Genomic DNA, 57,340 nt, shown 5'->3' with positions numbered 1-57,340 from the left:
GCAAGTTCATGCCGCTTAGCTTTTCAGGCTCGGGCCAGAAAGCGCCGACTAAGAAAGGCTACGAACCTACACCCGATTTCACAGCTGAGCTCGACAATTACGAGGTTCTCGAGTTCGACCTGGATCCAGGTGATTGCATGATCTTTGACTCCCATACCCTACATGGCGCTCCAAATCCTGTGCCGCCGAAGGAGACAGTCAACCGTTTAACAATGCGTTTTGCGGAGGGCGATGCGCTTTTTGAAAAACGTGGGATTTGGACGGATGAGCAGACAAAGTATTGGGAAGCTCACGGCATGAGCGAAGGCAAGCCTCTTGTCGATGGCGAACTGTTGCCCATGCTATGGCAGCGTCACGCGAACTAAGGTTCTGTTGCGACGAACCGAATGAAGAATGAAGGGCGAATATGCCCTGCAAACACGATACCCCTCTGCAAAGCTATAACGGAGGGGTAGCGCAATCTCAGAAAGGTCCGCATCGAAGCGGGATATGCCTTTCAGTGCGATTGAGCGTCCCGGTCCATGGCATCCAGTCGCGAGAGGACCATAGCCAAATGCGACTTATGGACCGTCGCCATCAAACGCACGTCCCGTAATTCTAGGCTCCGTTTGATCATCCGCAGTTCATCCAACAGATCTTCCACCTGTTGGATGAAATCCATTTTTTCAAGGAGCAGAAACCAAAATCTCGCGGATTGATAAAATAAAATATCATTGAAGTTCCTAAGGGGTCCATTGCTGCTCAAGCTGTGCAAAACCCCGTGGAGACGGATAATGATCTCGGCAAAACTCCGTTTATCCCTGCTAACTAGAAGGTCACGGCACACGCCCTCTAAATCCTCTATTTCGACCAGAACCTCATCCCTCACGGGTAAGGGCGATGATTCTGCCATTGCGTCCATCAGGCGCATGCGGACGATGTATATGTCGCGGATCGAACTGAGATCGATTGATGTGACCTCTGTGCCATTGCCATGTTGGCTGATGATCAAACCGTCATACTCGAGCCGTTGTAGTGCGGTGCGAAGCGGGGTGCGACTTACTCCAAACTCCGAGGCAAGCTCCCTCTCGTTCAGACGACTACCAGGTTGATAGTCGAGCAGGCAGATTCGGCGACGAAGTTCGAGGTAAATTTCGTGCTTAGTCATCTTTCCCGCCATTTGACGTTCGCGGTCTGGAGCAACCTCGCTGAACGAAGGTGGTGCGTCGATACTCGCCATTGATGTTGTTCCTCGAAATAGGTCGCGGTGGTGCGACTATGTGATCAAGTGCCAAGCTGCACAACCGCACTCATTTGGCGCAGTAGCGCAATCACGCTCTGCGGTGTTATGAGACCGGTGGCCGGGTTCTCAAAGCTCGGCGTGTTTTGAATTGACATGGAAAAATTGGAGCTGTCGGATTTAACGGACACCGTATGAGTGTTGAGTTGCAGAGACGGGTCGGCCCAGATTTCCATCAGCGTACGATCGGGCCCAAAACCTGCTAAACTAATCGCTGCGGCGACATTGACGTTCGCTGGAAACTCTTTCGCCACCTCTCTCACAGTCCCTTTCAATACGCATACTGCCTCGCCAAGTTGGTGCAGGGTCATATTGTTTCTTATCACGTACGGGGCGGCTGCCAAACTGCTTGGCGGCTTGCGCGTGGTGATCTTGACTTCGTGAAGCGTGCCGACGGCGGCGGCTTTTATGGCATCAATTCCGAGAATTGCGCCAGATGGGACAATGATCCGCCCACCATTTCTTGCTCCTAGCTCGATGAGATCCTGCCGATCCAGCATTTGGCTTGCAGACATCGCGATAAGTGTTTTGCCTACGCTAAGAACTGGTATCGCCACTCGGTCGAACAGTGATGGCGGGAGCGCCTCCAGAACTATGTCTGCCCTTAAGGCCAGATCTTCCAGTGAGGCGGACAAAACAGGGGTCTTCAACGCGTTCTGGAAGGCTATAGCCTTTTCGGCGCTACTCGCTGAGAACGCAATCAAACTGCATCCAGGAATATCGCCCCGGTCAAGTGCGCGCGCCACCGCAGCACCGACCGCGCCAACGCCCGCTATTCCAATTTTCATGCGATGAGACATTAGTCTGCCGCTTTGACAGCACTCAGAAACTGCTGAGTGCGTTTGCTCTGCGGGTTTGTGAAAAGCTCCTCGGGTGTGTTCTGCTCCTCGATCTTGCCGCCGTAAAAGAAGCAAACGCGGTCCGAAATATCCCGCGCGAACCCCATCTGGTGCGTGACCATCAGCATCGTGAGTTTGTGCTTGGGAACGAGATCCTTGATCACATTCGTCACCTCGCCGATCACCTCGGGATCTAGCGCCGATGTCACCTCATCGAAAAGCATCACCTTTGGTCTCATCGCCAGCGCACGGGCAATGGCAACGCGCTGCTGCTGCCCGCCTGAGAGACGCGCCGGGTGCTGATCCTTCTTATCGATCATACCCACCATCGATAGGAGCTCCTCCCCTCGTTCGCGGGCTTCGCGACGTGAGAGGCCCAAGACTTGCACCGGCCCCTCCATACAGTTTTCCAGCGCGGTCATGTGCGGAAAAAGGTTGAAGTGCTGGAAACACATGCCAATAGACGTTCGGGCCTTCCGGAGATATTTGGAATCTGCCGGTACGAGAACGCCCTTTCTAGGCATATGCGTGAGCGGTTTGCCGTCCACGTAAATGACGCCGCCGTTTATGGTCTCGAGCGTCATCAGCATCCGCAAGACAGTCGTTTTACCGGAACCTGACGGACCGATAACCGTCACTAGCTCGCTCGGTGCTATGTCGAGATTGAGATTATCCAAGACCACGAAGTCACCGTAGGTCTTCCGAACATTCATGAACCTGACCATCGGGACGTCAGGGCCGGTAAGTTCGAGGGGATATGAAGAAAGGTCCTGCATTAGTACATTCCCAACGTGCGGCGGATCCAAGCTTCGAAACTGCGTATAGTGGCAGCCGAAAATAGCGAGATGATTAGAAACACAACGCCAACGATCGTGTACGGCTCGAGATAGCGGTAGTTCTGACCACCAATTGCCGTGGCGGCTTGCATGAGTTCCGCGACGCCGATGACCGAGAGCATAGGCGTGTCTTTGAAGATGCTGATCAAATAGTTGCCCATACCGGCTATGGATGGCGGGAGAGCTTGCGGCAAAATTATCCGCCTGTAAGTCTGAACTGTGCTGAGGTTGATCGCGGTGCATGCTTCCCATTGGCCCTTGGCAACCGATTCAATTCCGCCTCGGTAAACCTCGGAGAGGTAGGCGGCATAATGCAAGCCGATAGCGATCATTCCCGCAACCCAAGGACTTAACGAGACCCCATACTCAGGGCCGACGTAGTAAACAAAGAAGATCTGCAACACGAGTGGCGTCGAGCGCAGAAACTCTACGAGTTCGCGGACTGTGACCGTTAGCGGTCGAAACGGTGTGCGCTGCGCCATCGCAAACACTAGCCCAAGCACAGCGGCGATCGCGTAGCCAAGTCCCGCTGCCATAAGGGTATTTAGCGTCGCCCATAGCATCCGAGGTAGGATCTCGGCTGTAAATTGCCAATCCCAATGCATCGTTCAGCCCCTTCCCATTCTACGGGCCATCACGTGCTCCAGCGATCGCATGGCTGGCGTGATAAGGAACCGAGCGAAGATGTAGTAAATGACGAGCGCTGTGCCGAAGGTCCAGGTGGAGAGATAAGTGGAGCTATTCATTTGTTTCGCTTCAAACATCAGATCAGGCACCGCGATGAGAGCAACGAGCGCAGTGCTCTTGAGCAGCTCGATCACGAGATTGCCCCATGCCGGCAGCATGATGACAAGTGCCTGAGGGAAGATGATGCGCCGCATGCGCTTCGCAGGAGACATCGATAGGGCATAGGCTGCCTCCCACTGGCCGCGAGGGACCGATCTAATTGCCCCTTGGACAAGTTGAGCTCCGTAGGCACCGATGTTGAGTCCAACCGCCAGAAACCCGGTAAGAAAAGGCTCCAGTGTTATCCCAAAGAGCGGTAGCACGAAAAAGAGCCAGAAAAGCTGCACCAGGAGTGACGTTCCGCGAAAGAACTCCACGTAGACGACAGCGGCGCCCTTCACCGCAGGATTCGATGACAACAGCATAAGACCGAAGACAAGTGCGAGTGCGGTCGCCACAGCCAAAGAGCAGAGAAACTGCAGGCCGGTGACAAGCATGCCGTCTATAAAACGGTCGCCATAGTCAGAGAGAAATGAGATGTAAGTCATTGCAACTCACTTTTGCAAAAAAATGGGCGAGCTGAACGTGTAGCAGCTCGCCCAGCTCTTGGGAGGCTTATATGTTTGCTCAAATCCAATCGGTCTTTGTGTCGCTGGGGAGCTGATTCGCCATGTACTGAAATTTTCCAACAGTTTCCAGCATCTCCGGAGTTCCAAGATACTTTGCCTGCGCTTTGTTGTATGCCTTGAGGAAGTCTTTATCTTCAGGCTTGAATGCAATAGCGACCCAATCGAACGTCCACTCTGGAAGCGCGGCCGAGTCGGTAACCTCGATGTCATCCGGCGCGCTCTTAACCAGATCTTTCATCGCGAATTCATTGCCAGCGCCGGCGTCTGCTCGGGCAGCCTTTACAGCAGCGAGTACCTCTGTGAGGCCTGGCACTTGCATTACCTTATGTTCGGCGATCCCCTCCTTGAAAGCCGCGTCGGCATTCACGAGGCCGGAGACCGTCGCCATCGTCGCGCCAGTCTTCTTGATGTCTTGATAGGTCTGGATGTGCTTGGGGTTGCCCTTCCTCACGATGAAGGAGCCCCCGAATTTCCCATCAGCTCAGCGAAGCTTACATTCGCGAACCGTTTGCCAGTGATGTGCATACCACCTGTAGTGATATCGAAACGACCATCCTGCAAGCGTGGGATCAGGCCGCCCCAATCGATCACAACCGGCTCGATATTCGTGTATCGCATGGATTTCAGGACGCCGAGCGGTAGAGCATTGGCAAACCCCAAGGGCTCATTCTTGTCGCCGGGGTAAGCCCACGGAATCTCGTGTGCGAAGCCGATCCGGAGCGACTTCCCTGCCTTGGCTCGGTCGGTCAGGCCGTCAGCCCGCGCCAGAGAAACGTTAGAAAAAAATGCAGCGGCTGTCATGAGCGCCGCACCGATAGTTCTGAATCTCATTGGTTCCACTTTTTGGGACTGATGCAGATGTGCCTAATTGGTGTACCACTGGATGTAGGCCAAAGCAACAGCTATTTACCGGGGGAGGCGGCAAAAGGCCCGCATTCCCGCAAGAAAATCAACCCCGCGGCCAACTTTCCCTTGCGCTCGTTTACGCGTCAGATTACTAAAGGTATACCATTAGCGGGCTTTCATTGCCGTTATCACTGGAGGGTACCAATGACGTTTCAATCACCTTTTCCGAAAGAGGAACTTGATCGCCGTCTTGCGAAAGCAACGACCGCTCTGGCTGAAAACCAGCTAGATGGGATTATAATTGCTGTCCCGGAAAACATATATTATCTCACGGGCCTCGATCACTGGGGCTTCTTCGCGGCTCACGTGCTCGTTCTCAATCGGAATGGCGAAATGGCACTGAGCTGCCGCGCCATGGAGCGGATTACCGTAGAGAATCAGGTCACAAATGCGAAGTTCTATGGCCACAAGGATCATGAGGAACTATCGGACTATGTCCATCACGCAATGAAAGACCTTGGTCTCGCAGGCAAACGAGTGGGCATCGAGAAGCGTAGTCTCTTCCTCACTGCGCGCCATGCCGAACGTATCCAGGACGACCAGACTGGCGTTCAGTGGATGGACGGCTCAGGCATCCTGGACGACATTCGCCTCGTCAAGTCACCGCTGGAAATGGAATATACGCGGAAAGCTGCGCATGCCGTCGACATGGGGACTCTTGCTGCCGTTGAGGCCGTGCGTGACGGTGCATCAGACTATGAAGTCGCCGCAGAATACCACCGCAAGATGATCCTGGAGGGCAGTGAATATCCAGGCTTTGGACCGTTCATTCGTCCGACTAGCCGCCTTGGCGAAGAGCACACGACCTGGCGGGGCGACGTGTTCCGGAATGGCGACGCAGTTTTCTTGGAAACGTGTGCGGCGTACCGCAAGTATCAGTCGCCAATGGGCCGACTTGTCTACGTTGGAAGCGCGCCGAAGGGTGTTGAGGAGTCTGCTGAGCTCGCAATCCGCGGGATGAAGGCCATCTGCGAGGCGCTGAAGCCCGGTGCCAAGGCGGGCGATGCTTATGACGCCTGGCACGAAGTGGCTACGAGTGCGGGTCTCGTCGACTATCACCGCCATCACTGCGGTTATCTGGTAGGGATTGGTTTCCCGCCAAGCTGGACGGGCGGTTCGATGGTGACAAGCCTCTTCCCCAAGTCGACGCGGAAAATCGAAGTTGGCATGGTCGTTCACGCCCATTCCTGGTTCACAAACACGAAGGTGGCCGACTACTTCATCTCCAACACCGTTATGGTCACAGAGAACGGCGGAGAGATCCTGACAAACAAAACGCCCGAGACTTTGATCGTGCGCTAAGCGTCGAGCGTGCGCTCGCGACCACGTGGGCGCACGCTAGATGCCAACTCTGGGAGGAAGAGATGCAGAAACTCCAGAAAGACACTTTGATCGGAATATGCACGCAGATGGCCTCACATAGCTGGTCGGAAGCGGAAATAAACGAGCTTGTTGATCCTCAACTGGGAATAATCACTGGCTTCCAGGATCTGCTGAACGAGCTTGAACAACTCCGGAAGATTGATCTCGGGACCATCCCCCCGGCAATGGGCGTTCAGGGCGCAACTCCGAATGATTGATGATATCGCATTCAAAGACATCCGAGCCCTTAGACGGTTGATTTCCTCCGGGAAGATTACCCCCGCGGAGCTTGTGGACGTATTCGGCGAGCGGATCGACCACTACAATGGAACGTCGAAGGCTTTCATCACCCCTACAATCGACGATGCAAGAAAACGGGCTGCGAGCCTATCTCGCGAGGAACTGAGTGCGTCTCCTCTCTCCGGCGTGCCGTATGCCTCGAAGGACCTGTTCGACGTCCAGGGTGTCCTAACTACCGCCGGGTCGAAGGTTTTTCATGATCGGGTGGCCAAGAGTGACGCTTACGCAATTGCCAAGCTTCGCGCAGCCAACGCGATCAGTCTGGGTAAGACAAACCTGCATGAATTCGCATACGGCGCGACGGGCGAAAACGAGGTCTATGGCACTTGTGTCAACGCCTACGATCCGACACGCCTCGCGGGCGGATCGTCGAGTGGGTCGGCTGCCGCCGTAGCATTCGGTCTGGTTCCCGCAGCGCTTGGCACAGATACAGGGGGATCCGTTCGAGCGCCCGCCGCGCTCAATGGTCTTGTAGGATTGAAGCCGACAATTGGTCGCGTTCCCACGTCGGGCGTGGTGCCTTACTGCTGGACCCTTGATCATGTCGGTCTTATGACCCGGACGATTGCAGACTGTGCCGATCTCCTGCGCATCGTTGCTGGCTATGACTCATCTGACCCTGCTTCTGTCAATCGGCACGTAGACAATTACAGCGACGCATTGGGGCAAGACATCTCGGGGCTTCGCATCGGCATACCCAAAAACTTCTACTACGAGCGCGCCGACGATGAGATCCTGTCCGCCCTCGAGAGTGTTAAAGAATATCTGGTCGCCGCAGGTGCCACGCTGCTGCCCATCACCTTCCCGGATATGGAGCATAGCCGAACAGTCTCGCTCACGGTTCAGATGCCGGAAGCGTTGAGCGCCCATTCGGCCTATGTGCAAGAGCGCGGCGATCTCTACGGTGCGGATTTCCGGGCAGGGCTAGCGCTCGGGCAGTGCATTCTGGCTGAACACTATGTCAAGGCCAAGCGGTTCATTGAGGTGTACCGGCAGCAAACGAACAAGCTCTTCGACGATGTTGATCTGATCCTCACCCCTGCAACCCCGGAGATCGCTCAGAAGGTCGGGACTGTTACGGTGACCAGGAATGGCGTGAATGAAGCAATCGGCAACGCGATCACCCGTTATACCACTTTCTTCAACATGACGGGTCACCCTGCACTAACCATGCCGTGTGCAATGCACTCTGAGGGTCTGCCAATCGGGCTGCAATTAGTCGGTCGCTACTTCGACGAAATGACTGTTCTTCGGACTGCGCATGCAATCGAGCGGAGCGGCGGTTTCTCCATTCCACTGCCGAAACTAGGGATGTGAAGCGCCAGCGGCTTGAGAACTGTCTGCAGCTGGATTTTCTACCGGCCGCCTGCGATCCGGAACGGACCTCGCACTCGCCGTATCGTCATGCCTGGGCAAGGAATCACCTGCGCAGGGCGATTGATTGGGCCACGTTTCAACGAAGACTTCGTTCTGCACGTTGCACCATCACTTGAGCGAAGCGCTTCGGTTTACGAATGGCGCCAGAGACCGGATTGCGAAACTTTTCTGTGGTGAGCTGATTGCCACAATCGGACAGAGAATTCGATGACTGCAGCACCACGAATGCAATTTCGCGGGCTTCCGGGCTTCGAAACCCGGGCGCCCGCTGCTCTGCACGGAGACATGGGGCAAATCCGATAGAGCAGGAGTTGCCTCGGCCAAGAGCGGTGACCACTCGGTATGCCTATATCGAACGCACCACGGTCATGCTTTTCCGGCTATCCATTCGGCGACGCCGAGGAGTCACATCGAATTGGTCTCGGAACGATCGGGAAAAATGCGATAGACTTGAAAATCCGGCGGCTATCGCGACCTCAGTTATAGGCAGTGTCGACTGCTGAAGAAGTTCATTTGCTTTCTCCAGCCGCATCCGCCGATAGAATTGCATGACCGGTTCACCGATTTGCTCATTGAAGAGTCGTTGTAACTGCCTCGAACTTAGACCGGAGAGATCTGCTATCTGTTGCTCACTTAACGGGTCGGCGAGATGGCTCGTCATCAAATTTGTGGCGGCAATCAGCGCAGGGTGAGTAATGTTTAGTTGCTGGGCCAAGGTCGATCTCTGTGGCTCATTGGCAAGTCGGATCTGCGTGTGAATGAACCAGTCGCTGACGGCTTGAGCGAATACCGTTCCATGCTCCGCGGCGACAATCGCAAGCATCATATCGAGCGCTGCTACGCCTCCCGCGCAGGTATATCGATCGCGGTCGACGACGAAGAGTCGCCGCTCTATCAGCAGATCAGGCGATAGCTCATCAAGTGCCTCAATATGTTGCCAGTGGACCGCAAATCGCCGGTTCTCCATCAAGCCGTGTCTGGCAAGGATCGCCGGTCCCCCCGAAATGCCCCCTAGCTTCACCTTTCGGGCGTTTAGCTTTCGGAGATAACGGCTCAGCTCTGGATCTTCGTAGCTCATCGGGTTCCCGCCCGCGACAACGAAGACAAGGTCGAAATCCAAACCCGACTCCGCCATCGACAAAGTATCGAATCCACCGCCGGCCGTAGATTTGGCAAGGCCTCCGTGGGTCGAAACGAAGCTGATCTCATAGAGCTTTTTGCCCGCGAGATGATTTGCTGCCCGCAGCGGCTCCACCGCCGAGGCGGTGGCCATCAGAGAGTATCCAGTCGTTAGAACAAACGCTACGCGCATTTAGATTGGTGTACCTTGAGGCCGCGTTTTCCATTGCGCGGAGCGAACAGATGGCGGACTATCTACTATTTGTGTCCCTTATAGGCAAATGTTAATTCGGAGGTATGCCAATCTACCCGGAGCCCATGGATGAGTGTAGGCGCTCTCAGCGCCACGTCGTGAAGCGATAGTCAAGCCGGTAACAGGACCCAAGTCATGGTGTTTGCCCTTCTGAAATACGGCATTTCGAAACAGTACCCGGCGCGGCAGGAAGTGCCTCTCACTCCAGATCTCAAGGCGCATTATGACGTCGTGATCATTGGTGGCGGCGGTCATGGTGCGTCGCTGGCCTATCACCTGGCCAAGCATCACAATATTCGAAATGTCGCGATCCTTGAGAAGGGCTATCTCGGCGGTGGCAACACGGCCCGAAATACCACCGTGATCCGATCGAATTATACGGATCAGCGTTCGATCAGGTTCTATGCGAAGTCGCTCAGACTATATGAATCGCTGTCGAACGAGCTTGATTACAACATGATGTACTCCAGACGTGGGCAGTTGACACTGTCCCACTCTGACGGGGTATCGCGGTCGCTACGACTGCGCGCAGACGCTGGCGTTTTCTGTGGCGAAGCAAACGAAATCCTTGATCGCAAACAGATCAAAGAGCTCGTTCCTTCCCTCAATCTCGACATCAAAGGCATGCCCATACTTTCCGGTCTCTGGCATCGTAATGCCGCGATCGCCCGGCACGACGCAGTGGTCTGGGGATACGCCATCAGAGCGTGCAAACGTGGTGTCGAGTTGCACCAGCGTACCGAGGTCCAAGGCATGGACGTTGCAAACAATAAGGTGACGCGCGTACGGACCAACCGCGGCGACATCTCGGCAGGGCTCGTGGTGCAGTGCGTCGCGGGTTACTCGTCCGTTGTCGCGAAGATGGTCGGCCTGAAGTTGCCGATAAGAAGCTATCCTCTCCAGGCGATGGTTACTCATCCGATCAAGCCGTTCCTTGATCCGATGGTCTCCTCGACCGCTCTCCACTGCTATATTTCGCAATCGGCCAGAGGTGAACTCGTCATCGGTGGCGGATCCGATCCATACGAACTCTACAACACCCGATCAACTCTAGAACTGAAAGAGGGGCTGGCGGCCTCTGCTCTGGAACTTTTCCCATTCATCGGAGAGCTGAAAGTCTTGCGGCAATGGGCAGGCATCACCGACATGACGCCCGATTACAGTCCGATCATGGGCCAAAGCCCGCTCTCCAACTACTGGCTGGATGCTGGCTGGGGGACATGGGGCTTCAAGGCGACGCCCGCCAGCGGCTTCTTCCTGGCGAAGGCCATCGCTGACAACAGTGTCCCGGAGGAAATCCGTCCTTTCCAATTGGATCGCTTCGATCGTTTCGATCTGGTCAACGAAATGGGCGCCACCGCCGCAAGCCATTGAGGAGCCTGCTATGAAAATCATGACATGCCCTCTCAATGGGCCGCGAAATATAACTGAGTTCCAGTGCTATGGCGAAGTCCATCCGCACATTGACCCGACGAGCGCCAGCGACAAGGAGTGGTCCGACTACCTCTGGATGTCCAACAACACAGCCGGCGTCGTTCGCGAATGGTGGTGCCACACGCCATCGAACTTCTGGTTTCTTGCTGAGCGCAACACGGTAACCGACGAGATACTGGCTACTTTCGCCGTACCTGCGGATGGTCCCCTGGGAGAGGTACGATGAATAAGCCGACACAGCGGCACGGCCTGCTTATCGATGGTTCGAAGAAGATCAGATTCACCTTTGATGGAAGGGAGTACGTGGGCGTAGCCGGCGACACCATCGCGTCAGCGCTTGCAGCAAACGACGAGTGGGTACTGTCACGCTCGTTTAAATATCATAGACCGCGCGGCATACTTACTATGGCCGCGCAGGACGCCAACACACTTGTCCAAATCGGCAATGACGTGAGCGTCTTTGCCGATCGCCACCCAATTTCTGAAGGCCTCCCCGTTCGCGCGCAGAACGTTAGCCACTCTGCCCGGAACGACAGTGGGTTCGCGATGAACCGATTTTCCCGGTTCATGCCCGTTGGTTTCTACTACCGGACCTTCTTCAAGCCAAAAGGCATTTGGGAAAGGGTCTGGGAGCCGCGGATCCGGGCCAAGGCGGGTCTAGGCAAACTGGATATCAGCAAGGCTACGGAAGGATATTATGACAAAGCCTACGGCTGGTACGACATAGTTGTTGTCGGCGCCGGACCTGCTGGCTTGTCCGCTGCAATTGCAGCCGCGGACACGGGCGCGTCGGTGCTCATCGTGGATGAAAACCCTGTAATCGGGGGTGCATTGACCTATGCACGCGTGAAGGCTGAGCGCGACCTTGTCCACGAGGCGACAGTCCATCCGAAAATCGAGATCTGGACGAACGCGACCTGTAATGCCTGGTATGCTGATAACTGGCTTCCTGTCATAAGTGGCAACCGTTTGTACAAGCTTCGGGCGAAGCAGGTCATTCTCGCCACAGGCATGATTGAGCAGCCCTCGCAGTTCCGCAACAACGACTTGCCAGGCATTATGCAGGGGTCAGCGGCTCAGCGGCTTATTCGTCTTTTCGGCGTTAAACCTGGCAAGCGCGCAGTTGTGCTCGCGTCGAACGATGATGCTTATGGCGTGGCATTGGACCTTCTCGACGCTGGCGTGAAACTCGCCGCGATCTGCGATCTTCGCAAAAGCCACCTTGATGGACCGAACAGCGAGGAGTTGAAATCACGCAACGTTGAAATCCTGAACGGCTGGTGCGTCTGGGACGCAATGCCTGAGAGCGGCCACAAGCATGTCCGAGCGGTTGAGCTTGCGGAGCTCGACGCATCCGGGAACGCGAGCAGAATCCGACTTCGGTTCGACTGTGATCTTGTCTGCATGTCTGTCGGCTATGTCCCGGCCTATCAACTGCCCCTCCAGGCTGGAGGCAAGTTGGGGTACGACGATATCTCTGCTCAGTTTACGATCTCAAGGCAGGACCGGGCCGTACTTCTTGCAGGTTCTGTCGACGGCTTCTTCGACATCAACGCGTGCATTGCCGATGGATCCGCGCAAGGTGCGCGGGCGGCGGCCAACTGCGGATTTGGGATTGACGAACTCCCCGCACGTCCGTCGGGTACTCCAGTTTCGCCGAACCATCCTCGCCCCATCTTTCCGCACCCCGCTGGAAAGGATTTCGTCGATTTCGACGAAGACTTGCAAGTCAAGGACATCAAGAACGCGGTCGCGGATGGCTATCGAGAACTTGAACTTGTGAAGCGCTTCTCGACCGTCGGAATGGGTCCAAGCCAGGGGCGCCACGCAGCCTTGGCCACGGCGATGATCGTGTCAAAGGAAACTGGTCGTACGATTAGCGAGGTTGGTGTCACAACTGCTCGGCCCCCGGTCACGACTGAGAAGATCGCGACCTTGGCGGGCCGGAAGTTCACGCCCATGCGCCGAACGCCGATGCACGAGCAACATAGCGCCGAAGGAGCCTCCTGGCTTCTCGCCGGGAACTGGATGCGACCGGCCTTCTACGGAAAGGGCGCTGACGACAAGGAGATCATTGCCGACGAGGTGCGCAACGCGCGCAACAACGTCGGCATGATCGATGTGTCGACGCTGGGGGGCCTGGATATACGTGGCCCGGACGCTGCCGAGTTCCTGAACCGGATGTACACCTTTGCTTATTCTAAGCTTCCGGTCGGCAAAACCCGCTACCTTCTGATGACGAGTGAGGCTGGTACCGTCGTCGATGACGGGGTGGCATGCCGAAGAGGCGATCAGTACTTCTACGTCACGGCAACTACGACGGGCGTCGATCGCATCTATCGCAACATGCTATGGTGGAATGCACAGTGGCGGCTTGACGTGGACATCGCAAACGTCACCGCGGGATATTCGGGGGTAAATCTCGCAGGTCCCAACGCCCGCAAGGTCCTCGAAAAGCTGACGGACGACATCGATGTCTCGCCGGAACGGTTTCCTTATCTCGCTTACCGCGAGGGTAACGTCGCGGGAATCCCGGCGCGCGTGTTCCGCGTCGGATTCATCGGCGAGCTGGGCTACGAGATTCACGTCCCATCGCGCTACGGTGCGGAACTATGGCGTGCAATACGGGAGGCGGGGCAGGCATATGGGATCAAGCCGTTCGGCCTCGAAGCGCAGCGCGTGATGCGGCTCGAAAAGGGTCATGTCATCATTGGGCAAGATACCGATGGCATGTCCACGCCGGAAGAACTCGACATGAACTGGGCGGTCGCGAACTCCAAGCCCTTCTTCATTGGTAAGCGGAGTCTGGAGATCCGTGGGAGGACATTGTCCAGTCGCAAGCTTGTCGGGTTTTGCCTCGATCGGATGCCAGCGTCAGGCCTGCAGGAATCCAACCTGGTCGTGAAAAATGGGCAGATCGTCGGCTTCATCACGTCCATTACCTACTCTCCGACCCTCTCAAAGGTGATTGGGCTCGCTTACGCCGACCGTGCGGACGCGAATCTCGGGAGCCAAATCACGTTGCGCTCGAGTGACGGCAGCCAGCATCAGGCCGCGGTCGTCGCTTCGCACTTCTATGATCCCGAAAATAAGCGGCAGGAGATGTAAGATGGCTGCGATCGCAAGAAGCCCCTTCGCCCATAGGCTCGGACAGAGCCGTGTCCCGCGCGAACCCGATAACCTAGTCATTCATGATCTCACGGCCACTGGTCGGACAGGTTTTAAGGGGGCGGGGACGAGCGATTGGCTTGCGTCGCAGGTCTCCGCACTTCCGGAGCGTCCAAACAGGGCGGTCACGCTTTCCGACGGCACTGTCGTAGCTCGACTCGGCAAGGAAGAGTATCTCGTTCTGAACGGCCGCGGCTCCTCGAACAACGTTTCTGCCGAACTGGACCTGTCCTGGGCTTCGGAGAGTGCTAACGGCGCCGTGCGCATGGGCTATCCGCTCCCGCGGGCTGACAGCCATAGCTGGCTCTTTCTGCAGGGCGTGCGCGTTCCTGAGATGATGTCAAAGATCTGCGGCGTGGATCTTCGTGACGCAAGTTTTCCCCCGGGCGAGATCGCCCAAACGATCGTGGCACGGATCGGCGCTGTGCTGATCCGCGAGGTCGGCGACGGATCTGAAGGACTTCACCTTCTCACTGACTTCGCCTCAGCCGATTATCTCTGGGAAGTGCTGGATGACGCCTCTGCCGAATATGGCGGCGGCTTCGCCCCAGCCGGGAGGAAGTAAAATAGTCACCTATCACTTCAATTCAGACAACGGCGCACCTGTCTGTGATCAGGTTATGAGTGCACTGTTGAGCTGTAACCAGGGCACCGAAACCGCCTACGGCGCGGATCGGTTTACTGCAAAATTGGCGCCCACCTATTCCGAGTTCTTCGAGCGCGAAGCCTTCGTGTTCCCGGTAGCGACAGGTACAGCTGGGAACGGTCTCGCGCTTGGCGCCATTACACCACCGTATGGCACCATCTTCTGTCACGAAAGCGCGCATATCGTCACGACGGAAGGCGGTGCCCCCGAATTCTACAGCGGCGGCGGTCGAATGACACTGCTCCGGGGCAAGCACAACAAAATCACGCCCACGGATCTGGACAAGTCGCTGCGAAAGCATGGGATAGGTAATGTTCATCACATGGCAGCGAGCGCAATCAGCCTCACCCAGGCGACTGAGGCTGGTGTTGTCTACGAAAGGGACGAACTGACAGAACTAGCCGAAATCGCCCATAAAGCGGGACTGAAAGTCCATCTTGATGGGGCGCGCATCTCCAATGCTATCGCCCGGTTGGGGGTGACCCCTGCCGAAATAACCTGGAAGGCCGGCATCGACATTCTGACGTTTGGCACCACCAAGAACGGTACAATGAACGCGGAAGCCGTCATAACGTTCGACCGTGAAACCGCTTGTATTCTCGGCTTCATGCACAAGAGGGCAGGGCACCTGTTCTCGAAGACGCGCTTTATGTCCGCGCAACTCATTAGTTATCTTGAGAATGATCTCTGGCGTTCCAACGCGATTCAAGCGAACCGAAACGCTTCTCGCATCGAAACTGCGTTGAAGCGGTGTGAGGGCGTTACCTTTGCCCATCCAGTGCAGATCAACGAAGTGTTTGTTATTCTGCCACCACGGCTCTCCCGAGCGCTGCGAGAGAAGGGTATCAACCTGCGGTCATGGGAACTGGGCGGCGATGGTGACGGATTTCGTCTGGTGATGTCGTACTGCGACAAACCCGAAGACATTGAGCTCTTTGAACAAATTTGCCACGAGGACGCCGCTTCAGAAAATGTCGGCCGAGAAACGCTCACTCCCACTCAGCTTGGCTCAGATCAGCAAACGGTACCAATGGCACGACCTCAATTCAGAAAGTAAGAAGATGCTTGCTTACGATATGATCGCCAAGGCTGCCCACACCCTAAAGGGGGTGACGCATGTTACGCCTTTGTTGGAGTCTGAACTCCTCAACAAACGGATCGGCTTTCGCCTACTCGTCAAAGCGGAATGCCTTCAGCGCACTGGCTCCTTCAAGATCCGCGGGGCGTACGTGAAAATTGCCTCCCTGACTGAGGAAGAGCGGGCCGCCGGCGTCGTCGCTTTTTCATCCGGCAATCATGCCCAGGGAGTCGCTGCGGCTGCTTCGGAGCTTGGTGTGGCATCCACGATCGTCATGCCTGATGATGCACCTGCGGTGAAGCTGCGCAATACTGCCGAATACGGCGCTAAGGTCATCACCTATGACCGGGTCACGGGTGATAGAGCCAAGATCGCCCGCGATGTGGCGGAGGAAACCGGAGCGGTGCTTGTTCCTCCATATGACGACTACGTCTTGATGTCAGGACAAGGCACGATCGGTCTCGAAATCGCCAACCAGTTGGGGCAACGAAATACCGTAGCCGATGCTCTTGTATGCCCGGCGGGTGGCGGCGGACTGATTGCTGGCATCGCAACTGCGATGCGAGAATTAGCTCCTCAAACGCGTGTCTACTCCGCCGAGCCTGAAAACTTCGACGATACTAGGCGATCTCTCATCGCAGGCGAGCGGATCGGGAATGAGCCAGGTCACAACTCAATCTGCGATTCGATTGTAACGCAAATTCCGGGAGAGAAGACGTTCCCGATCAACAAGAAACTCTTGACCGAAGGTTTCTCCGTGTCCGAGGCGGACATTATCTGCGCCATGCAAGCGCTCACGAGCGATCTGAAAATTGTCACTGAGCCCGGTGGCGCTGCTGCTGTCGCAGCAGTTCTGCGTGATCGCGAGAGATGGAAGCGAAAGACTGTCGTGGCGGTGGTGTCCGGCGGGAATGTCGACCTCGATACCTTAGGCAATCTCCTGAAACCTCGCGCTTGATGCCCAGTGAGGCCGAGGCTCTCGCGAGCTAAACCCTGGTTAACCGCTGATCAGAAGTACCTGTTGGCCCTATCCGCCCATCAACTGAGCGGACGATGTCCTATAACCTGCGAAGGTAAGCAATGACCACTTATATCCTCACCGCAACTTGTCCGTCGACAAGAGGTATCGTAGCAGCCCTTTCCGGTTTCTTGTGCGAGGTGGGCTGCAATATCATCGACAGCTCCCAGTTTGATGACCTGAGTACAGGCCGCTTTTTTATACGGGTCTCCTTTGTCTCAGAAGACGGCATCGGGGCTGAATCGCTTACTGAAGGTCTGAAGCCGATAGCTGAGAAGTTCCTCATGGACACGGAACTACACGCACGGGACCAGAGGACGAAGGTGCTTCTGATGGTATCGCGGTTCGGGCACTGCCTTAACGATCTGCTCTACCGCTGGCGCATCGGAGCCCTTCCTATCGATATCATAGGCGTCGTTTCGAACCACTTCGATTATCAAAAGGTCGTCGTTAACCACGACATACCATTCCATCACATCAAGGTAACGAAGGAAAACAAGCCAAAGGCTGAAGCCCAGATAATGGAGATTGTGGAGCAAACGGGTACCGAATTGGTTGTGCTCGCGAGGTACATGCAAGTTCTTTCCGACGCCCTGTGCGAGAACATGTCCGGGAAGATTATAAATATCCATCACTCGTTCTTGCCCAGCTTCAAAGGCGCGAATCCTTACAAGCAGGCTTATGAGCGAGGCGTGAAGCTCATAGGCGCAACCGCACACTATGTGACGGCCGACCTCGATGAGGGGCCGATCATCGAGCAGGACACAGCCCGGATCACACATGCACAGAGCGTCGATGATTACGTTTCAATCGGCCGCGACGTGGAAAGCCAAGTTCTTGCTCGCGCGATCCACGCGCATATCCATCACCGCGTTTTCTTGAACGGAAATCGCACCGTCGTTTTCCCCGCAAGCCCCGGCAGCTTTGCATCGGCGCGCATGGGATGAGGGCCCTAACAATCATTGACCGCAAGATTGCTGCCGCGTCCGTGGTGGAAAACGTAAAGGCTGCGGCTTCCGATCTGAGACGGATCACGGTGTCGAGACGGGACTTGCAGTCGTCATCGTTCGTGACGATCGGGCAAGCCACACCTACGTGGCCGCCAAGAGGCGTATGGCGAGAGAATACGGCTTGCCTCCGTCCAGCACACTCGCCCCCGAGAGACCACTCAGGATGACTGGCAGCTCTGGTGGACGTCCTGAATAATGATCCGGAGATTCACGGTATCCTGGTTCAACTGCCGCTCCCCAAGCACTTGGATAGTGAGCGAATCATCCAGTCGATTTCGCCCGAAAAGGATGGCCTAGCGGTCGTAAATGGAGGAAAGCTTGCAATCGGCAACATGAAGACCGGGCTTCTGTTCTGCACACCTCTAGGTGCCATGGTCTTGGTTCGTCGCATCCACGGAGCGGATCTGTCAGCCCTCCGTGCAGTCGTTATTGGCCGCTCGAACCTCTATCGGCAAGCCGATGGCGCAATTGCTGCTTCGTGCGAATTCGACTGTGACCATGGTTCGCACACGAGACCTGGCCGATATTTGCCGTAAGGCAGACATATTTGGTGGCCGCCTAGGCCGCCCGGAGATGATCAAAGGCCACCACTCCTCTTTCCCTGCAGATGACTACCGGAAGTAGAATAGCGAAGGGTCACAGGCATTCGCCGCTTTGCCTGTCGAAGATGTGGACCCGGCGGGGATCGATCCTCAGTCTCACCTCTTCACCAGGCCGGACCGTCAGTCGATCTTTGACGATAGCGTCGATAGGATCTTCGCCAAGTTTGGCGAAGATCTGTGTCTCGGAGCCGGTCGGCTCCAGCACCGAAACGGTCGCCGGCAAACCGTCGGGCGCGATGTCGATATGCTCGGGACGTATGCCGTAGATGACCAGCTGGCCGGCCTGCGCCCTGGCCCCGTCCGCCGGCAACACGGATCCGGTGTCCGACACAAAGATCTGCCTGCCATCCTTCGAATCGATCTTGCCCTTGATGAAATTCATGGCCGGCGAGCCGATGAAGCCGGCGACGAAGACATTCCCCGGATTGTCGTAGAGATCGAGCGGTGCGCCGACCTGTTCCACCTTGCCGTCCCGCATCACTACGATCTTGTCAGCCATAGTCATCGCCTCGATCTGATCATGGGTGACATAGACGATCGTTGTGCCGAGGCGTTGATGCAATTCCTTGATTTCAACGCGCATCGCAACACGAAGTTTGGCGTCGAGATTCGACAAAGGCTCATCGAATAGGAAGACCTGCGGGTCGCGCACAATGGCGCGGCCCATAGCCACACGCTGGCGCTGTCCACCCGAAAGTTGTTTTGGAAACCGGTCCAGCAGCTTGCCCAGGTCAAGGATTTCAGCCGCCTTCTTCACCTTGGCATCGATCTCGGCCTTCGGCCTGCCCTTGATTTTGAGCGAGAAGCCCATGTTTTGGGCGACGTTCTTGTGCGGATAGAGCGCATAGTTCTGGAACACCATCGCTATGTCGCGGTCCTTCGGCAGCACATCGTTCACCACCCGGCCGCCGATGCTGATCTCACCGCCCGATATCGCCTCGAGGCCGGCGATCATGCGCAGCAACGTGGATTTCCCACAGCCCGACGGGCCGACGAGTATGACGAACTCACCATCTGCAATGTCGACATTCACGCCATGGATGACTTGGGCGCTTCCGTAGCGCTTGACGATGTTCCTGACAGTGACCTGAGCCAACTCACATCTCCTCTACTGCGGCAACGCAATTTGCATCTAGACTTTGCCCTAAGGGGCACATGCGGCGATCTCATCTCGAACACTGATTAAATCGAAGCTGCGCCGTGTTTGGAGTTTGCGCACAGCGGAACATGTGTTCGACGCGTGCTTCCTGCACCATCGCTTTGTCGACGGTATCGGCGAGTTGAATGTGAGGTGGTATGTAGCTGTGCTGGACATGCTGCCTCCTAAGCCGCCTCACTGCTAACACACCGCGTGGGCGACAGCAATATTACGATATTGCATTCTTGCAAGAAATGGTTCAGCTTGTCGCCAGCTTCTTCACGGCTCCGTCGCGATGTCGGGCGTCAAGAAATAATCAGGAGGTTTCGCATGACCGTAAGACTGCTGCACCAGACCGACCTGTTTCGTCCCTATAGCGATCCGGACGATCATTGGGACCTTGCTTGTGTCTATGCTCTTGCGGCCTCAGGCCACCTCGAACTCGGCGGCGTACTGGTCGACTTCCCGCCCGATGATCCTCCAGGCCTCAGCCCGGACGTTACCGGCATTGCGCAGCTAAGCTATCTAACGGGGTTGCCAACCCACATGGCGGTCGGAAGCTCCACTCCCTACACGCATGACCGGGCGTCGCTTGCTGCCCTTCCCAGGCGCGACCGCGCCGGCGCGGAGTTCCTACTAAATTATCTCCGCCAGAGCGAACGGCCGGCCTACATCAGCATCGTGGGTTCCTGCCGCGATCTCGCCGTCGCGGCCAAACTCGAGCCGGATCTTTTCCGCAACAAATGCGCGGGGATCTACCTCAACGCGGGCACGGGCCATCCCGATGTCGCGAAGCAGGGTGGAACAGAGTACAATGTGGAGCTTAATGCGGCCGCGTACGCCGCCACGTTTGACATCCCGTGCCCGCTTTACTGGATGCCATGCTTCGAGACCCTCAGGGATTACAGGGAGAGAAAGGTCGAGCGGTACGGCACGTTCTACCGTTTCAGGCAGAGCGACGTTCTGACAAAGTTGTCGCCCGTCTTGCAAAGCTACTTCACTTATTCCTTGGAGGCGCGAACGGATGCACGCTATTTACAGCCGCTGCTGGCGCCGCGGAGTGATGCATCGAGCTACTTGACCCTTCGAGCCGAACGCGACATGTGGTGCACCGCCGGCTTCTTCCACATGGTGTCCCAAGCCGTGGACAAGGCGGGCAAGATTATTGCCGGATCCAACGCAGACGATGCGGTTTTTGGCTTCCGCCCCGTCGACATCAAATGCGATCCGAATGGGGTGACCACCTGGACGAACGCTGGTGCGGAGTCAAATCGTTTCCTGTTTGAGGTGAAGGATCCCGATCGCTATGCTAGCGCCATGACCCTTGCCATGGCGACGCTATTAGGAAATATTCAGTAGCCGCAAGACGAACCGTTGTCCAACTGGAGGTCTTTCGGCCTCTTGGCTATCGCCAATGAGTGGTCGTGTTTTGGCACAGGCAACGTGGCGGCGGTCGCGAAGCGAACGACCGGCGCTATGTGTTGCGACGCAGACAGGAAGCTGGTGGGTAGTGACCCTCACAGTTGCCCAATGAGGTGTGATGCGAGGGTGTGCTTTCGGACGAAGATCGTTGCGGCATTTCGTCGAGGGCCGAAAGGCCGATGGCTCATAGAACCCTCCGCAGCCCAGTTTCATTGCGCCCGCGGCCGAGCGGGCGGTCTCGTGAAGCATCGCGCGTCCACCCGATCAGATCTTGGGACATTTCGAGTCAGTCGAACACTCGACTGCACCCAGCCCACCTCGATCCGCTCGAACAAATGCGGGACTAAACCTTCAGACTCTGCAACGGAAGGGCGGGCGGCCAGCCTGACCGACCTCAACGCGAAAAAGGTTGCCGGACTCAGGAAATCGAAGAAGTTCATCAGACGATTGCCTGGTTCGCCGCGAGGTTATGAACAGTGTTCTCAGATCTTCGCCGCCGAGTGCCACACAGGTCGGCGCCATAGTCGGCACATCGACGCGATCTGTGAGGTGACCGTTTTGGTCGATACGAACGACACAGCCGCCTCGTAGCCTGGCGCTCCAGTAGCCCCCGTCAATGTCCACGGTGGCGCCGTCAGGTGATCCCGGCGCGACGTTCGGGCCTGCCAGTGGGCCTATCTCGGCAAGCCCCGCCAGTTGCGGAGCCAAGGCGAAACGCCGTATGGTGCCGTTCGTTGTGTCGGTGAAGTACATGATCCGACCGTCGGGCGAAAATCCCAGGCCATTGGCGGCGGCCACGCCACTGAGGAGGGTAACGACTTCTCCATTGGGCGCAATGCGATAGACGCCTCCGACCGGCTCTTTGCCTTGTTCATTGTATGTGCCCAAGACAATCCCACCGTAGGGGTCGATCGCGGCATCGTTGACGCGGGTTTGCGGAAGGTGCGGCTCGATTTCGGCCACTTGCGAGAACTGGGTGAAGGATGGGTCTGTGATGACTACAGACTTAGGAAACCCCAGCACGAAGCCACCACGCGCGCGTGGAAAGACGAACGCCGCACGATCGGGAAGATGCCGCACAGCCGCAACTTTCCCGTCGTCGTCCCAGCGGAATACGCACTTCGCCTCAATGTCTGTCCACCAAAGACTATGGTCCAATGCGCTCCAGTTGCATCCTTCGCCCAGCAGGTTGTGGCAATCGAACGCCGTGTACGCGTGATGAAGCCGCATTCACTTCGCACTCTGCAGATTGTGCTTTCGCAGTTCGGCAGGGTCGACGGCGAATTGTTCGAGCTTTTCGTGCTCGAACACCACCCCATGTCCGGGTGCCTCGAATGGGAAGGCCACGCCGTTCTCGAGGCGAAGCGCCGTCTGAAGCACGCCCATCTCGGAGAAGCTTCCGCCGTGCACGCATTCGAGGATGTCCGCGTTGTCGATCGCACACATCACTGCGACGGACAGTTCGGACATGTAGTGGGGTGCCATGGTGCGGTGGAAGGACCCTGACAGATTGGCGATCTTCAGCCACTCGCTGATACCCCCGACGCGGCACACGTCCGCTTGGACGACGTCGACGGCGTTGGCCTGGAGATACTCGGCAAACTGATGCCGCGTATATAGGCTCTCGCCGACCGCAATGGGCAGCGCTACGAAGCCGCGCAGGTCAGCGTGCCCCCGAATATCCTCGGCATGGAGCGGCTCTTCGATCCAGCCAAGATCGAACGCCGCGAGTTTCTGCAGCCGGATCATGCAGTCGGCGACATTCCAGCGCTGATTGGCATCGACGAACAGTCTTCGCCTGGGACCGATCAGTTTCTTCACGGCTACAATACGATCGACATCTTCTTCGGCGTTGTCCCGACCGATCTTGATCTTCACCGCCTTGTGGCCCGCTGCCAGGAATCCATCCACCTGGTTTAGTAGAGCGTCGCTGTCGAGGAAGAGGTCTATGCCACTGCCATAGGTGGGGATGCTGTCGCGCCGCGCGCCGAGCAGACGGAATAATGGAACGTCGTACCACTTGGCCGCAATATCCCATAGAGCGATGTCGATCGCGCCCAATGCGAGGGTGTTGATGCCCCCCGTGCCGCTGCGATGCAATTGGCCATAGAGGAACGACCAAAGCCGTTCGATCTGCCGCGGATCTTGTCCGACAAGCATCATTCGGCAATAATCATCGATCAGGGCGAGGATGCCGCTTCCGCCGATCCCAGTCGTGTAGGCAAAGCCCTCGCCAACGATTCCAGCGTCTGTGGTTACGCGGGTGATGATGAATTCGAGGTTCGCGACGCGGTGTGTGGCGTCCTCCCAGGAGATCGTCGGCGGGATGTGATAGAGACGCGAGGCGACATCGATGATTTTCAAGGCACGGTCCTCCCCGCCATTGTGAGAACTTCGGGATTCGACAAATTGCCGGGTTCGCCAGCCAAGAGCCGCTGCAGATTTTGCACAATGCTGCCGGTGTGACGTACGCGCATTTCCTCGGTCCACGCCGCGATGTGAGGTGTCGCAAGGACGCGCGGATGACTAACAAGCGGATCCCTCGCCGAAGGAGGCTCCGTGTCAAAGACGTCTAGGGCGGCACCAGCGATCTGTTCACAATCCAAGGCGCGTAGCAACGCGCCAGTGTCGATAAGGCCTGCCCGACCGGTGTTGATGAGATATGCACCGCGCCCCATTTTAGCGAGCTCATTTGCGCCGATCATGCCGCGCGTTTGCTTGCTGAGCCGCGCGTGCAGCGTCACGATCGCCGAGCCTGCCAAAAGTTGGTCGAGTGAGGCCGGTTCGACCCCTAGGGTTTTCAACTCGGCAGTATCGACATAAGGATCATGGGCCAGAACACGCATGCCAAACCCGGAGAACTTTTCGGCGACGACACGACCGATTGAACCAAAGCCGACAATACCGAGTGTGCGACCATGCAGCTCGATGCCCGTGAATGCGAGTTGCGGAGAACCCAGGCCGCGACCCCATATCGTGCCACGATAAAAGTTCTCGCCGGCGTCGAAGTCGGGGGAGCGGGACCTGATCCATGCAGCGGCAGGGATTAGGTGCCTAGTAAGTCCGAGCGCGAGAGCAACCGTGAACTCTGCAACCCCATGGTCCGTTCGCCCGACAGTGTGCAGGACGGCGATCCCCCGCGCCGTGGCGGCTGCTACATCGACGTTCGCCTCCGGGGCCGAGCGCACCGATAGGATGGCGCGAAGCTGAGGTGCGGCCGCTAGCAGCGCTTCGTCAAAGCACTCATATCCCGCTATCAGAACCTCGGCATCCGCAATTGCGTCCACTAGCTGCTTGCGATCACAGAACCATTCGCCGGCAGCCCAGCCGAGCAATCTGAGTTCGCTCATTTCGCGGAGCGAGGCAATGCCTTCCGGGCTGAGATCTGCTGTGGCCAGGACGCGAGGTCGGCCACTGATCAATCTGATGGCGTCTGCGCTACTAGGCATCGAGGAGATAAACCGGATGATCGCAGTCTTCGCCTTGCGCGGTCACGACCGGAACAATTGTCGATTCGTTGATGCGCGCGCAGAACTCCACGTCGTTCTGCCTACAGTTGCCGATGAAGCGGCGACCGGTCATCGAGCTCAGCAACACCTTCACTGCACTATTTTGTGAGGTTGTGAAGCCGCGAGCGAGCGACGCAGAGTCGTCGAGTTCAACAGCGTCATCCTTCGCAAGCTCACAAAACTGTGAAACGATCATTCCGGCGCAATAGCTATCTTCTATTGCAACACGTGAGTTGCGTAGTCGGCCCGCGCAGATGATCGTGATGTCTGCATTGCGCGATGACGCCTCCGCGAGCGCGCGCCGGGCAACCGCATCCAGGTTTCGCAATGAACCAACCAGTATTAAGGCTGCGCTTTCGCGAACAGCCGCGAGAATGGCTGGCGTGCCATTGGCCGTTGCCAGCATTGAAAAGCGACCCGACAGATCGAGTCGGGACAGGAGGGATGGCGAGGGCTCATGATCGAATCCGAGGGGCGTTGATCCATCATCCAGCTCCGCGCAAATAACGCCATTCTCGCCCACGGCGGCGCGCGCTTTGGCCACGTCCGGGTGAAACCCTCCGACAAACACACGATCGCTACCAGAGTCGAAAAGTGCGACAATAGCCGTCGTGGCGCGGATCACATCGACGACAACACACACGTCGCCAGCGATAGCCAGCGGGCTGGCGGGAAGGAAAGCAACCTTTATTTTCATTGGCGAGCGGTCCGGGTTTTCATCAACTCAGCGATCTGTCTCTCATCGGGCAATGCCGGAACCACGAGCTTTTTCGTGACTCCGAGGGCGCCCGCTGCGGTGCCCCGGCGAACGGCTTCAGCGAGGGTCAATCCACTGGCCAGCCCAGCCGCAAGTGCCCCGTTGAATGCATCTCCGGCCCCGGTGGTGTCGACGACGTCGACTGGGTAGCTCGCGATTTTGGTCATTCCGTCAGGCCCGGCAATCAGGGCGCCATCCTTTCCCAGTGTCATGACGACGTGTCCCACGCCGAGGCCACGCAGTCTTGCCGCTAAATCGGCGTCGGCCTGCCGATCGTCCGCCTCAAGCCCCAGCAGGATGCGCGCTTCGGACTGGTTCGGGGTTAGGATGTCAATGTCGGCAAGGATCTGCTTTGGCAGGGCGCGGCCAGGCGCGGGATTGAGAATGGTCGTCAGTCCCCGCGCCTTGCCTATGGCAAGCGCGCGGGCCGCCGTCTCCACTGGGATCTCGAGCTGTGTGAGTAGGATGCCCGGGCTCTTCCAAGTGGCTGCGAAGGTTTCGACATCGGTCGCCGTGAGCCGCGCGTTGGCGCCAGGATCGGTGATGATTCGGTTCTCGCCTGCGGCATCGAGAATGATGATTCCGGCCATCGTGGGTGTCTCGGCCATTTGCCTCACCGCCGAGCAGTCGACGCCTTCGACACGCCAGAGCTGCAGTGCCTCGTCACCGAATTTGTCGACACCAACGCCCGCCAGCAGTTTGCATCTGGCGCCGAGTCGCGCAGCTCCGATAGCCTGATTAGAGCCCTTGCCGCCATTTCCGAAGGCGAACCCCGACCCCAGTACGGTTTCACCCGGCGCCGGCACCTCGCCCACAATCCAAAACGCGACCCCGTACGAGCCGACTACATAGACTTCACAGGGAGGCATCATCTGCTCCGCCCGACCAACTGGCGAGGTTGAGCGATCGAGACGCTCTTTCGCTCGATCCAGCCGGTGTAAATGTAGCGGTCGGCCCGATACGACGAGGACGAAAAGTAAATAACTCGATCGGCCGTGTCGAAGGCGGTACGGTCGATTTGCAGCACTGCAGTGCCGCTCGAGACGTCGAGTGCTTTTGCCAGTCGGGCACGCGCGGTGCCGGCCCTTATCTCCTGCCTGGCTCGCGCAAGAGCCAGACCAAGCTGCCGCTCAAGAACGTCGGTGAGAGAGGTGTCGGCAAGGTCGAGCTTTTCCATCTGACGCCCGATTGCCGCGGTAAGCGAGACCGTCTCAACCGCCACGACTTCGTCGTCGATCGTTCGCACGCGCTCGATGGTCAGCACGCTTTCATCGGTCGGCACGTTAAGTGCGGCTGCAACCACGGCGTCAGCAGAACGCCAGTCGACCGAGACATGCCTGGTACCGGGTCGGAATCCACGCGCTACCGCCTCCTCAGAAAATCCTGAAAAAGTAAGCAGGTCCCGACCGATGTGACGCTTCGCAACGAACGTCCCCTTGCCAGCGCGTCGATACAGCAAGCCTTCACCGACCAGGGTGAGCACCGCCTGTCGCACAGTGCTGCTGCTGAGCTCGTGCTGCTTCATCAACTCCATCTCAGTGGGGAGTTGATCGCCAGCATTGAAGACGCCGCTCTCGATCTGAGACCGAATGATATCGGCGAGCTGAATATGAAGTGGAGTTCTACCAAGCTGAATCATGCGGCCTCCTCAAGGCGAGTCATTGCTATCACATAGCTCGGGTGGTTGGCAATATTAGGTTATTGCATTCTTGCAAGAAATGACCTAGTGTCCGCCTTGAAGCTAAGAGCGGTCCCATTATGGTTCCGCTGAACAAAGGGGAGGAAAAAGATGAATATAATGAGCTATCGGTTGGGTCGGCGCGGCTTTTTGACGGGCATGCTAGGGGTGTCGTCGCTGCCACTCCTTGGGTCGTTGCCGGCCATGGCGCAGAATCAAACACTCCGATTCTTCGGCTACGGAGACGGCGCCAATTTTAAGGTGTTCTTCGATGATTTCGAAAAGGTGTCTGGCAAAAAGGTTTCTTTCGAAGGTGTGCCCTTTTCCGACTTTCAGAACACGATAGTTCAGCGCTTCCGGACCGGGAATTCCGGAATAGATGTCTTCCTCGTGGACCCGACTTATGTCCCGACGTTCTCCAAGCTCGGCATTTTGGCGGACTTAACGAGTGCCTTCGGAGAAAAGAGCAAAGGCAAACTGTTGCCTAGCGATATCCAGGGAGCCAATTATAAGCGGAAGATGCTATCAATGCCGATGTGGGAGTCAACGCAGCTCCTGTTCTTCAATAAAAAGCTTCTGGCCAAGGCCGGTGTGGAAACGCCTGGTGTCTCGCCCGACGCGCGCATGACCTGGGACAAAGTCATCGAGCTTGCCAAGAAGGTGCAGGCGGCCGGAGCCGAGGCGGGCTTCGCATTCGAGCAAGTCGATCGTTACTATCAGCTGCAGGTCCTTCCGGAATCGCTTGGCGGCGGGCCAGGCGTCAAGGGTGATGACCTGCTGACCGTGGATGTGGCCAACGACGCGTGGCTGAAGGCAGGAAAATGGTATGGGAGCATCTTCGCCGATGGCGTCGCTCCGCGCGGTCCGACCGAACAAGAGATAGTCGACCTCTTCAAATCCGGCCGGCTTGCATTTCTTGTTGGCGGTCCCTGGTTGTTTGCCGACTTCGACAAGGCCGATGGTCTTGACTACGCAGCGGCGCCTCATCCGTATTTCGCCGGTGGCAAAGCAGTGACGCCTTCAGAATCATGGCACCTCGGAGTCGCGGCGGACACAACGAAAGCCGACCTGGCCATGGAATTCTTGAACCACGTGGGCTTAGATAAGGATGGGGCGACAGTTGCCGCCGACAGCACAGGCCATCTATCCGCAAACATCGACGCTGCGGCCCAGGTGCTGAGCCGCATCCCCCAGCAAAATCCCAAGCTAAAGGGTGTTGATACTTTGATCCGCTACGAGCTCGCCAACACAGCGATCCGGCGACCGCGGACCCTCGGATATCTCCAATTGGAGGAGCTGGTCACGCGTGCGTGGGGCGATATCCGCAACGGGAGTGACGCTGCCCAGACATTTCCGCAGCTCCAACGAGAACTTGAGCGCAGTTTCAAGCGCATCAAGGCTTAGCGATGACGATGGAAGTGGTTTGTGAGGGACATGTTGAGGAGGTTGCAGTCACAACTAGTCGATTTTCAAAATGGAGAGCGGCCATAGCGCCGCTTCTCTTCCTGACCCCGGCCCTGGTTGCCCTCATCGGGTTTCGGTTGTTGCCAGCAGGCTGGCTCGTTCAGCAGAGCCTCTCCGGCCCGGACGGTGAATTCGCCGGGCTCGATAATTTCGCGTTTCTTTTCGCGTCGCCTACGTTTGCCAAGACCCTGCATGCGACCCTAACCTTTGTCGCGGTCACCGTGCCGCTGCAGACGGCGGTCGCTTTCGGCCTCGCTCTGCTGTTTGCCGAAAACTCCCGGCTCGTCTCGCTGCTGCGAGTCATGGTGTTCCTGCCGGTATTCATCCCATCAAGCGTCGCAGCCATCCTGTGGGGCGCTGCGTACCGCCCGCAGGGACTGGCGAATGCGCTGTTGAGGTCTGTAGGCGTGAGCGCTCAACCGTTCCTCACATCGCCAGACCAGGCATTGATATCGATCACTGTGATGAGTTCGTGGATCGGATGCGGATTCTGGATGGTGTTCCTCATCGGTGGCCTAAAGGACATTCCTCGCGATCTCTATGAGGCCGCATCGATCGATGGAGCTGGTAAGCTTTCGTCGCTGTGGCACATCACTATCCCGCTGATGCGTCGGCCGCTGGCCTTCGTAATCGTCGCTGACACGGTGGCTGCATTTCTGCTGTTCGCTCCGATCGCTTTACTTACCCGGGGGGGGCCCAGCGGCAGCACGCAGCTCATCATGTATGACGTGTATCAGCAGGCTTACTTTTTCAACGACGTGCCGTTGGCTGCTGCGGAAGGGTTGACCTTGATGGTCATCATGATGATCGTCATCCTCGTCCAGTTCAGGTTGCTATCGCGGGAGACACAACTGTGAGCACCAGCGAAAAGAGCAGGGGCGGGGCGGGGCGCATGGTCCGGCTCCTGTTCGGCATCGCCGTCGCCGCTGGCTTTCTGCTGCCGATCGTCTGGCTGGTTGCCGGAAGCCTCCGACCTGGTAGTGAAATATTCACCTCGCTCGATCCGCTTTCCATTGGCTCCTTCGTTCCGCCACGGCCGACGCTGGCAAATTTTGGCAGCGCGCTCGGCGGAGCATTTCGGACCGGACTGATCAACTCGATAGTCGTGGCCGCATGTACGGTGGTCGTGGGACTCCTGGTTTGCGCAGCCGCAGCCTTCGCGTTGAGCGCCATGCAGTGGCGCGGCCGCGAGGTCGTCTTCGCCATCATCGTCTTCACCTTTTTGGTCCCCGAGGAGGTCGTAGCGGTTCCGTTGTCGGCCATCTTCGCACGCGCCGGACTGCAGAACACCTACATCGCACTGATCATGCCCTTCGTGGGTAACGGCATAGTCATCTTCCTACTGCGGCAGTTCTTCCTCGCCATACCGCGTTCGCTGATTGAAGCGGCGCAAGTCGATGGGGCCGGCTGGCTAAGGATTTTCCTCGAGATTTTCCTGCCGCTTTCACGTCCGGCTCTCATCGGCGCTGGGCTCATCATCTTCAATGGTCAATGGCAGGCCTATCTCTGGCCGCTTCTCGTCACTACGCGTGAGGACATGTTCCTTGCTCCGATCACCCTCGGTCTTATGGTGGGGGAGTACAGCAGCGACTACGGCCAGATCTTCGCCGCATCGACCATTCTGAGCCTCATCCCTGCGGTTATCCTGCTGGGCTTCCAACGCTCCTTCACCGACTCGGTCGCAATGTCGGGCGTTAAAGAATAATCTCGATGATTGTCGTTGGCGAAGCAGCGGCTTGAACCGTCGCTCAGCCTGTGGGCATCGAGCATCGGCGCTCGTCATCATGCGCCGGCTTGATCTGAGACCGGTAACTTCTCTGGGGTTGGGGAACGAATTGTTAAGGCCATGCAGTCCACCACCGTCGTTTTGTTCGGAGGCGCGACAATGGCGGTGGAGTGGACGATCACGATCGGGGGAAGAACGAGTTCGGCGACGTATGTCGTCGTGACGTCCGGATCGACAAGAGCTGGGAGCGCCTGTTTGATGGTGACATCGGCCTGTCGGTCGACGATGGCAAGACGATCATGGCGGCGCTGCAGGGCGCGGTCGTCACCCATGAGGCCGAGACCTACTCCCTGTTTCGCCGCGTATGCCCGGATTGCCACGCCTTTCGACCGATCAAGGACTATACCGCACGCCGGATCCGAACTGTCTTCGGGACATTGAAGGTTCGCAATCCCCGCTGGATGCTGTGCAGGGATTGCCATCCGGGCATGGTCGTTGCCTTCGCGCCGCTGAAGGAGATTTGCCCGGAGCGGGCCACGCCCGAGCTGATGGAATTGACGGCGCGGCTGGGAAGCATGATGCATACCGGCAGGCGGCGAAGGTGCTTGCCGAGTTTTTGCCGATTGAACCGACCGAGACACACGCGACGGTACGCAAGCGTACGATCCGAGTCGGGGAGCGGCTCGACGACCGGATCGCGCAAGAAGAACGGCGAGCGATGTCTCAAGCAGAGGATCGCCGCCAGCTCGAAATCCAGCTTCCCGGCGATAGGCGCAATGAATTCGTCATTAGCATCGATACGGCTCATGTTCGCAGCGCCGACCCCAATTCGGCACGAAATTTCGAGCTCCTCGTGGCCCGATGTGGCCGCGGCGGTCGGGGCGATGCCGGTGGCCGCTATTTCGTCACAGTTAGCACCGACCAGACTACAATTCGGAACCGGGCCGTTCATGCACTGGAGAGCGAAGGCTATTGCGGCTTCGGCGACGTCACCGTGATCTCGGATGCGCCGAGATCCTGAGGCGGCTGCCTCGGGCGATGCCGAAGCCGACAGTTCACATAATCGACTGGTTCCACATCGCCATGAAGATCCAGCCGATGCAGCAGATCGCCGACCACATCGTACGATCCCGATCCGATCTCCCCGAAGCCTTTTCATCCATCGACAGGGAGATCAAGGGCGTGAAATGGCGCCCGTGGCACGGGCGTGTTGATCGTGCGATCCGCGGCCTGGATCGGCTTCTGACGAGACTTAAGCAGTCGCGGGTACAAGACGAATTCTCGATCGCGCGTCTTCATAGCCTTGGCTCGCAGCTCCTGACCTATATCAGTTGGAACCGCGGTGCGATCGTCAACTATGGAAAACGCTATCGGGCGGGGCTTCGTGTCGCAACCACGCTCGCCGAGTCAGCGCGTGAATTCGCTTGTCGGCAAGCGGATGGTCAAGAAGCAACAAATGCGTTGGTCGCTACGCGGCGCCCATATGCTGATGCAAGTCCGCACCGTCGAACTGAACGGTGAGCTTCGCGATCGCTTGCGGGCACCGTTCCGACAGCCAGAGTCGAACGTGCCCCCTTTGTTCAAGCCCAAACCACCCCTCCTGCGGGCCGCCGCATAACCCCAGAATAATTACCGGTCTCGGGAAGGAGAGAGTTCGATGCGCCCGTCACGCTGGACGGCGCGAAACTCGATCCGATCGACATCAAGATCGTTGACGTGTGAAGGCGAGTTTCGCCTTTCGGATCGAAATAGACGTTGATCCCAAATGAGCTGTCTAATTTATAATCTTTTGTGAATGGGCTGCAGCTACCCTCTTGCTCGATCGCTCAAGCTATCTCCGATTTTGAAGTCTCCCCATCGCAAACGCAATAGCCATGATCGCGGAGTTTCGTGCCCGAGCTTAGTCAGCTCGGGGAGGGCAGAATGAGAGACGGGATCCTGCTTTGCAGGACGCCCGTATTGCCCAGCCCCGGACAAAGTGTCGCCTCGCCCTTGCGTTGTTACTTGCCCTGGGTGACCGTGCTGCCTCCCGGTAGATGGGCTCCGGCCCGCGCTGGACATCCTCAAAGGCATCGGGAATGAATTCCGTCGGAATTTCGATCAGCGCCAGCCAACCCTTGCGAGCGCGATCGGTGCTCTACGCAGAAGAGCCGCAAGCGCTCTCTCCTAAAAAATGGACCGCGAGGATTGACGGCAGCGCCGAGTTAATGCTTTCATATCTCAATATTCAAGACTGTGTCTCGATAATCGATATAAGAGCTTCAGCCAGGCAGCTGTCCCAAAGGTCCCAATGCACGTCGGATTTTCCGCAGTCTCGAAGACCTATGACGGCCGGACCTATGTGGTCAGGGATCTGAATCTTGAGATCAGCAAGGGGGAATTCCTGACGCTCTTAGGGCCGTCGGGTTCAGGCAAGACCACGACGTTGATGATGCTGGCCGGTTTCGAATATCCCACCAGCGGCGAAATCACGCTTGACGGAAAGCCCATCCAGAACAGACCGCCGGAAAAACGGAACATCGGCATGGTGTTTCAGAACTATGCCCTTTTTCCTCATATGTCGGTCGCGGACAATGTCGGCTACTCGCTGCGGGTCCGCGGAGTGCCAAAGGATCAGATATCGAAGCGGGTCGCTGAGTCCCTTGCGACGGTAAGGCTGTCGAGCTTCGCTGAACGCAAACCGACGGCACTTTCTGGTGGCCAGCAACAACGCGTGGCGCTCGCCCGCGCCCTTATTTTCGAACCCAGCGTCGTTCTTATGGATGAGCCGCTCGGCGCGTTGGACAAGAACCTTCGCGAAGACCTGCAGCTCGAGATCCGCCAGATTGCCGACCGCTTTGGCCTGACCGTCGTCTACGTCACCCATGATCAACAGGAAGCCCTCACAATGTCCGATCGCATCGCGATCTTCAACGAGGGCACAATCCAGCAAATTGGCTCCGCGGAAGACATTTATGCTCGCCCAGAGAACAGGTTTGTCGCCGATTTCGTCGGTGACAACAATTGTCTGGACGCAACGATCGTCAGGATCGAAGGCGACATTGTCGTCGCGAATTTGGCGGGAGGCCAGGAGATCACAGCGCGCGCGAGCCGGCACGCATTCGTTGGGTCTGCGACCTCCATCAGTATTCGGCCGGAAAATGTCATCCTCCTCGACGAAGCAAACCCAGGGGCGCTGAGCGGGCGCGTGGACGAAGTCATTTACTGCGGCGATCAGCTCCGAATCCACGTCGAACTGCCGGGCGGGGAACGGCTAATTGCGAAGTGCCCATCATCGTCGGTCAACATCCGGACGGCCAGGCACAGTCCTGTCCATCTGCACTGGAATCCGGCCGATGCATTGGCGCTCGACGGCAGACAAACCAACTAAAACACCAGAGAGGAATGTCAGATGTCAGAAATGCGATTTTCGATGAAGTCCTGTCTACTAGGGATCGCCATTGCCGCCATGAGCTATCCTGCCTTCGCCGACGGACTGACGGTGGTCTCTTGGGGCGGCGCTCTGCAGGATGCGCAAACGAAGGCCTTCTTCGACCCCTTCGCGAAAGAGAAGGGTATTACGATCAGCCAGGACACGTGGAGCGGCGAACTGGCGAAGCTCAAGGCCATGGTCGATAGCGGCAATGTCGCCTGGGACGTTGTCGACGTCGATCCACAAACCGGTGCCGCAGCCTGCGACCAGGGGCTCCTCGAAAAGATAGGCAGGGACCCAACAATCAAATCCGCCGGCCTGGTGGATGGCGCAGTCACCAACTGTGCAGTCGGAACGAGTGTTTACGCGACAGTTCTGGCTTTCCAGAAGGACGCATTTGCTCAGGCGCCTACGAAACTGACCGATATTTTCGACACGGCAAAATTCCCGGGAAAGCGAGCCTTGCGCAAGAGTCCCGTGGACAATCTCGAACTGGCCCTGCTCGCTGACGGAGTAGCGCCAGCCGACGTCTACAAGACCTTGTCGACAGCGGAAGGTGTCGATCGCGCATTCAAAAAGCTCGACACGATCAAGAGCGACGTCGTTTGGTGGGATGCTGGCGCGCAACCGGCCCAGCTGTTGAAATCGGGGGAGGTCAAGATGTCGCTCGCCTGGAATGGCCGCATCGCAGATGCCAACAGCAAGGAAAACGCCAATCTTGGAATCGCGTGGACGAACCAGATACGCGGTTTTGACATGTGGGTCATTCCCACCGGATCCAAGAACCTTCAAGCCGCCAAGGAATTCGTCGCGTTCACGGTCAAACCCGAGGTCAACGCCACTTTGAGCAAATACATTTCCTATGGCCCCACGGCAGCTGCAGCAAGCGCGCTTGTTTCTAAGGAAGTCCTGCCTAACCTTCCATCGGCACCTGAAAACAGTGAAGGGGCTCTCGCACAGGATGGCGCCTTCTGGGGCAAGAACAGCGACGCCCTCAATGCTCGGTTCTCTACCTGGGTCGCCCAGTAGCATCGATTGAGAACGCGGGGGTGGCCATGATCAGCGGTGATACCGGCATAACGGTCTTCGAGAGCCAGTTCTCAAAGACGGCATCAACGCAAGCCGCATCACGCCAATTTGGCCACTCTCGCTTTCGCGGCGGCAAGGCCCGCAGTACCTTCATGGCCGCCCTGCCGGCGATGCCGCTCCTCATCTTCCTTTTTGTGTTCCTGGTCTTGCCGATGAGCTTCATCGTCCATACGGCAATATCCGACAAGCAGATATCCTCGATCCTGCCGCGCACGACCAATGCCCTCGAGCACTGGAGCGGAACCGGCCTGCCCGAGGCGGAAATCTACAAGTCACTCGGTCAAGAGCTCGAGGCCGCGAGCAACAATGGCTCACTGCGCCAGATTGGTCGTCGTGTGGAATTCGAGCTTACCAGGGGATCGACAATCATCCTCAATGCGCAAAACTCGCTTGCCAATGATTTTAACCGGTCTGAGGCTGAAGCCTGGAAAGCCACATTGATAGAGGCTGATCCGGCTCTGGGCCAAACCATGATCTGGAAAATCATCCAGCGCTATGATGGCAGGTACAGCACCTTCTACCTTAGATGGGCGACAGGTTTCACCGTGAAGTTCAATGCTGACGGGCGGCCGTCGGCGGAGCCCGGATATGATTTCAGAGCCATCTATATCAGAACCATCGCGATCAGCATCCTCGTCACCGCTCTGACGATCCTTGTGGGCTATCCTGTCGCCTACGTGATCGCCGGCGCGACGGGGCGCACCGCCGCAATCCTGCTGTTCTTTATCCTGCTGCCATTCTGGACGTCGTTGCTGGTCCGTACGATGTCTTGGATTGTCGTTTTGCAAACCAATGGCGTCTTGAACGAAGCGCTGGAAGCGTCCGGTCTACGGTCGACACCGCTGTCATTGCTCTACACTCGAACCGCAACACTGTTGGCGATGATCCAGATCCAACTGCCGTTCACCGTGCTGCCAATGATCAGCGTCATGCGCGCAATCCCTGCCAACCAGGTCAGGGCTGCGCGCAGTCTAGGCGCAGCCCCGCTGTTCGCGCACAGGACGATCTTTCTGCCCCAGGCACTCCCCGGTATCGCTGCTGGCGGTCTTTTGACATTCGTCCTTTGCTTGGGCTTTTATCTTACCCCGGCGCTTGTTGGCGGGCCATCCGATCAGATGGTGAGCTTCTTCATCGCCCGCTTTACAAATCAAGAACTCAACTGGGGTTTGGCAGCGGCGCTCAGTGTCGTTCTTGTGATCGGTGCCAGTCTGGTTGCGCTCCCTCTTGCCAGGCTCGTGGCGCTTAACTCGTCGGGCCGGGCATGAGGCAGCGTCGCACATACAACGACTTGCCGGCGACCATCAGGGTCCCGCTATACATATTCGTGGGAACAGCCCTTCTGCTGTTGATGCTCCCACTGGCGGTTGCGCTTCCCATCTCGTTCAATGCGGACCCTTGGTTCACCTATCCCTTCCGTTCGTTGTCGCTGCGCTGGTTCACCCAATTGCTTTCCAACCCCACCTGGACGGGGGCGATGTTAAACAGTCTCGTGATTGCCACAGCGACCACGGTGTGTGCGACGCCGCTCGGTACACTCGCGTCGATCGGGTTGGTCAACCCGCGTTTTCCGTTGCGAGGCGTGGTGATGGCGCTTTTGATTTCCCCGATGATTGTGCCTGTCGTGGTACTCGGCCTCGGGCTTTTCGTTTTCTTCACACCACTGGCTCTCAACTACTCGTATGCAGGGGTCATCATCGCGCACACCATTTTGGCCTCGCCATTTGTCGTCATCACCGTGACGGCGACATTGACCAGATTTGACTTCAATCTGATGCGCGCCGCCGCCAACCTCGGCGCGGGCCGCTTGACGGCATTCCGAACCATCATGCTGCCAATAATTGCCCCAGGCGTTGCGGCAGGCGCCGTTTTCGCCTTCGCGTCCTCATTTGATGAGGTGGTAATGGTCTTGTTCATAGCCGGGCCCCAACAGAGAACGCTTCCGAAGCAGATGTTCACCGGTCTGCGCGAGCAGCTTGATCCGACAATCATCGCAGCGGCAGCGGTTATGATTCTCCTCACGACGTGCCTGATGGCTGCTACTTTCAAACTCAGCAGGAACAGGTGACGGCATGTTGCATATGGTCTCGGAGGTCCCACCCAAGAAGATCACTGTCGACAGCGACGTGTTCGCCCCAGACTTTCGCGAGGAGCCTTACTGGTGGTCTGCCGCTCCCCTCTCGGCAGCTGCGGGGCCTCAGACCGTAAGTGGCAAGGTCGACGTTGCGATCGTGGGTGGTGGCATCACCGGCTTGGTCGCCGCGCTACATCTTGCGCGCGGAGGGGCTGACGTCATCGTCCTGGATTCCCAGGAGATCGGGGAGGGCGCAGCGCGCCGCAACGCCGGGTTTGTCGGTCGGACGTTGAAGCGCTCGGTTTCCTGGCTAGCTGCAAAACACGGCACAGAACATGCAGTAAGAGTCTACAGGGAACTCGACGAGGCGCTTGCCGGCTTGGGCTCCTTCATCGAGCGAGAAAAAATCGACTGCCATTTCAAGGTCTGCGGCCGCTTTATAGCCGCAAATTCAAAAGCGCATTTTGACGCTCTGATCGCTGAACTGGACGACACCCGGCGAGAGGTCGGATTTGAGTACTCAGTAGTCGAGAAGCATCAGGTTCACACAGAACTCGCGTCCGACCGCTATCACGGCGGCGCCGTCATCCCCGACCTTGGCTCTCTTCATCCCGGTCTTTATCACGCTGGACTGGCGCGCAAGGTGCTGGATGAGGGCGTCAGGTTTGCACCGTCTACCAAGGTTTTGAGCATCGACTCAAATCGTGTAGGCAAAGTCGTCAAGACCTCGCGAGGAGATCTCGTCGCCAGCCATGTCATCGTAGCCACGAACGGCTATACCAGCCGCGCATTTGATTGGCTGATGCGACGCGTCATTCCTTTCAGGGGATTTATCGTCGCGACCGAGATTCTTCCGGCGACTATGATCGATCGAGTGATGCCCCGCCGCCGCACCTATCTCGATACCAAGATGAATATCGACTTCCTCCGCCCGGCCCCGGATTCAAGCCGCATCCTGTTCGGGGGCATGACGGGAACGAACAGTCCGCAAGCAACTCCCCTGGCTGAGCAGTTGCGCGATCGGCTGGTCCAGATCCTCCCTGACCTTGACGGCGTGCGATTAAGCCGGGCCTGGACAGGTCAATGCGCGGGAACTTTCGATTTCATGCCTCACATCGGAGTGAAGGAGGGCGTCCACTTTGCCCTCGGCTATAATTTTGCCGGCCTGCCATTGGGAACTCACTTCGGCGAGAAACTTGCGGCTCGCATATTGCAAAAGGGAGATCAGACGTCGGTATTCGACGTTGAAAGATTTCCGACAATGCCGCTTTATAACGGCTCACCATGGTTCGTGCCTTTGGCGATGCGCTATTTCGACTGGCACGACGGCAGGATCGCAAGGGGCTAGAGAGTCCGGGACATGGCAAAGGCACCAAAGACAAAAGTGACCACCGAAAAGCCGCTTGAGCGCTATGTCCGCATGCTTGAAATCATTGCAGGCTTTCCCGGTGGTATTTCACCCTCGACGGTGGGCGAAATGCTCGACTTGCCGAAGGCCTCGGCCTACAGGCTGATGCGAAGCCTAGCCGACGTGGAGCTCATCGAACACACCGCGCCGCGTGCAGCAACTTTCAAGCTTGGACAGCGCCTTGAAAGGTTGCTGTTTTCAGGAGCGAGCGACGCTTGGCTTATCGCCATTGCTCGTCCCATTCTAAATGAATTGGCAGAGCGGACCGGCCAGGCCTGTTTCATCGCGAGGCTTGTTGGAACCAGTGTCCGTAGCATCGACATGGTTGCGCCTGACAATCAACTCAGGGCCTACATCGTGCCCGGCCACGAGATCCCCTCCCATGCAGGTGCATCTGCGAAGGCTATTCTGGCTTTCCAGGATGCGGCCTTTATCGCCACGGTTCTCGACAGACCTCTGGTACAGTTCACTTCGGCGACCAAGACGGAATTCACCAAGCTTCTTGAAGAGTTGCAGTTCGTCCGCAAGACCGGCGTGGCCTATTGCGTCGGAGAAGATGTGGACGGTTTTGGAGCCATCGCCGCGCCAATACAGATAAAGGGGCAGCGAACATTATATAGCCTGTGTGTGACCGGAACGAACCACGCGCTTTTTGATAACGACCGTGAACTGAAGGTCGCGCACGTTAAAAATCTGGCTGCTCGCCTGTCCAGAATATTGGAAGAGAAAATAAGTCGTGACCTCAAGGTAGCGGTATAGTTTTCACACACCCAGATTAGTCGAATCAGCCGCCTACGCGCGATATTCGCATCAAACGCGATAGGCGTAATTACGTCGCTTGCTTCGGGATCGCCGGAAAGAGCGCCACTTCCTCTTTCGTAACTAAGAGCGTGACCCCATCTTTTCTTGGCTTTCTTTGTCGATCGCTCCCCTTTGCGGTTGACAAAAAAGGTTGCAAAGGTCATTGTCTCGAAAATCGGCTGTGTGTCTTGATTATCGAGAAAAGGTGAATTCGATGGGAATGCCAAACTGGCGGGAAGCCGCTTCCAAGCTCAAATTGCGCAGCAATGCATTCATCGATGGGAAGTTCGTCGAGGCGATCTCAGGGCAAGTATTTGACGCCATCAATCCCGCAAATGGAACGACACTTGCCAAGGTCGCGTCCTGCGACATGGCCGATGTTGATTTGGCCGTACGCTCGGCGCGGCGAGCTTTCGAAGCAGGGGTTTGGTCGCGCCGGTCCCCTGCCGAACGCAAAACGGTTCTTCAGCGCTTCGCGGAGTTGATGCTCAAACATGGCGATGAACTCGCGCTTCTCGAAACGCTTAATATGGGCAAGCCGATCTCTGACGCGCGTTCCGTCGATGTTCCAGCCTCAGCCAACACAATCGCCTGGTACGCTGAAGCAATCGACAAGATTTATGACGAGATCGCACCGACTGGCAGCGGCGCACTTGGGATGATTACCCGCGAGCCCGTCGGTGTGGTGGCAGCGGTCGTGCCGTGGAACTTCCCCCTGCTGATGGCATGTTGGAAGCTTGGGCCTGCGCTGGCGGCGGGCAATTCCGTCATCCTCAAGCCAGCAGAACAGTCCCCCCTTTCTGCAATTCGCTTGGCCGAGCTTGCGATGGAGGCAGGGCTTCCAGAAGGCGTCTTCAATGTCGTCACAGGTCTCGGTGAGACGGCAGGCAAGGCGCTTGGTCTGCACATGGATGTCGATGCGGTGACGTTCACGGGTTCAACCGAAGTCGGCAAGCTCTTCATGACCTATTCTGGCCAGTCGAACCTCAAGCGCGTCGCACTCGAATGCGGTGGTAAGACGCCGCATATCGTAATGGCTGATTGCGGTAACCTCGAAGAGGCAGCGACGGCTGCGGCCTTCGGCATCTTCTTCAACCAGGGCGAGGTCTGCAATGCCGGCTCGCGGCTGCTGGTCGATGCCAAGATCAAGGATGGTTTCCTGGAGAAGGTCATAGAAGTCGGCAAGACACTGACGCCTGGCGACCCGCTCGACGCCGACACCAAGCTCGGTGCCATGGTCAGCAAGGTCCAGATGGACCGCGTGCTCGACTACATCGATGTTGGCGGAAGGGAAGGGGCCACTCTGAAATCCGGAGGCAAGCGGGTCCTCGACGAAACCGGCGGCTACTATATTGAGCCGACCGTTTTCGACGGCGTGTACAACAATATGCGGATCGCCCAGGAAGAGATTTTTGGCCCCGTACTCGCAACCATCACCTTTAACGGGGCTGAGGAGGCGATCGCGATCGCCAACGACACGATCTTCGGACTTGCAGCCGCAGTCTGGACAGACAACATCGACGTTGCGCTGTCGACGGCGCGCCGCCTGAGGGCAGGCTCGGTCTGGGTGAACAACTTCGACGAAAGCAACATCACCATGCCCTTCGGCGGCTATAAGCAGTCCGGTTTTGGGCGCGACAAGTCCCTTCATGCCATCGAGAAATACACTGAGTTGAAGGCGACCTGGATCAAGATTCGCAGCTAAGCGCATTGGCTTTTACCCGGCACTCGGCTGATTTTCCTGGCAAGTGGGCTAGGCCTACGAAAGACCTTTGCATGCGTGATCCGCGTTTCGATATCTTGTTTGAGACCGTGCAGATTGGGCCGCTCGTCGCTCGTAATCGGTTCTATCAGACACCCCATTGCAACGGCATGGGGAACCTTCGGCCGCAGGCTCATGCTGCCATGCGGGGCATCAAGGCTGAGGGCGGGTGGGCCGTAATCAACACCGAACATTGCTCGGTGCATCCCTCCGGCGATCTCATGCCGGAAGTCCTGCAAATGCTTTGGGACGACGGCGATATCCCGCCACTCGCACTGATGGTCGAAGCAGTCCACGAGCATGGCTCGCTTGCCGGGGTGCAGCTTGCTTACCCTGCGTATTATAATGCCAACCGCCTGACTCGAGAGGTTCCGCTTGGCCCGATGGATCGGCCGGTCAGCGGGAACCATCCAATGCAGGTAAGAGGGATGGATAAGTCCGACATCAAGAACCTGCTCGGATGGTGGAAAGCGGCCGCAGTCAGAGCCCGGAAGGCCGGCTTTGACGTTCTCAACGTTGACGGCAATTTCTCCACGATCGCCTTCCAGTTCATCTCTCCTCGAAATCAGCGCACCGATGAATATGGGGGGTCGCTGAAAAACCGGGTCCGCCTTCTCAGGGAATTAATAGAGGTAACGCGCGAGGGTGGGGGAGACGGCTGTGCTGTCAGCGTACGGCTCATCATCGACGAACTCTTTGGTCCCGAAGGCTTGCGTGCGGCAGATGAGGGTATTGAGGCCATCTCCCTGCTGGCCGAGTTGCCCGATCTCTGGGATCTCGTCGTCGGCACCTGGGCCGACGATTCACCGACGTCGCGTTTTGCTGCCGAGAACGACCACGAGCCGTTCATGGTTGGCATCAAGTCAGTCACCAGCAAGCCGGTCGTGGGAGTGGGAAGGTTCACGTCCCCCGACACGATGGCGAGTCTCATCCGTCGAGGCGTCCTTGACATGATCGGTGCCGCGCGGCCGTCGATTGCAGATCCATTCCTCCCTAAGAAAATTGAAGAGGGGCGCTACGAGGACATTCGTGAATGCATCGGCTGCAATATCTGCGTGTCGAGCCATTTTGCGATGACGAACCTGCGTTGCACGCAAAACCCCACGATGGGCGAGGAATGGCGCCGCGGATGGCACCCTGAAAAGATTGCCCTAGCTAAATCCCGTTCCAGCGTTCTCGTTGTCGGCGCAGGACCGGCAGGGCTCGAATGTGCTCGCGCGCTGGGCGAGCGGGGCTATAAAGTGACGTTGGCTGAACGTGAAGGCTTTCTTGGCGGTCGCGTCACCCTGGAAGGCAAACTGCCTGGCTTGGGTGAGTGGCAGCGGGTTCGTGACTGGCGCGTCACCCAGCTTCAGAAACTTCCCAATATTGAGATTTACAAAGGCAGCGATTTATCGGCCGCGGACACTTTGGAGTTCGGGTCTGATCAGATCGTGTTGGCGACTGGCGCACGCTGGCGCCGTGATGGTGTTGGTCGAGCAGCTCACAAAGCGCTCCCATTTGACACGGCACTGCCGATCTTCACGCCTGATGACGTCATGCGGGGGTCGCTTCCCGGCGGAAATGTCACTGTCTACGACGACGACCACTATTATATGGGCGCGGTCATCGCAGAGAAGCTGGCGTTGGAAGGCTGTAAAGTTACCCTGGTAACGCCAGCTGCGGACATTTCTTCTTTCACGGTCAATACGCTCGAGAATATTCGAGTTGCAAAACGCCTATTCGAGCGGGGCGTGACGATGATCACCCATCGCAGCCTGCTCGGCACCGGCAGCTCTTCCGCACGGTTCATGGATGTGCGAACGGGCGAGAATTCCGAGCAGCGCGCCGACGCGATTGTTCTGGTAACCGCGCGGTTGCCGAATTCGGAACTCTATAGCCAGCTGGTCAGCGGCATTGCGGAAAAGCCGTCCATTCGCATCAGCCGTGTCGGTGACTGCGAGGCGCCGGCGGCGATCTTCGCGGCCGTCTATTCCGGTCACCGCTTCGCGCAGGAATTTGAGGACTCATCGCCTTTGCTGAGACGCGAGAGGATCGATCTGAAAGCGGCTGGCTGAGTGGCTTGTAGCTTGGCAGCCGACGCACCACCCAAGACCGAGGCGTAAAGAAACAAAAATGCGAATTTTGGACAATCCTAAGTCGGCCGCGCTTTATCAGCGTGCCTTGCAGGTCATGCCAGGGGGCAATACGCGCACAACCGTTTATCGGCAGCCTCACCAGGTCTATGCGGTCCGGGGCGAGGGCTGCCGCATCGTGGATGTCGACGGAAACGTCCGGATCGATGCCAACGGCAATTTCACCTCGCTGATCCACGGCTATGGAAACGCCAAGGTCGCACTCGCGGCGAGCCGGCAGCTGGAGTTGGGAACATGTTTCGGAATGGCGACGGAGAGCGAAATCCTGCTCTCGGAGATGCTTTGCGACCGACTGCCTTCGGTTGAAAAGCTCCGTTACACCAATTCCGGAACGGAAGCGGTGATGAACGCAATCAAGGCCGCACGTGCGTATACCGAAAGGCCAAAGATCGCCAAGTGCGAAGGCGCCTATCACGGCACCTACGACCCGGCTGAAACCAGCCAGGATGCGCGGCCTGACAACTGGGGCCCGGCAGATGAGCCGCAAGCCGTGCCAACCGCTCGCGGCACCCCCAGGGGTGTGCTGGATGACATGGTGGTCATCCCGTTCAACAACGTTGAGGTGAGCGAGAAGATTCTGCGCGCAAGCGGCAACTCGCTTGCGGCAGTGCTTGTCGACGTGATGCCGAACCGCGCCGGCCTTGTGCCGGCGAGCGCTGAGTTTCTCGCCATGTTGAGACAGGTCACACGTGAACTCGGTGCGCTTCTCATTCTCGATGAGGTCATTACCTTCCGGCTCGGCTTCAACGGGGCGCAAGGCAGATTTAATGTCGACCCGGATCTGACGACGCTGGGCAAGGTTATCGGTGGCGGCTTCCCCGTCGGCGCCGTGGGTGGCAAGACAGACGTGATGTCGGTTTTCGATCCTTCGAAAGGCGCGCCCGCACTGCCGCATGGCGGCACGTTCAGCGCCAACCCGATGTCGATGGCCGCAGGAGCGGCTGCGCTCGAGGATCTGACTGCCGTCGAATTCGAGCGATTGGAGGCACTCGGGAGCCGCTTTGACCAAGGGATCGGACATTGTTTCTCCCACAACAAGATCGATGCGCAGGTTACCGGGTTGGGCTCCCTTCGCCGCGTTCACCTGTCTGATGCGAAGTTGACGGACTATCGCTCCACGCTGGCGGCTGGCGAAAAGAAAGTGGCGGCCCTCGCACGAGCCCTGTTTGACCAGGGCGTCATCATCGGCGGCAATGGGCTCATGGCCTTTTCCACCGCTATGTCGGCGAGCGACATTGATGAAATCGTCGACGCCTTTGATCGGGCACTTAAGACCATTGCCTGATGCAGGCCGCGCCTATCGAGGAGGATCAAATGAAAACCTGTGTCGAGATAACAACCGAATGGGGCGCCAAGATCGGCTATTCGCGCGCAGTCCGGGCCGGCAATATGATTGTTGTGTCTGGAACGTCGGCATCAGGACCGGATGGCACGGCTCACAAAGGCGACGCCGGTAAGCAGGCTGTCCTCATCCTTTCGCGGATTGAGGCTGCAATCCGCGAACTCGGCGGCTCCCTCGACGATGTCATCGAAACTCGCATTTTTCTGCAGAACATGAGTGACTGGGAAGCCGTCGGCGCTGCGCACGGCACGGCGTTTGCCGCCAGCCGACCCGCGACCACCATGGTTCAAGCGGGAGCACTTATCGATCCCGAGATGCTGGTCGAGATCGCCGCCACTGCCTTTGTAGGGGACTAACGGGTATGGAGAAGGGGACCATCATCACGTGCGCCGTGACCGGCAGCCTGACTGGACCGGAAGACAACCCCGCACTGCCTGTTACCCCGGAGGAGATCGCAAATTCCGCGCTGGAAGCAGCGCAGGCCGGCGCTGCAATTCTGCATCTTCATGTCCGTCATCCAGACGGGCGGCCTTCGATGGAGCTGGATCACTACCGTGAACTCGTCCGGCTGATCCGGTCCAAGAATAGCGAGGTGATACTCAACATCACCACAGGACCTGGCGGTCGTTTTCAGCCTGGCGACGAAGATCCGAAAATCGCAGGACCGCGAACGAACTTTGTCACGGTCGAGCGACGCGTCCAGCATATCGTGGATTTGCGCCCTGACATCTGCACACTCGATCTCAACACCATGACCTTCGGCAGCGAGGTGGTCATAAACACCCCGCCATACGTAAAGCGCATGGCCGAAATCATCTACGATGCCGGCGTTAGGCCAGAATTCGAGCTTTTCGACAGCGGCGATATTAATCTACTGCGGGACTTCCTGAAATCCGGCGTTTTCCAGGGCCCAGCCCTTTGCAGCTTGGTGCTTGGGGTAAAATACGGATTTGCAGCGACGCCAGATACCATGTTGTTCGCAAGGAGCATGCTCCCGCCGGATGCTATCTGGACAGGATTCGGGATCGGCCGCTCGGCATTTCCGATGCTTGCCCAATCGTTTGTTTTAGGCGGGCATGTGAGAATCGGGATGGAAGACACGGTCCGAATGTCCAAGACAGAGCTGGTGAAGAGCAACGCGGAGTTGGTCGAAAAGGCATCACGACTGGTAAGCCTCCTCGGAGGTGTCGTGGCAACCGCAGGGTCGGCCAGAAAATCGCTTGGCCTTACTCATTGATCGCGTCAATCGGCCGTCTTTGCCCATCGACGAGGCAGCAGAAGATCTATGCCCCATCCCCGACCTCTGTTCACCCGTCGTGCTTTGATTGCCGCGTAAAAGGCAGTCTGGAACCGTTGTCTGAACTCTGCGCCGACAGCCGCCAACATGCGGCGAAGTGAGTGTAACTCGACGGGTCCACCCCGTCGAACGCGCCGTGGGATGGCCATTCGCAAAGCCGATGACAGAATTTGCGTCAGCGGGGTCAATCACCTTCACTGACCGCGGCGTGCTGCAAGAGGATCGCGCGATGGCTTCTTGGCAGCCTTGCCGTCGCGTCCAGGGTGCATAGCGTCGTCCAACTCTGATAGAGTCTCTGTTGTCGATTCCGGTCAGTGACGTCCGAAGGGGTGCCCGTTTCATACGTCGGCATAATAGCGCGCCGGCCTTGCTCTGTTGTTAGCTTGCTTGCCGTTGGAGCAGTTCAGAACGGGTTTCAGGGAGACAACGCATTTCTCTGCTGGCTGATCGCGGCCATCGGCGCCCTGGGCATTCTGTGTGTCTACTTCCGGCGTTGGCGCGATGTCGATTTCTAATTTAATGCCCTTCGCTGTGTGCCGTCCGAGAAGGTGCAGGAAGCCGCGCTCTGTTTCTATCCCCTCGTACAGGAATCGTCTACTTTATGCGCGATCATTTGAGCTAAAGAGCTGACATAAAAACGTCACCGTCTCATCGCCCTGTGCGGTGAGGTTGTCTGCGCGGAGGTCCCAATCTGTGAAACGCATTCTCGTGCTGGCGTCCGTAGCGCTGGTGGGCGCATGCCAGTCGCCTTCGCCGAATACTGCCTCGGTCCCGGCTTCTTCTATGACGACGCTAAGCACCGCAGGCTTTGACCCGCTTCCCAACGACGCGCTCAAGACACTGATCGTCGGGAAGGTCCTTCACCTGGGCAAGGGCAACAGTGTTGCCACGTACTTTGCTGATGGGAAATACGATTCCGTCGGTACGAAGGACCATTGGACGGGAACGTATGCCTTTGACGGCGACAAGGTATGCGTACACTTCATGGCCGGCCCAACCCGGAAAGGGAGTTGGTGCGGCCAGATTGCAATGATCGGCACAGACTATTGGCTGATTGCTACGAACGGCGACCGGTGGAAGGTCAAGTCGATCACACCCGTGGCTGAGCCTGCGCCGAAACCCTCATAGCAATGTCCGGTTGCCAAGGCCAAACGTGTTTCATCCTGCGCGTTAAGCCCACCGGCCTCGAGCGCAGCCCAGGCTGTGGGCGGCCTGGACCATTTCGCGCTGAATGATCTTTCAGAGCCAGCGTGTCCTTTTTGGGCGCGCTGGCTCTGGTGACTTCAGTTCGGATAATTTCCGTCGGGATTGTCGTCGTTGATGGCGAAGCCACTGCCGGCATCGACCATGAGCCTCTGGTCGAGATTGTCAAGCCTGCGCAGTAATTGCTGAGATTGGGCAGCCGGTATCTTGCCGTGGTCCTCGGCGGCCGTTCTTTCGGCGGCCTGGGTGATACGAACTACCTGTATGTGCAGCCTTTGGGCCTCGGCCGGCGTGATCGTGTTCTGCTGCCTTGCGTCAGCAATGCCTTGGTCCACACCCTGCGCCTGATCGGCAATCGAGGTCGGCGTCTCGTTGGCATAGGCGCCGGCGAACGGAACAGTGATGAGAAGGGTGATGAGGGTTACTGTCTTGAGAGTCCTGAAAGAGCGCATGATTGCGCCTCCTTTTTTCCTGGGGTGAGGGGCGATTGCTTCGCCTCGCGTTCCATCTGCGGGCCGTCCGGTTCCGTCGCGTCGCGATGCGCGGTTCATCGCCGGCGGTTCTCGGCCCACAACACAGGTAGGAGTGCCCGCGGCAAATTATAATCATCCAAAGGATTGTCCCTCATGCCTTGTTGTATGCATCAGGGCGCCCTACTGGGCACGCGGCGCTGTTGGACGGACACAAATGAGCCACGGCGCCATCTTCCCAAGCTGCAGGAGCGGAACACGAAGCGAAAAACTCGGCTACGACCCCGGCTGTGTATAGCGAGGCGGCGAACGCCGCTTTGGTAGTCCTTTGCCGGCAGGGCCGGTTGGGGCCGTGCGTAGAACATCGGCTCGCGTGTATCGAGACCGGCGTCGGCGGCCTGCATCTTCATCTCTACCGCAGTGCCGTCGGCTTCCGCCTTGCCCATCGCATCTTGAAGCTGTTGGGCCGCCTGCTGGCTCCAGGGCAGTACGTAGGCGCGCGGCTCAGGTGAGCCAGCCGTGGTGAGCCATACGTAGATGGCCCGCTGACGTGACCTTCACCGGGATGGGATATGTGACGTTCACACCACGAATACATGTGAACATTGACGGTATATTCGCCAGCGGGAGCCCCCCGCGAATAGGCAACTTCATGGTGGGAGTCGGTCATGTCCGGCGTCATGCCCAGGTCGTCGCGCAGCAGATCGAACACCTTGCCGCTCTTGTTGGAGTAGCCGACCGGCACATCCCCGGGCGCCTGGACCCACAGATCGACGTCGGCGTCGAGCTTGCCTGGCCATTGCATCTCGACGGCGACGTTTCCGGGCGCCGTGACGCCATCGGTTTCGTTCGCCGTGGCTGGCGGGTTCATCACCGTCATCATGAGCATGGTCATGAGGACGAAGCCGCCGAGCATCAAGAGCGCGGTGTCGAGCCAGACGGTGAGAGTTTCCTCATCCATCGAAGTTACCGAGCAGGCGAAGATTGATCTTAAGCCACTGGTTCGTGGCTATACCGAGCAGCGTCGCATAGAGCGCGACATACATGCCGTCGATGACCGACGCGATCATCGGGCGGATCGCATTGGGGTCGGCCGAGCCGCCGGCGCGCGCCGCAGAGAAAGCGACGATGAGTCCAACTACGGTTCCAAGCAGCCCGATCCGCACCACGTGAGTCGCCAGCCAATCGATATCGCGCCAGCGCTGAAGGAAGACGCACAGAATGCCCAGGGCGCCGATGGCTGCGATCAACCAGCACAGAAACGCGTTGTTGCCGGCGAACGCTTTACCGGCAATGCCGGCGACCCACAGCCCGACGATTCCCGCAGCGCCGGCCGTGATGTGCTCAAGCTTCTGCACGAGGGCCGAAACGACGCCGCACACGACCTCCGCAGCCCCGCTCAATTCCGGACAGCTATAGACAATTGCGGACTGCACATCGGCTTTCGCTGGTCGCAACACGTCGTCACGGGCAATGCCGTTCGCAAAATACGGGGCGGCCGCGAAACAATCCGGACGTTTACCATTTTTGTCTATGCTGAAAGTAGCTGGGGCGGAGCAGATTGGCGTTCTAAAGCCGTGAACTACGCTGAGCGTGCCCGACGATCTCTCCGTCTCCCTCGAATATATCGACGATGTCGGCATCCCTAGCCTGACGGAACGGCGCTGTTCCGGTACCGCCTCGTAGGATGCTGTTCTGCGCGCTGATGTGATGAAAGACGCCGGCGATCGTGCGGCGAACGCGGGAGTTGAATCCTTCGACCGAATTGACCTGGACGGCACCGCGTTTTCGCAGCTCGAGTGCTTCACAGTCTCATGATCAGCGAAACTCTCGCCAATGGCCATGAAGGCTTTCCCTTCGTCGCTTCATCAAGCGTGCAGGGGTGGATCTGCGTCTCGATGATGCGCTCCGTGGCACGCAACGAAAGCCCCCTCACCACTGCTAGCCGGCGCTTCACCGACCGAAGTTCCAGCCGCGCTGCCGTTCGGCCGCTGGATCACTGCCATCAGCGAACCTTAATGCACGGTGATGAGCTTTTGATGAAGCAACGATCTGGTCGCCTCCGGTGCTTTTCGATGAGCTCTCCGTCGGTGACGATCGACGGTAGTTTTGCCGGTTGCAGTCAGCGGGTTCCGCTTCGGTGCGTGTCCGCCTCCCTCGGGTACGTCACGAGCCGTGGTAGCCGATCGAGCACCGTGCTTTGGAGACCATATTGGCCGATGCTTGGAGCACGACGAATTGTCGGCTCTCGAATCACAGGGGCCTTTGCCTGTTCCCTCTGATGACGGGCACTGACTATGCCCCGGAGGTGTTCGATCCGTCCATTTTGTACGGAATTCGACAAAACTAATATGACCCGCTCACCGCGACACGTGAAGGAATTCAACAAGAACCGACTGCTGCGCCTCTGGCATGTCTCTTGCTGCTAGAGCTGTGACATTACACGCCAATAGAGGCGTTTGATGTCTGCAGCTAGCTGTCTCAGTTCAGGTGAGACGACAGTTCCATCCGCCACACACGAGAATGTCCATGACACGCGCCCTTGCAGCAGCAGCATTCCTTCTCACGGCTTTGGCCTCAGCCCAAGCCTCTTCAAAGGTTAGTTCGCGTTCGAGCATCTGGAACAGTCAACCGGCACACACAATAAACCGTTCACCGTCCGGTCCTCGCTTTGTGCTGTGCTCAAAACATTACATCCCCTGGTGCGAGCCGGCTCCAGATGGTCCCGCGGCCGAGCGCTGCCACCGCGCTTCGAGACGCGGCCGTTTCGACTGACCTCGCTGGATTCATAGCGCCTGGGCGCGAGACCCGAGATATGCGCCGGCGCTGGAGGATCGACGGAAGCGGGAAGTATCGTCACAGGTCGAGGCAATCGACGCAAGAGCACGGTGACGACGCCGAGAGCCGTCCTGAACAGGCGGGCCATGGCATTCTGTTTCGCGGCAGCGAGAACGCGCGCGTCGAGAACCTTGATCCGCTCAATGATGAATCTGCGGGCCTCCATCATCGTCTCTATGATCGCGTTGATCTCGGGCGCCTGCCGGTCACCTTCCGCCCTTCCATCGCTTAGAGAGTGAAGTGCCACCATGCCCGAACAATCCTTGCCGACGCTGCCGATGTGGCGCATCGATCACATCGAACCGTCGCCCGAGATGTTGGCGCTACGCGCCAAGGGTCCGATCCACCGCGTGCGTTTCCCGTCCGGGCACGAAGGCTGGTGGGTGACAGGCTACGACGAGGCCGAGGCGGTGCTGTCCGACGAGGCGTTCCGGCCGGCGGGAATGCCGCCGCCGGCATTCACGCCGGATTCGGTCGTTCTCGGTTCGCCGGGGTGGCTGGTCTCGCACGAGGGGGGCGAGCATGCCCGGCGACGCACGATCGTGGCGCCGGCCTTCAGCAACCGCAGGGTGAAGCTGCTCGCGCAGCAGGTCGAAGCGATCCGCCGAGCAGTTGTTCGAGACCTTGGCGGCCCAGCCCCAGCCCGTCGACCTGCGGCGACACCTCTCCTTTCCGCTTCCCGCAATGGTCATCAGCGCGCTGATGGGTGTGCTCTACGAGGATCACACCTTTTTCGCCGGGCTGTCCGACGAGGTGATGACGCACCAGCATGCAAGCGGCCCGCGTAGCGCCTCGCGCGTGGCCTGGGAAGAACTGCGCGCCTACATTCGCGGCAAGATGCGGGACAAGCGTCAGGATCCGGGCGACAACCTGCTGACGGATTTGCTCGCCGCCGTCGACCAGGGCAAGGCGACCGAGGAAGAGGCGATCGGCCTGGCGGCGGGCATGCTGGTGGCTGGGCACGAGAGCACCGTCGCGCAGATCGAATTCGGCCTCCTGGCCATGTTCCGCCATCCGCAACAGCGCGAACGCCTGGTAGACAATCCATCCCTGGTGGACAAGGCGGTTGAGGAAATTCTGCGCATGTACCCGCCGGGCGCGGGCTGGGACGGCATCATGCGCTATCCGAGGACCGACGTGACCATCGCGGGCGTGCATATTCCCGCGGAGAGCAAGGTGCTGGTCGGCCTGCCGGCGACGTCTTTCGATCCGCGCCATTTCGACAACCCGGAACTCTTCGACATCGGACGCGACGAAAACCCGCACCTGGCGTTCTCCTACGGGCCGCACTACTGCATCGGCGTGGCGCTGGCCAGGCTGGAACTCAAGGTGGTGTTCGGTTCGATCTTCCAGCGCTTTCCCGCGCTGCGCCTGGCAGTGGCGCCTGAAGAACTGAAGTTGCGCAAGGAGATCATCACTGGCGGGTTCGAGGAACTCCCGGTGCTCTGGTGATGTGCGGACGCCGCCGGGAATCGCGATCTTCTCCGCAATTTGCCGGCGCGCCTGGCGCGCGCCGGCCAGATCAGCCAGCCAACAGGTAGCCGAGATGGACGTGCAAGAAACCACGGCAGCATGCCGGGACGCCTTCGCCGAACTGGCGTCGCCAGCGTGCATCCACGACCCGTATCCGTTCATGCGGTGGTTGCGCGAGCACGATCCGGTGCATCGCGCGGCGTCGGGCCTCTTTCTGTTGAGCCGCCATGCCGACATCTATTGGGCGTTCAAGGCCACGGGCGATGCGTTTCGCGGACCGGCACCGGGCGAACTAGCGCGCTATTTCCCGCGTGCGGCGACCAGCCTGTCACTCAATCTGCTGGCGTCCACGCTAGCGATGAAGGAACCACCGACGCATACACGTCTGCGCCGGCTGATCTCGCGCGATTTCACCATCCAAAAGATCGACAACCTGCGGCCGAGCATAGCGCGCATCGCCGCAGCATGCCTGGACGGCATGGCGCCCGCGCTGGAACGCGGGGAGGCGGTGGACCTGCATCGGGAATTCGCGCTGGCCTTGCCCGTGCTGGTCTTTTCCGAACTGTTCGGCCTGCCCCAGGACGACATGTTGGGGCTCGCCGCCGGCATCGCCGCGATTCTGGAAGGTCTGAGCCCGCACGCCAGCGATCCCCAACTCGCCGCGGCGGACGCGGCCAGTGCCAAGGTGCAGGCCTACTTCGGCGACCTCATACCGCGCAAGCGCATCAATCCACGCCGCGACATCGTGTCGATGCTGGTCGGCGCACACGACGACGATGCCGACACGCTGTCGGATGCGGAGTTGATCAGCATGCTCTGGGGCATGCTGCTGGGCGGCTTCGCCACCACTGCTGCGACCATCGACCATGCGGTCCTGGCGATGCTGGCGTATCCCGAACAGCGGCACTGGCTGCAGGGAGACGCCGTGGGGGTGGAGGCATTCGTCGAAGAAGTCCTGCGCTGCGACGCGCCCGCCATGTTCAGCTCTATCCCGCGTATCGCCCGGCGCGACATCGAACTGGGCGGCGTGGTGATCCCGAAGAACGCGGACGTGCGCGTGCTAATCGCGGCCGGCAATCGCGACCCCGACGCCTTCGCCGATCCCGATCGCTTCGATCCCGCGCGGTTCTACGGCACCAGCCCTGGCATGTCGACCGACGGGAAGATCATGCTGAGCTTCGGCCACGGCATCCACTTTTGCCTCGGTGCGCAACTGGCCCGGGTGGAGTTGGCCGAAAGCCTGCCGCGGGTTCAGGCGCGCTTCCCTACCTTGGCATTGGCCGAGCAACCAACCCGGGAGCCCTCCGCGTTCCTTAGGACGTTCCGCGCGATGCCGGTGCGGCTGCATGCGCAGGAGGGCTGAGATGCGCGTCGTGGTTGACCAGGATCTGTGCGGAACTACCGGGCAGTGCGTGCTGACGCTGCCGGGCACCTTTCGCCAGCGCCAACCGGACGGCGTGGCCGAAGTGCGCGTGGCGACGGTCCCGCAGGCGATGCACGCCGCCGTGCGGCTCGCGGCCAGCCAGTGCCCGGTCGCTGCCATTCGGGTCATCGAACGCGACGCTGGCGATGACGAGCGCGCCAGCGCCGACCCTGAGCCTTCTCCGTGGAAGGCTGAGCGGCATGCCGCGCAAGACCAACGCAATCCAGTAGGACACGATGGGACGGTTTGAAGGCAAGGTGGCCGTGGTGACCGGCGCCGGCGCCGGCATCGGCAATGCGTGCGCTCTCGCCATCGCGCGCGAGGGCGGCAGAGTGGTGGTGGCCGACATTGATGGCTCGGCGGCCATCGCCTGCACCGCGCAGATCGCGGCCGAAGCGGGCCACGCGCTGGCCCTGGGCATGGACATCGCCGATGCGACGGCGGTGGCAGCGCTGTTCGAAACAGCGCAGCGGCACTTCGGTGGGGTCGATCTGCTGGTGAACAACGCGAGCGCCATGCATCTGACCCCGTGCGACGGCGCGATCCTCGACCTGGACCTGGCGGTCTGGGATCAGACCATGGCGACCAATCTGCGCGGCACGCTGCTCTGCTGCCGGCAGGCCATCCCACGGATGATCGCCCGCGGCGGTGGCGCGATCGTCAACATGTCGTCCTGCCAGGGACTCAGCGGTGATACCGGGCAGACGTCCTACGCCGCGTCGAAGGCGGCGATGAACATGCTGTCGGCCTCGCTCGCCACCCAGTACGGTCATGCGCAGATCCGCTGCAACGCGGTTGCGCCGGGTCTCATTATGACCGAGCGTCTCCTCGCCAAGCTGGACGAGTGCATGCAACGGCATCTGCGCCGGCACCAGCTCCTGCCGCGCGTCGGCCGCCCCGAGGACGTGGCCGCGCTGGTGGCGTTCCTGCTCTCCGACGATTCTGAGTTCATCACCGGCCAGGTCGTGTGCATCGACGGCGGCATGCTGGCGCATCTGCCGACATACGCCGACGGTGGCAACAGCCGCGCCGCGCGGGCTGCCGGCGACATCGAAGGAGGGGCGCGCTGCTGATGGACATGCTGCTCAACCCGCTGGACCGTCGGCACCGGCTGCGAGACGACATCCCGGTCGTGCCCGGCGCTTTCCCCCTGGTCGGACATCTTCCCGCCATTGTCTGCGATCTGCCGCGCCTGCTGCGGCGCGCGGAACGGACGCTGGGCAGCCACTTTTGGCTGGATTTCGGCCCTGCTGGACACCTGATGACCTGCGTGGATCCGGATGCGTTCGCACTGCTCCGGCACAAGGACGTGTCCTCGGCGCTGATCGAAGAGATCGCGCCCGAATTGCTTGGCGGAACGTTGGTCGCCCAGGACGGCGGCGCGCACCGGCAGGCGCGCGATGCGATCAAGGCGGCGTTCTTACCCAACGGGCTCACTCAGGCCGGCATCGGCGACCTGTTCGCGCCCGTCATTCGGGCGCGGGTGCAGGCGTGGCGCGACCGCGGTGACGTAACCATCCTGCGCGAAACCGGCGACCTGATGCTCAAGCTCATCTTCAGCCTCATGGGAATCCCCGCGCAGGACCTGCCGGGATGGCATCGCAAGTACCGGCAACTGCTGCAGTTGATCGTCGCGCCTCCGGTCGATCTGCCCGGACTGCCCTTGCGGCGCGGCCGCGCCGCCCGCGACTGGATCGACGCGCAGTTGCGCCAGTTCGTCCGCGACGCACGCGCGCATGCCGCGCGCACCGGATTGATCAACGACATGGTGAGCGCCTTCGATCGCAGCGACGATGCGCTCTCCGATGACGTCCTGGTCGCCAATATCCGCTTACTGCTGCTTGCCGGTCACGACACCACCGCCTCGACGATGGCCTGGATGGTGATCGAGCTGGCGCGGCAGCCTGTGCTGTGGGACGCCCTGGTCGAGGAGGCGCAGCGCGTGGGCGCGGTGCCGACCCGGCACGCGGACCTGGCACAGTGTCCGGTTGCCGAGGCGCTGTTCCGCGAGACGCTGCGCGTGCATCCGGCGACCACGCTCCTGCCGCGTCGCGCGGTGCAGGAATTGCAACTTGGCCAACGGCGCATTCCCGCGGGCACCCATTTATGCATCCCGCTGCTGCATTTCTCGACCTCAGCGCTGCTGCACGAGGCGCCTGATCAGTTCCGGCTGGCGCGGTGGCTGCAACGCACGGAGCCGATCCGGCCCGTGGACATGCTGCAGTTCGGTACCGGCCCACACGTCTGCATCGGCTACCACGTGGTATGGCTGGAAATGGTGCAGTTCTGCATCGCCTTGGCGCTGACTATGCACAAGGCCAGGGTGCGGCCGCGGTTGCTGAGCGGCGTCGAAAAAGGCCGGCGCTATTACCCGACCGCACATCCCTCCATGACAATCCGCATCGGATTCTCATGAGCTGGCATCGCATGCCCGGTTTGGCGAGGCAGCGGCGCCGGCGATGCGCGGCAGTGCTGCACTCACCGCGCGCGCTCGGTGCGACGCCGGCAACACCGCGGCGGCTCGCCGCTCGCCGTGGCCTTCTCCTGTCAGGTACAGAGGACATGAACAACATGCAGGCCGGTTCCACGCTACACGACGACCGAACTCGCGTTTCCGCGCTCGGCGGATTGGACGCGCAGGTGCGCGGCGCATCCGGCAGGCTGCTGTCGGAGATCTGGATGCAGGACGGCGCAAAGCGGGTCGAAAAGGCGTTGGCGCGTCTTCTCTGCGCCGAAGAGGACGGTGAGACCGAGCTGATGGCGGCGATGCGCTACGCCACCTTGCACGGCGGGAAGCGCACCCGCGCCTTGCTCTGTCTGGCTGCCGGCGCACTGGCCGAAAGGCCGGCGCAGATGCTCGACGACGTCGGCGCCGCCATCGAGATGATGCACGCCTGTACCCTGGTCCACGACGACCTGCCCGCGATGGACGACGACGTTCTTCGCCGCGGCCTTCCTACCGTGCACGTCAAGTTCGGCGAAGCCACTGCGATCCTGGTCGGCGATGCGCTGCAGGCGCACGCCTTTCTGACCCTGGCGAGCCTGGATGCGCCGGGCGACAACAGTATCGCGCTCGTGCGCGAACTGGCGCAGGCGGTGTCCGCCGAGGGTGCCGCAGGCGGCCAGGCCATGGATCTGTCGCTGGTGGGAAAGCACGTCGAGCTGGACAGGATCGTGGCGATGCACCGGATGAAGAGCGGAGCGCTAGTGCGCGCGTCCGTTCGAATGGGCGTGCTATGCGCCATCGCGGAGGATGCCGCGCACGCTGCGCTGTACTGTGCGCTCGATCGCTACAGCGCCTGTTTCGGCTTGGCGTTGCAGGTGGTCGACGACATTCTCGACGCGACAGCGGATACCGCGACGCTGGGCAAGACCCCCGGCAAGGACGCGGCGGCGCAGAAGCCGACCTGCGCGTCGATCATGGGGCTGCGGGCGGCGCGCCAGTTCGCGCTGGATCTGTTGCACGACGCCGGGGAGGCCATCGCCCCGCTGGGGCCGCGTTCGGGACGGTTGGCGCAGATGCTGCAGCGGGCCAACGCGTATCTGTTCAAGCACGCGCCAGGCGCATGAGCGCGCCCGTCCGCATGGAGAGTCGTCCCTGTGCCGTTGCGATCGGCCGGCGGCAGCGGTGCATGCTGCACTATATCCCAGTCCGAGCAGCAGTTGGCCAGCCGGCCACGGCGCACGCGGCGCGCTACGCGCTAGCCTATGCGGCGGACCGGCATCTGCCCCATCCTGGTCCTCGTCAAACGTCTGTAGAAGGAACGTCCCGCGTGAACGCGCTGTCCGAACAGATCCTTTCCGAATTGCGCCACCTGCTGCGCAAGATGAGCGACGGCGGCAGCGTCGGTCCGTCCGTCTACGACACGGCGCGAGCTCTGCAGTTCCACGGCAACGTCACCGGTCGGCAGGACGCATACGCGTGGCTCATCGCGCAGCAACAGGCCGATGGCGGATGGGGGAGCGCTGACTTCCCGCTGTTCCGCCATGCGCCCACGTGGGCGGCGTTGCTGGCATTGCAGCGTGCCGATCCTCTTCCCGGCGCTGCCGACGCAGTTCAGGCTGCAACCCGATTCCTCGAGCGCCAGCCCGATCCCTACGCGCATGCGGTGCCGGAAGACGCGCCGATCGGCGCGGAGCTGATCCTGCCGCAGTTGTGCGGCGAGGCCGCATCCTTGCTGGGTGGCGTGGCGTTTCCGCGCCACCCGGCGCTGTTGCCGTTGCGGCAAGCGTGCATGCTCAAGCTGGGGGCGGTGCCGACGTTGCCGAGCGGCCATCCGTTGCTGCACTCCTGGGAAGGCTGGGGGACGTCGCCGACCACCGCATGCCCGGATGACGAC

General features: G+C 59.0%; 51 protein-coding genes and 6 pseudogenes (1 of these 57 cut by a window edge). 36 read left to right on the top strand and 21 right to left on the bottom strand.

All coding sequences use genetic code 11. The features are described from left to right. Positions 1-365 (top strand): annotated as a pseudogene (locus O7A61_RS10600) (phytanoyl-CoA dioxygenase family protein); its annotated part reaches 121 nt to the left of the window's first position; the annotation flags it as partial. A 131-nt stretch (positions 366-496) separates the two neighbouring features. Here the strand turns inward: O7A61_RS10600 and O7A61_RS10595 are convergent. The 7 genes from O7A61_RS10595 to O7A61_RS10565 form a co-directional block, all read right to left on the bottom strand. Next, on the bottom strand, positions 497-1,219 hold the full coding sequence (locus O7A61_RS10595; RefSeq protein ID WP_337129741.1) for a GntR family transcriptional regulator: 723 nt from the start codon (positions 1,217-1,219) through the stop codon (positions 497-499). Positions 1,220-1,263: 44 nt separating this feature from the next. Next, entirely contained in the window at positions 1,264-2,079 is an 816-nt protein-coding gene (locus O7A61_RS10590; protein WP_337129740.1) for an aspartate dehydrogenase, read from the bottom strand. Then, positions 2,079-2,894, bottom strand: coding sequence for an ectoine/hydroxyectoine ABC transporter ATP-binding protein EhuA (ehuA, locus tag O7A61_RS10585; protein WP_337129739.1), 816 nt, complete (start codon positions 2,892-2,894; stop codon positions 2,079-2,081). The genes O7A61_RS10590 and ehuA overlap by 1 nt, the downstream gene beginning before the upstream one ends. Then, the gene (ehuD, locus tag O7A61_RS10580) at positions 2,894-3,559 is read right to left on the bottom strand and encodes an ectoine/hydroxyectoine ABC transporter permease subunit EhuD (protein ID WP_337129738.1); all 666 of its coding nucleotides are present in this window, start codon (positions 3,557-3,559) and stop codon (positions 2,894-2,896) included. The genes ehuA and ehuD overlap by 1 nt, the downstream gene beginning before the upstream one ends. Before the next feature lie 3 nt (positions 3,560-3,562). Beyond that, positions 3,563-4,228, bottom strand: coding sequence for an ectoine/hydroxyectoine ABC transporter permease subunit EhuC (ehuC, locus tag O7A61_RS10575; protein ID WP_337129737.1), 666 nt, complete (start codon positions 4,226-4,228; stop codon positions 3,563-3,565). A 79-nt stretch (positions 4,229-4,307) separates the two neighbouring features. Continuing rightward, entirely contained in the window at positions 4,308-4,760 is a 453-nt protein-coding gene (locus O7A61_RS10570; RefSeq protein ID WP_337129736.1) for a transporter substrate-binding domain-containing protein, read from the bottom strand. Further along, positions 4,757-5,110 carry a transporter substrate-binding domain-containing protein gene (locus O7A61_RS10565; protein WP_337129735.1) on the bottom strand — a complete coding sequence of 118 codons (354 nt, stop codon included), beginning with the start codon at positions 5,108-5,110 and terminating at the stop codon, positions 4,757-4,759. The genes O7A61_RS10570 and O7A61_RS10565 overlap by 4 nt, the downstream gene beginning before the upstream one ends. Before the next feature lie 249 nt (positions 5,111-5,359). Between O7A61_RS10565 and O7A61_RS10560 the strand changes: the two genes are divergently transcribed. From O7A61_RS10560 to O7A61_RS10550, 3 genes are all read left to right on the top strand, one after another. Further along, positions 5,360-6,517, top strand: a complete 1,158-nt coding sequence (locus O7A61_RS10560) for a M24 family metallopeptidase (RefSeq protein WP_337129734.1) — start codon at positions 5,360-5,362, stop codon at positions 6,515-6,517. 62 nt (positions 6,518-6,579) lie between these two features. Next, positions 6,580-6,795, top strand: a complete 216-nt coding sequence (locus O7A61_RS10555) for a hypothetical protein (protein WP_337129733.1) — start codon at positions 6,580-6,582, stop codon at positions 6,793-6,795. Beyond that, on the top strand, positions 6,788-8,194 hold the full coding sequence (locus tag O7A61_RS10550) for an amidase (RefSeq protein WP_337129732.1): 1,407 nt from the start codon (positions 6,788-6,790) through the stop codon (positions 8,192-8,194). Before O7A61_RS10555 ends, O7A61_RS10550 begins: the two co-directional genes overlap by 8 nt. Before the next feature lie 406 nt (positions 8,195-8,600). Here the strand turns inward: O7A61_RS10550 and O7A61_RS10545 are convergent, their stop codons facing one another. After that, positions 8,601-9,566, bottom strand: coding sequence for a GlxA family transcriptional regulator (locus O7A61_RS10545; RefSeq protein WP_337129731.1), 966 nt, complete (start codon positions 9,564-9,566; stop codon positions 8,601-8,603). 195 nt (positions 9,567-9,761) lie between these two features. Between O7A61_RS10545 and O7A61_RS10540 the strand changes: the two genes are divergently transcribed. From O7A61_RS10540 to O7A61_RS10505, 8 genes and pseudogenes are all read left to right on the top strand, one after another. Beyond that, positions 9,762-11,000 carry an FAD-dependent oxidoreductase gene (locus O7A61_RS10540; RefSeq protein ID WP_337129730.1) on the top strand — a complete coding sequence of 413 codons (1,239 nt, stop codon included), beginning with the start codon at positions 9,762-9,764 and terminating at the stop codon, positions 10,998-11,000. A 10-nt stretch (positions 11,001-11,010) separates the two neighbouring features. After that, complete coding sequence (locus tag O7A61_RS10535; protein ID WP_337129729.1) at positions 11,011-11,286, top strand: sarcosine oxidase subunit delta; 276 nt, start codon at positions 11,011-11,013, stop codon at positions 11,284-11,286. Beyond that, the gene (locus O7A61_RS10530) at positions 11,283-14,168 is read left to right on the top strand and encodes a 2Fe-2S iron-sulfur cluster-binding protein (protein ID WP_337129728.1); all 2,886 of its coding nucleotides are present in this window, start codon (positions 11,283-11,285) and stop codon (positions 14,166-14,168) included. Before O7A61_RS10535 ends, O7A61_RS10530 begins: the two co-directional genes overlap by 4 nt. A 1-nt stretch (position 14,169) precedes the next feature. Continuing rightward, on the top strand, positions 14,170-14,793 hold the full coding sequence (locus tag O7A61_RS10525) for a sarcosine oxidase subunit gamma family protein (RefSeq protein WP_337129727.1): 624 nt from the start codon (positions 14,170-14,172) through the stop codon (positions 14,791-14,793). After that, positions 14,741-15,931: a threonine aldolase family protein gene (locus tag O7A61_RS10520; RefSeq protein ID WP_337129726.1), complete on the top strand. Its 1,191-nt coding sequence runs from the start codon at positions 14,741-14,743 to the stop codon at positions 15,929-15,931. Before O7A61_RS10525 ends, O7A61_RS10520 begins: the two co-directional genes overlap by 53 nt. Before the next feature lie 4 nt (positions 15,932-15,935). Continuing rightward, positions 15,936-16,910: a threonine/serine dehydratase gene (locus tag O7A61_RS10515; protein WP_442921061.1), complete on the top strand. Its 975-nt coding sequence runs from the start codon at positions 15,936-15,938 to the stop codon at positions 16,908-16,910. A 122-nt stretch (positions 16,911-17,032) separates the two neighbouring features. Then, positions 17,033-17,917 carry a formyltetrahydrofolate deformylase gene (gene purU, locus O7A61_RS10510; RefSeq protein WP_337129724.1) on the top strand — a complete coding sequence of 295 codons (885 nt, stop codon included), beginning with the start codon at positions 17,033-17,035 and terminating at the stop codon, positions 17,915-17,917. Continuing rightward, a pseudogene (locus O7A61_RS10505) lies at positions 17,914-18,562 on the top strand (tetrahydrofolate dehydrogenase/cyclohydrolase catalytic domain-containing protein); the annotation flags it as partial. The gene purU and the pseudogene O7A61_RS10505, both read left to right, overlap by 4 nt. Before the next feature lie 54 nt (positions 18,563-18,616). On the opposite strand, the gene O7A61_RS10500 reads toward O7A61_RS10505, so the two are convergent. Further along, positions 18,617-19,678, bottom strand: a complete 1,062-nt coding sequence (locus O7A61_RS10500) for an ABC transporter ATP-binding protein (protein WP_337129722.1) — start codon at positions 19,676-19,678, stop codon at positions 18,617-18,619. 372 nt (positions 19,679-20,050) lie between these two features. On the opposite strand from O7A61_RS10500, the gene O7A61_RS10495 reads away from it, so the two are divergent. Then, the gene (locus O7A61_RS10495) at positions 20,051-21,079 is read left to right on the top strand and encodes a hypothetical protein (RefSeq protein WP_337129721.1); all 1,029 of its coding nucleotides are present in this window, start codon (positions 20,051-20,053) and stop codon (positions 21,077-21,079) included. A gap of 414 nt (positions 21,080-21,493) precedes the next feature. Here the strand turns inward: O7A61_RS10495 and O7A61_RS10490 are convergent, their stop codons facing one another. From O7A61_RS10490 to O7A61_RS10465, 6 genes are read right to left on the bottom strand one after another with little or no spacing between them, the layout of a single operon-like run. After that, positions 21,494-22,372: an SMP-30/gluconolactonase/LRE family protein gene (locus O7A61_RS10490; RefSeq protein WP_337129720.1), complete on the bottom strand. Its 879-nt coding sequence runs from the start codon at positions 22,370-22,372 to the stop codon at positions 21,494-21,496. Then, positions 22,373-23,506: a mandelate racemase/muconate lactonizing enzyme family protein gene (locus O7A61_RS10485; RefSeq protein WP_337129719.1), complete on the bottom strand. Its 1,134-nt coding sequence runs from the start codon at positions 23,504-23,506 to the stop codon at positions 22,373-22,375. Then, positions 23,503-24,591: an NAD(P)-dependent oxidoreductase gene (locus tag O7A61_RS10480; protein WP_337129718.1), complete on the bottom strand. Its 1,089-nt coding sequence runs from the start codon at positions 24,589-24,591 to the stop codon at positions 23,503-23,505. The genes O7A61_RS10485 and O7A61_RS10480 overlap by 4 nt, the downstream gene beginning before the upstream one ends. Further along, positions 24,584-25,348, bottom strand: coding sequence for a 2-phosphosulfolactate phosphatase (locus tag O7A61_RS10475; protein WP_337129717.1), 765 nt, complete (start codon positions 25,346-25,348; stop codon positions 24,584-24,586). Before O7A61_RS10475 ends, O7A61_RS10480 begins: the two co-directional genes overlap by 8 nt. Next, positions 25,345-26,280 (bottom strand): ribokinase, encoded by a 936-nt coding sequence (locus tag O7A61_RS10470; RefSeq protein ID WP_337129716.1) that lies wholly within the window; start codon positions 26,278-26,280, stop codon positions 25,345-25,347. Before O7A61_RS10470 ends, O7A61_RS10475 begins: the two co-directional genes overlap by 4 nt. Beyond that, a complete protein-coding gene (locus O7A61_RS10465; protein WP_337129715.1) occupies positions 26,277-27,047 on the bottom strand; it encodes a GntR family transcriptional regulator in 771 nt (256 codons plus the stop codon). Before O7A61_RS10465 ends, O7A61_RS10470 begins: the two co-directional genes overlap by 4 nt. Before the next feature lie 159 nt (positions 27,048-27,206). On the opposite strand from O7A61_RS10465, the gene O7A61_RS10460 reads away from it, so the two are divergent. From O7A61_RS10460 to O7A61_RS10450, 3 genes are read left to right on the top strand one after another with little or no spacing between them, the layout of a single operon-like run. Continuing rightward, on the top strand, positions 27,207-28,490 hold the full coding sequence (locus O7A61_RS10460; RefSeq protein WP_337129714.1) for a sugar ABC transporter substrate-binding protein: 1,284 nt from the start codon (positions 27,207-27,209) through the stop codon (positions 28,488-28,490). Between the two features lie 2 nt (positions 28,491-28,492). Continuing rightward, positions 28,493-29,407, top strand: a complete 915-nt coding sequence (locus tag O7A61_RS10455) for a carbohydrate ABC transporter permease (RefSeq protein ID WP_337129713.1) — start codon at positions 28,493-28,495, stop codon at positions 29,405-29,407. Next, a complete protein-coding gene (locus tag O7A61_RS10450; protein ID WP_337129712.1) occupies positions 29,404-30,255 on the top strand; it encodes a carbohydrate ABC transporter permease in 852 nt (283 codons plus the stop codon). Before O7A61_RS10455 ends, O7A61_RS10450 begins: the two co-directional genes overlap by 4 nt. A gap of 77 nt (positions 30,256-30,332) precedes the next feature. Here O7A61_RS10450 and O7A61_RS10445 read toward each other — a convergent pair whose 3' ends face one another. Beyond that, the gene (locus O7A61_RS10445; RefSeq protein WP_337129744.1) at positions 30,333-30,608 is read right to left on the bottom strand and encodes a hypothetical protein; all 276 of its coding nucleotides are present in this window, start codon (positions 30,606-30,608) and stop codon (positions 30,333-30,335) included. On the opposite strand from O7A61_RS10445, the pseudogene O7A61_RS10440 reads away from it, so the two are divergent. The 13 genes and pseudogenes from O7A61_RS10440 to O7A61_RS10380 all read left to right on the top strand — a co-directional run bounded on the left by O7A61_RS10440 (position 30,507) and on the right by O7A61_RS10380 (position 46,721). Beyond that, positions 30,507-31,894, top strand: a pseudogene (locus tag O7A61_RS10440) (ISKra4 family transposase). The gene O7A61_RS10445 and the pseudogene O7A61_RS10440 overlap by 102 nt on opposite strands. Positions 31,895-32,566: 672 nt before the next feature. Next, the gene (locus tag O7A61_RS10435) at positions 32,567-33,646 is read left to right on the top strand and encodes an ABC transporter ATP-binding protein (RefSeq protein ID WP_337129711.1); all 1,080 of its coding nucleotides are present in this window, start codon (positions 32,567-32,569) and stop codon (positions 33,644-33,646) included. Positions 33,647-33,667: 21 nt separating this feature from the next. Further along, positions 33,668-34,717 (top strand): ABC transporter substrate-binding protein, encoded by a 1,050-nt coding sequence (locus tag O7A61_RS10430; protein WP_337129710.1) that lies wholly within the window; start codon positions 33,668-33,670, stop codon positions 34,715-34,717. 26 nt (positions 34,718-34,743) lie between these two features. Continuing rightward, the gene (locus O7A61_RS10425) at positions 34,744-36,042 is read left to right on the top strand and encodes an ABC transporter permease (protein WP_337129709.1); all 1,299 of its coding nucleotides are present in this window, start codon (positions 34,744-34,746) and stop codon (positions 36,040-36,042) included. A gap of 83 nt (positions 36,043-36,125) precedes the next feature. Continuing rightward, on the top strand, positions 36,126-36,842 hold the full coding sequence (locus O7A61_RS10420; protein WP_337129743.1) for an ABC transporter permease: 717 nt from the start codon (positions 36,126-36,128) through the stop codon (positions 36,840-36,842). 4 nt (positions 36,843-36,846) lie between these two features. After that, positions 36,847-38,196, top strand: coding sequence for an NAD(P)/FAD-dependent oxidoreductase (locus O7A61_RS10415; protein WP_337129708.1), 1,350 nt, complete (start codon positions 36,847-36,849; stop codon positions 38,194-38,196). 12 nt (positions 38,197-38,208) lie between these two features. Further along, positions 38,209-39,015 carry an IclR family transcriptional regulator gene (locus O7A61_RS10410; protein ID WP_337129707.1) on the top strand — a complete coding sequence of 269 codons (807 nt, stop codon included), beginning with the start codon at positions 38,209-38,211 and terminating at the stop codon, positions 39,013-39,015. A gap of 256 nt (positions 39,016-39,271) precedes the next feature. Continuing rightward, positions 39,272-40,762 carry an aldehyde dehydrogenase gene (locus O7A61_RS10405; RefSeq protein WP_337129706.1) on the top strand — a complete coding sequence of 497 codons (1,491 nt, stop codon included), beginning with the start codon at positions 39,272-39,274 and terminating at the stop codon, positions 40,760-40,762. 71 nt (positions 40,763-40,833) lie between these two features. Continuing rightward, on the top strand, positions 40,834-42,876 hold the full coding sequence (locus O7A61_RS10400; RefSeq protein ID WP_337129705.1) for an oxidoreductase: 2,043 nt from the start codon (positions 40,834-40,836) through the stop codon (positions 42,874-42,876). A 58-nt stretch (positions 42,877-42,934) separates the two neighbouring features. Then, positions 42,935-44,239 (top strand): aspartate aminotransferase family protein, encoded by a 1,305-nt coding sequence (locus O7A61_RS10395; protein ID WP_337129704.1) that lies wholly within the window; start codon positions 42,935-42,937, stop codon positions 44,237-44,239. After that, a complete protein-coding gene (locus tag O7A61_RS10390) occupies positions 44,239-44,652 on the top strand; it encodes a RidA family protein (protein WP_337129703.1) in 414 nt (137 codons plus the stop codon). Before O7A61_RS10395 ends, O7A61_RS10390 begins: the two co-directional genes overlap by 1 nt. Positions 44,653-44,657: 5 nt before the next feature. Further along, on the top strand, positions 44,658-45,533 hold the full coding sequence (locus tag O7A61_RS10385) for a 3-keto-5-aminohexanoate cleavage protein (RefSeq protein WP_337129702.1): 876 nt from the start codon (positions 44,658-44,660) through the stop codon (positions 45,531-45,533). Between the two features lie 753 nt (positions 45,534-46,286). Next, complete coding sequence (locus O7A61_RS10380) at positions 46,287-46,721, top strand: hypothetical protein (RefSeq protein WP_337129701.1); 435 nt, start codon at positions 46,287-46,289, stop codon at positions 46,719-46,721. 155 nt (positions 46,722-46,876) lie between these two features. On the opposite strand, the gene O7A61_RS10375 is transcribed toward O7A61_RS10380, so the two are convergent. The 5 genes and pseudogenes from O7A61_RS10375 to O7A61_RS10355 form a co-directional block, all read right to left on the bottom strand. Beyond that, positions 46,877-47,248 carry a hypothetical protein gene (locus O7A61_RS10375; RefSeq protein WP_337129700.1) on the bottom strand — a complete coding sequence of 124 codons (372 nt, stop codon included), beginning with the start codon at positions 47,246-47,248 and terminating at the stop codon, positions 46,877-46,879. A gap of 430 nt (positions 47,249-47,678) precedes the next feature. Next, positions 47,679-48,227, bottom strand: a complete 549-nt coding sequence (locus O7A61_RS10370) for a hypothetical protein (RefSeq protein WP_337129699.1) — start codon at positions 48,225-48,227, stop codon at positions 47,679-47,681. After that, positions 48,220-48,909 carry a MotA/TolQ/ExbB proton channel family protein gene (locus O7A61_RS10365; protein WP_337129698.1) on the bottom strand — a complete coding sequence of 230 codons (690 nt, stop codon included), beginning with the start codon at positions 48,907-48,909 and terminating at the stop codon, positions 48,220-48,222. The genes O7A61_RS10370 and O7A61_RS10365 overlap by 8 nt, the downstream gene beginning before the upstream one ends. A gap of 40 nt (positions 48,910-48,949) precedes the next feature. After that, a pseudogene (locus O7A61_RS10360) lies at positions 48,950-49,275 on the bottom strand (transposase); the annotation flags it as partial. 590 nt (positions 49,276-49,865) lie between these two features. Beyond that, a complete protein-coding gene (locus O7A61_RS10355; protein WP_337129697.1) occupies positions 49,866-50,393 on the bottom strand; it encodes a hypothetical protein in 528 nt (175 codons plus the stop codon). Here O7A61_RS10355 and O7A61_RS10350 point away from each other — a divergent pair. From O7A61_RS10350 to O7A61_RS10320, 7 genes and pseudogenes are all read left to right on the top strand, one after another. Beyond that, positions 50,353-51,556, top strand: a pseudogene (locus tag O7A61_RS10350) (cytochrome P450). The gene O7A61_RS10355 and the pseudogene O7A61_RS10350 sit on opposite strands and share 41 nt — an antisense overlap. Before the next feature lie 94 nt (positions 51,557-51,650). Further along, positions 51,651-52,940 carry a cytochrome P450 gene (locus O7A61_RS10345; protein ID WP_337129696.1) on the top strand — a complete coding sequence of 430 codons (1,290 nt, stop codon included), beginning with the start codon at positions 51,651-51,653 and terminating at the stop codon, positions 52,938-52,940. A 1-nt stretch (position 52,941) separates the two neighbouring features. Beyond that, the gene (locus O7A61_RS10340) at positions 52,942-53,250 is read left to right on the top strand and encodes a ferredoxin (RefSeq protein WP_337129695.1); all 309 of its coding nucleotides are present in this window, start codon (positions 52,942-52,944) and stop codon (positions 53,248-53,250) included. Continuing rightward, entirely contained in the window at positions 53,237-54,073 is an 837-nt protein-coding gene (locus O7A61_RS10335; protein ID WP_337129694.1) for an SDR family oxidoreductase, read from the top strand. The genes O7A61_RS10340 and O7A61_RS10335 overlap by 14 nt, the downstream gene beginning before the upstream one ends. Then, positions 54,073-55,416: a cytochrome P450 gene (locus O7A61_RS10330; RefSeq protein WP_337129693.1), complete on the top strand. Its 1,344-nt coding sequence runs from the start codon at positions 54,073-54,075 to the stop codon at positions 55,414-55,416. The genes O7A61_RS10335 and O7A61_RS10330 overlap by 1 nt, the downstream gene beginning before the upstream one ends. A gap of 155 nt (positions 55,417-55,571) precedes the next feature. After that, the gene (locus O7A61_RS10325) at positions 55,572-56,570 is read left to right on the top strand and encodes a polyprenyl synthetase family protein (RefSeq protein ID WP_337129742.1); all 999 of its coding nucleotides are present in this window, start codon (positions 55,572-55,574) and stop codon (positions 56,568-56,570) included. 203 nt (positions 56,571-56,773) lie between these two features. After that, positions 56,774-57,340: pseudogene (locus O7A61_RS10320) on the top strand (hypothetical protein); the annotation flags it as partial.

The organism is Mesorhizobium sp. Cs1321R2N1 (assembly GCF_037179725.1).
GTDB lineage: Bacteria > Pseudomonadota > Alphaproteobacteria > Rhizobiales > Rhizobiaceae > Mesorhizobium > Mesorhizobium salmacidum.
This window is presented reverse-complemented; position numbering and strand designations above follow the sequence as displayed.

Excerpts from the sequence above, each read along its gene's own strand:
- O7A61_RS10405 (WP_337129706.1), top strand. The coding sequence starts at position 39,272 with ATGGGAATGCCAAACTGGCGGGAAGCCGCTTCCAAGCTCAAATTGCGC.
- O7A61_RS10555 (WP_337129733.1), top strand. The coding sequence starts at position 6,580 with ATGCAGAAACTCCAGAAAGACACTTTGATCGGAATATGCACGCAGATG.
- O7A61_RS10475 (WP_337129717.1), bottom strand. The coding sequence starts at position 25,348 with ATGAAAATAAAGGTTGCTTTCCTTCCCGCCAGCCCGCTGGCTATCGCT.
- O7A61_RS10595 (WP_337129741.1), bottom strand. The coding sequence starts at position 1,219 with ATGGCGAGTATCGACGCACCACCTTCGTTCAGCGAGGTTGCTCCAGAC.
- O7A61_RS10425 (WP_337129709.1), top strand. The coding sequence starts at position 34,744 with ATGATCAGCGGTGATACCGGCATAACGGTCTTCGAGAGCCAGTTCTCA.
- O7A61_RS10545 (WP_337129731.1), bottom strand. The coding sequence starts at position 9,566 with ATGCGCGTAGCGTTTGTTCTAACGACTGGATACTCTCTGATGGCCACC.
- O7A61_RS10365 (WP_337129698.1), bottom strand. The coding sequence starts at position 48,909 with ATGCCGACATCGTCGATATATTCGAGGGAGACGGAGAGATCGTCGGGC.
- O7A61_RS10355 (WP_337129697.1), bottom strand. The coding sequence starts at position 50,393 with ATGCGCCACATCGGCAGCGTCGGCAAGGATTGTTCGGGCATGGTGGCA.
- O7A61_RS10520 (WP_337129726.1), top strand. The coding sequence starts at position 14,741 with ATGACGCCTCTGCCGAATATGGCGGCGGCTTCGCCCCAGCCGGGAGGA.
- O7A61_RS10430 (WP_337129710.1), top strand. The coding sequence starts at position 33,668 with ATGTCAGAAATGCGATTTTCGATGAAGTCCTGTCTACTAGGGATCGCC.
- O7A61_RS10540 (WP_337129730.1), top strand. The coding sequence starts at position 9,762 with ATGGTGTTTGCCCTTCTGAAATACGGCATTTCGAAACAGTACCCGGCG.
- O7A61_RS10535 (WP_337129729.1), top strand. The coding sequence starts at position 11,011 with ATGAAAATCATGACATGCCCTCTCAATGGGCCGCGAAATATAACTGAG.
- O7A61_RS10345 (WP_337129696.1), top strand. The coding sequence starts at position 51,651 with ATGGACGTGCAAGAAACCACGGCAGCATGCCGGGACGCCTTCGCCGAA.
- O7A61_RS10335 (WP_337129694.1), top strand. The coding sequence starts at position 53,237 with ATGGGACGGTTTGAAGGCAAGGTGGCCGTGGTGACCGGCGCCGGCGCC.
- O7A61_RS10420 (WP_337129743.1), top strand. The coding sequence starts at position 36,126 with ATGCTCCCACTGGCGGTTGCGCTTCCCATCTCGTTCAATGCGGACCCT.
- O7A61_RS10370 (WP_337129699.1), bottom strand. The coding sequence starts at position 48,227 with ATGGATGAGGAAACTCTCACCGTCTGGCTCGACACCGCGCTCTTGATG.
- O7A61_RS10480 (WP_337129718.1), bottom strand. The coding sequence starts at position 24,591 with ATGCCTAGTAGCGCAGACGCCATCAGATTGATCAGTGGCCGACCTCGC.
- ehuD (WP_337129738.1), bottom strand. The coding sequence starts at position 3,559 with ATGCATTGGGATTGGCAATTTACAGCCGAGATCCTACCTCGGATGCTA.
- O7A61_RS10410 (WP_337129707.1), top strand. The coding sequence starts at position 38,209 with ATGGCAAAGGCACCAAAGACAAAAGTGACCACCGAAAAGCCGCTTGAG.
- O7A61_RS10330 (WP_337129693.1), top strand. The coding sequence starts at position 54,073 with ATGGACATGCTGCTCAACCCGCTGGACCGTCGGCACCGGCTGCGAGAC.
- O7A61_RS10590 (WP_337129740.1), bottom strand. The coding sequence starts at position 2,079 with ATGTCTCATCGCATGAAAATTGGAATAGCGGGCGTTGGCGCGGTCGGT.
- O7A61_RS10560 (WP_337129734.1), top strand. The coding sequence starts at position 5,360 with ATGACGTTTCAATCACCTTTTCCGAAAGAGGAACTTGATCGCCGTCTT.
- O7A61_RS10515 (WP_442921061.1), top strand. The coding sequence starts at position 15,936 with ATGCTTGCTTACGATATGATCGCCAAGGCTGCCCACACCCTAAAGGGG.
- O7A61_RS10495 (WP_337129721.1), top strand. The coding sequence starts at position 20,051 with ATGACCGTAAGACTGCTGCACCAGACCGACCTGTTTCGTCCCTATAGC.
- O7A61_RS10395 (WP_337129704.1), top strand. The coding sequence starts at position 42,935 with ATGCGAATTTTGGACAATCCTAAGTCGGCCGCGCTTTATCAGCGTGCC.
- O7A61_RS10375 (WP_337129700.1), bottom strand. The coding sequence starts at position 47,248 with ATGCGCTCTTTCAGGACTCTCAAGACAGTAACCCTCATCACCCTTCTC.
- O7A61_RS10385 (WP_337129702.1), top strand. The coding sequence starts at position 44,658 with ATGGAGAAGGGGACCATCATCACGTGCGCCGTGACCGGCAGCCTGACT.
- O7A61_RS10465 (WP_337129715.1), bottom strand. The coding sequence starts at position 27,047 with ATGATTCAGCTTGGTAGAACTCCACTTCATATTCAGCTCGCCGATATC.
- O7A61_RS10445 (WP_337129744.1), bottom strand. The coding sequence starts at position 30,608 with ATGGGTGACGACCGCGCCCTGCAGCGCCGCCATGATCGTCTTGCCATC.
- O7A61_RS10550 (WP_337129732.1), top strand. The coding sequence starts at position 6,788 with ATGATTGATGATATCGCATTCAAAGACATCCGAGCCCTTAGACGGTTG.
- O7A61_RS10490 (WP_337129720.1), bottom strand. The coding sequence starts at position 22,372 with ATGCGGCTTCATCACGCGTACACGGCGTTCGATTGCCACAACCTGCTG.
- O7A61_RS10525 (WP_337129727.1), top strand. The coding sequence starts at position 14,170 with ATGGCTGCGATCGCAAGAAGCCCCTTCGCCCATAGGCTCGGACAGAGC.
- O7A61_RS10390 (WP_337129703.1), top strand. The coding sequence starts at position 44,239 with ATGCAGGCCGCGCCTATCGAGGAGGATCAAATGAAAACCTGTGTCGAG.
- O7A61_RS10565 (WP_337129735.1), bottom strand. The coding sequence starts at position 5,110 with ATGACAGCCGCTGCATTTTTTTCTAACGTTTCTCTGGCGCGGGCTGAC.
- ehuC (WP_337129737.1), bottom strand. The coding sequence starts at position 4,228 with ATGACTTACATCTCATTTCTCTCTGACTATGGCGACCGTTTTATAGAC.
- O7A61_RS10415 (WP_337129708.1), top strand. The coding sequence starts at position 36,847 with ATGTTGCATATGGTCTCGGAGGTCCCACCCAAGAAGATCACTGTCGAC.
- O7A61_RS10460 (WP_337129714.1), top strand. The coding sequence starts at position 27,207 with ATGAGCTATCGGTTGGGTCGGCGCGGCTTTTTGACGGGCATGCTAGGG.
- O7A61_RS10530 (WP_337129728.1), top strand. The coding sequence starts at position 11,283 with ATGAATAAGCCGACACAGCGGCACGGCCTGCTTATCGATGGTTCGAAG.
- O7A61_RS10435 (WP_337129711.1), top strand. The coding sequence starts at position 32,567 with ATGCACGTCGGATTTTCCGCAGTCTCGAAGACCTATGACGGCCGGACC.
- ehuA (WP_337129739.1), bottom strand. The coding sequence starts at position 2,894 with ATGCAGGACCTTTCTTCATATCCCCTCGAACTTACCGGCCCTGACGTC.
- O7A61_RS10470 (WP_337129716.1), bottom strand. The coding sequence starts at position 26,280 with ATGATGCCTCCCTGTGAAGTCTATGTAGTCGGCTCGTACGGGGTCGCG.
- O7A61_RS10455 (WP_337129713.1), top strand. The coding sequence starts at position 28,493 with ATGACGATGGAAGTGGTTTGTGAGGGACATGTTGAGGAGGTTGCAGTC.
- O7A61_RS10400 (WP_337129705.1), top strand. The coding sequence starts at position 40,834 with ATGCGTGATCCGCGTTTCGATATCTTGTTTGAGACCGTGCAGATTGGG.
- O7A61_RS10340 (WP_337129695.1), top strand. The coding sequence starts at position 52,942 with ATGCGCGTCGTGGTTGACCAGGATCTGTGCGGAACTACCGGGCAGTGC.
- O7A61_RS10325 (WP_337129742.1), top strand. The coding sequence starts at position 55,572 with ATGCAGGCCGGTTCCACGCTACACGACGACCGAACTCGCGTTTCCGCG.
- purU (WP_337129724.1), top strand. The coding sequence starts at position 17,033 with ATGACCACTTATATCCTCACCGCAACTTGTCCGTCGACAAGAGGTATC.